The 56,673-nt window shown below is 71.7% G+C and carries 52 protein-coding genes, 2 pseudogenes and 1 riboswitch (1 of these 55 only partly in view); of the genes and pseudogenes, 37 read left to right on the forward strand and 17 right to left on the reverse strand.

All coding sequences use genetic code 11. The features are described from left to right. Positions 1-253 precede the first annotated feature (253 nt). Entirely contained in the window at positions 254-1,726 is a 1,473-nt protein-coding gene (locus ACWD4A_RS07090; RefSeq protein WP_451190415.1) for a purine-cytosine permease family protein, read from the reverse strand. A 221-nt stretch (positions 1,727-1,947) separates the two neighbouring features. Here ACWD4A_RS07090 and ftsY point away from each other — a divergent pair, with 221 nt between their 5' ends. Then, entirely contained in the window at positions 1,948-3,192 is a 1,245-nt protein-coding gene (gene ftsY, locus ACWD4A_RS07095; protein WP_451190417.1) for a signal recognition particle-docking protein FtsY, read from the forward strand. Positions 3,193-3,270: 78 nt separating this feature from the next. Here the strand turns inward: ftsY and ACWD4A_RS07100 are convergent, their stop codons facing one another. Beyond that, on the reverse strand, positions 3,271-3,942 hold the full coding sequence (locus tag ACWD4A_RS07100) for a bifunctional DNA primase/polymerase (protein WP_451190419.1): 672 nt from the start codon (positions 3,940-3,942) through the stop codon (positions 3,271-3,273). A 467-nt stretch (positions 3,943-4,409) separates the two neighbouring features. Between ACWD4A_RS07100 and nsdA the strand changes: the two genes are divergently transcribed. From nsdA to ffh, 5 genes are all read left to right on the forward strand, one after another. Next, positions 4,410-5,918 carry a transcriptional repressor NsdA gene (gene nsdA / locus ACWD4A_RS07105; protein WP_451190421.1) on the forward strand — a complete coding sequence of 503 codons (1,509 nt, stop codon included), beginning with the start codon at positions 4,410-4,412 and terminating at the stop codon, positions 5,916-5,918. A 307-nt stretch (positions 5,919-6,225) separates the two neighbouring features. After that, complete coding sequence (locus ACWD4A_RS07110) at positions 6,226-7,539, forward strand: ammonium transporter (RefSeq protein ID WP_451190423.1); 1,314 nt, start codon at positions 6,226-6,228, stop codon at positions 7,537-7,539. Beyond that, entirely contained in the window at positions 7,536-7,883 is a 348-nt protein-coding gene (locus ACWD4A_RS07115; protein ID WP_451190425.1) for a P-II family nitrogen regulator, read from the forward strand. The genes ACWD4A_RS07110 and ACWD4A_RS07115 overlap by 4 nt, the downstream gene beginning before the upstream one ends. 43 nt (positions 7,884-7,926) lie before the next feature. After that, complete coding sequence (locus ACWD4A_RS07120) at positions 7,927-10,344, forward strand: [protein-PII] uridylyltransferase (RefSeq protein WP_451190427.1); 2,418 nt, start codon at positions 7,927-7,929, stop codon at positions 10,342-10,344. A 145-nt stretch (positions 10,345-10,489) separates the two neighbouring features. Then, entirely contained in the window at positions 10,490-12,028 is a 1,539-nt protein-coding gene (gene ffh, locus ACWD4A_RS07125) for a signal recognition particle protein (protein ID WP_451190429.1), read from the forward strand. Positions 12,029-12,209: 181 nt separating this feature from the next. On the opposite strand, the gene ACWD4A_RS07130 is transcribed toward ffh, so the two are convergent. Then, on the reverse strand, positions 12,210-13,055 hold the full coding sequence (locus ACWD4A_RS07130; protein ID WP_451190431.1) for a class I SAM-dependent methyltransferase: 846 nt from the start codon (positions 13,053-13,055) through the stop codon (positions 12,210-12,212). Between the two features lie 285 nt (positions 13,056-13,340). Here ACWD4A_RS07130 and proS point away from each other — a divergent pair, with 285 nt between their 5' ends. From proS to ACWD4A_RS07220, 18 genes and pseudogenes are all read left to right on the forward strand, one after another. Beyond that, the gene (gene proS / locus ACWD4A_RS07135; protein ID WP_451190434.1) at positions 13,341-14,756 is read left to right on the forward strand and encodes a proline--tRNA ligase; all 1,416 of its coding nucleotides are present in this window, start codon (positions 13,341-13,343) and stop codon (positions 14,754-14,756) included. A 297-nt stretch (positions 14,757-15,053) separates the two neighbouring features. Further along, positions 15,054-15,644 (forward strand): hypothetical protein, encoded by a 591-nt coding sequence (locus ACWD4A_RS07140; protein ID WP_451190436.1) that lies wholly within the window; start codon positions 15,054-15,056, stop codon positions 15,642-15,644. A 155-nt stretch (positions 15,645-15,799) separates the two neighbouring features. Next, positions 15,800-16,240 carry a 30S ribosomal protein S16 gene (gene rpsP / locus ACWD4A_RS07145; RefSeq protein WP_451190438.1) on the forward strand — a complete coding sequence of 147 codons (441 nt, stop codon included), beginning with the start codon at positions 15,800-15,802 and terminating at the stop codon, positions 16,238-16,240. A 2-nt stretch (positions 16,241-16,242) separates the two neighbouring features. Beyond that, the gene (locus tag ACWD4A_RS07150; RefSeq protein ID WP_020868149.1) at positions 16,243-16,482 is read left to right on the forward strand and encodes an RNA-binding protein; all 240 of its coding nucleotides are present in this window, start codon (positions 16,243-16,245) and stop codon (positions 16,480-16,482) included. Positions 16,483-16,587: 105 nt separating this feature from the next. Continuing rightward, positions 16,588-17,220: a ribosome maturation factor RimM gene (rimM, locus tag ACWD4A_RS07155; RefSeq protein WP_451190440.1), complete on the forward strand. Its 633-nt coding sequence runs from the start codon at positions 16,588-16,590 to the stop codon at positions 17,218-17,220. After that, a complete protein-coding gene (trmD, locus tag ACWD4A_RS07160; RefSeq protein ID WP_451190442.1) occupies positions 17,220-18,047 on the forward strand; it encodes a tRNA (guanosine(37)-N1)-methyltransferase TrmD in 828 nt (275 codons plus the stop codon). The genes rimM and trmD overlap by 1 nt, the downstream gene beginning before the upstream one ends. A gap of 127 nt (positions 18,048-18,174) precedes the next feature. Then, entirely contained in the window at positions 18,175-18,525 is a 351-nt protein-coding gene (rplS, locus tag ACWD4A_RS07165) for a 50S ribosomal protein L19 (RefSeq protein WP_451190444.1), read from the forward strand. Positions 18,526-18,570: 45 nt separating this feature from the next. Further along, entirely contained in the window at positions 18,571-19,437 is an 867-nt protein-coding gene (lepB, locus tag ACWD4A_RS07170) for a signal peptidase I (protein WP_451190446.1), read from the forward strand. Continuing rightward, positions 19,430-20,497 (forward strand): annotated as a pseudogene (gene lepB, locus ACWD4A_RS07175) (signal peptidase I); the annotation flags it as partial. The gene lepB (ACWD4A_RS07170) and the pseudogene lepB (ACWD4A_RS07175), both read left to right, overlap by 8 nt. Continuing rightward, positions 20,412-21,419, forward strand: a complete 1,008-nt coding sequence (gene lepB / locus ACWD4A_RS07180; protein ID WP_451190644.1) for a signal peptidase I — start codon at positions 20,412-20,414, stop codon at positions 21,417-21,419. The pseudogene lepB (ACWD4A_RS07175) and the gene lepB (ACWD4A_RS07180), both read left to right, overlap by 86 nt. 83 nt (positions 21,420-21,502) lie before the next feature. Beyond that, a complete protein-coding gene (gene lepB, locus ACWD4A_RS07185) occupies positions 21,503-22,282 on the forward strand; it encodes a signal peptidase I (RefSeq protein WP_451190448.1) in 780 nt (259 codons plus the stop codon). Next, a complete protein-coding gene (locus ACWD4A_RS07190) occupies positions 22,272-22,820 on the forward strand; it encodes an NUDIX hydrolase (RefSeq protein ID WP_451190450.1) in 549 nt (182 codons plus the stop codon). Before lepB (ACWD4A_RS07185) ends, ACWD4A_RS07190 begins: the two co-directional genes overlap by 11 nt. 39 nt (positions 22,821-22,859) lie before the next feature. Further along, the gene (locus ACWD4A_RS07195) at positions 22,860-23,168 is read left to right on the forward strand and encodes a DUF2469 domain-containing protein (protein ID WP_009714730.1); all 309 of its coding nucleotides are present in this window, start codon (positions 22,860-22,862) and stop codon (positions 23,166-23,168) included. A gap of 82 nt (positions 23,169-23,250) precedes the next feature. After that, a complete protein-coding gene (locus ACWD4A_RS07200; protein ID WP_451190452.1) occupies positions 23,251-23,697 on the forward strand; it encodes a YraN family protein in 447 nt (148 codons plus the stop codon). Beyond that, on the forward strand, positions 23,697-25,319 hold the full coding sequence (locus ACWD4A_RS07205; protein ID WP_451190455.1) for a YifB family Mg chelatase-like AAA ATPase: 1,623 nt from the start codon (positions 23,697-23,699) through the stop codon (positions 25,317-25,319). Before ACWD4A_RS07200 ends, ACWD4A_RS07205 begins: the two co-directional genes overlap by 1 nt. Further along, the gene (dprA, locus tag ACWD4A_RS07210) at positions 25,316-26,620 is read left to right on the forward strand and encodes a DNA-processing protein DprA (protein ID WP_451190457.1); all 1,305 of its coding nucleotides are present in this window, start codon (positions 25,316-25,318) and stop codon (positions 26,618-26,620) included. Before ACWD4A_RS07205 ends, dprA begins: the two co-directional genes overlap by 4 nt. Before the next feature lie 240 nt (positions 26,621-26,860). Further along, complete coding sequence (gene whiG / locus ACWD4A_RS07215; RefSeq protein WP_451190459.1) at positions 26,861-27,697, forward strand: RNA polymerase sigma factor WhiG; 837 nt, start codon at positions 26,861-26,863, stop codon at positions 27,695-27,697. Positions 27,698-27,832: 135 nt separating this feature from the next. Further along, positions 27,833-28,390: a TetR/AcrR family transcriptional regulator gene (locus tag ACWD4A_RS07220; RefSeq protein WP_451190646.1), complete on the forward strand. Its 558-nt coding sequence runs from the start codon at positions 27,833-27,835 to the stop codon at positions 28,388-28,390. A 150-nt stretch (positions 28,391-28,540) separates the two neighbouring features. On the opposite strand, the pseudogene ACWD4A_RS07225 reads toward ACWD4A_RS07220, so the two are convergent. Then, positions 28,541-29,059, reverse strand: a pseudogene (locus tag ACWD4A_RS07225) (murein hydrolase activator EnvC family protein); the annotation flags it as partial. 315 nt (positions 29,060-29,374) lie between these two features. On the opposite strand from ACWD4A_RS07225, the gene rpsB reads away from it, so the two are divergent. The 9 genes from rpsB to ACWD4A_RS07270 all read left to right on the forward strand — a co-directional run bounded on the left by rpsB (position 29,375) and on the right by ACWD4A_RS07270 (position 39,192). Further along, entirely contained in the window at positions 29,375-30,229 is an 855-nt protein-coding gene (rpsB, locus tag ACWD4A_RS07230; protein WP_451190460.1) for a 30S ribosomal protein S2, read from the forward strand. A 96-nt stretch (positions 30,230-30,325) separates the two neighbouring features. Beyond that, positions 30,326-31,162: a translation elongation factor Ts gene (gene tsf / locus ACWD4A_RS07235; protein WP_451190461.1), complete on the forward strand. Its 837-nt coding sequence runs from the start codon at positions 30,326-30,328 to the stop codon at positions 31,160-31,162. A gap of 163 nt (positions 31,163-31,325) precedes the next feature. Further along, positions 31,326-32,105 carry a UMP kinase gene (gene pyrH, locus ACWD4A_RS07240; RefSeq protein WP_451190463.1) on the forward strand — a complete coding sequence of 260 codons (780 nt, stop codon included), beginning with the start codon at positions 31,326-31,328 and terminating at the stop codon, positions 32,103-32,105. Positions 32,106-32,274: 169 nt separating this feature from the next. Next, a complete protein-coding gene (gene frr, locus ACWD4A_RS07245) occupies positions 32,275-32,832 on the forward strand; it encodes a ribosome recycling factor (protein WP_116214130.1) in 558 nt (185 codons plus the stop codon). Then, complete coding sequence (locus ACWD4A_RS07250) at positions 32,832-33,956, forward strand: phosphatidate cytidylyltransferase (protein WP_451190467.1); 1,125 nt, start codon at positions 32,832-32,834, stop codon at positions 33,954-33,956. The genes frr and ACWD4A_RS07250 overlap by 1 nt, the downstream gene beginning before the upstream one ends. Before the next feature lie 165 nt (positions 33,957-34,121). Then, a complete protein-coding gene (gene rlmN / locus ACWD4A_RS07255) occupies positions 34,122-35,231 on the forward strand; it encodes a 23S rRNA (adenine(2503)-C(2))-methyltransferase RlmN (RefSeq protein WP_451190469.1) in 1,110 nt (369 codons plus the stop codon). Between the two features lie 47 nt (positions 35,232-35,278). Continuing rightward, positions 35,279-35,383: riboswitch (TPP riboswitch) on the forward strand. After that, entirely contained in the window at positions 35,378-36,463 is a 1,086-nt protein-coding gene (locus ACWD4A_RS07260; RefSeq protein ID WP_451190471.1) for a thiamine ABC transporter substrate-binding protein, read from the forward strand. Its footprint overlaps the riboswitch before it by 6 nt. 89 nt (positions 36,464-36,552) lie before the next feature. Continuing rightward, positions 36,553-38,166 (forward strand): ABC transporter permease, encoded by a 1,614-nt coding sequence (locus ACWD4A_RS07265; RefSeq protein ID WP_451190648.1) that lies wholly within the window; start codon positions 36,553-36,555, stop codon positions 38,164-38,166. Next, positions 38,167-39,192 carry an ABC transporter ATP-binding protein gene (locus ACWD4A_RS07270; RefSeq protein ID WP_451190472.1) on the forward strand — a complete coding sequence of 342 codons (1,026 nt, stop codon included), beginning with the start codon at positions 38,167-38,169 and terminating at the stop codon, positions 39,190-39,192. A gap of 64 nt (positions 39,193-39,256) precedes the next feature. On the opposite strand, the gene ACWD4A_RS07275 is transcribed toward ACWD4A_RS07270, so the two are convergent. The 5 genes from ACWD4A_RS07275 to ACWD4A_RS07295 form a co-directional block, all read right to left on the reverse strand. After that, positions 39,257-40,216 carry a hypothetical protein gene (locus ACWD4A_RS07275; RefSeq protein WP_451190475.1) on the reverse strand — a complete coding sequence of 320 codons (960 nt, stop codon included), beginning with the start codon at positions 40,214-40,216 and terminating at the stop codon, positions 39,257-39,259. A 132-nt stretch (positions 40,217-40,348) separates the two neighbouring features. Then, positions 40,349-41,578 (reverse strand): hypothetical protein, encoded by a 1,230-nt coding sequence (locus ACWD4A_RS07280; protein ID WP_451190476.1) that lies wholly within the window; start codon positions 41,576-41,578, stop codon positions 40,349-40,351. Beyond that, positions 41,560-42,297: an ABC transporter ATP-binding protein gene (locus ACWD4A_RS07285; protein WP_451190478.1), complete on the reverse strand. Its 738-nt coding sequence runs from the start codon at positions 42,295-42,297 to the stop codon at positions 41,560-41,562. Before ACWD4A_RS07285 ends, ACWD4A_RS07280 begins: the two co-directional genes overlap by 19 nt. A 333-nt stretch (positions 42,298-42,630) precedes the next feature. Further along, complete coding sequence (locus tag ACWD4A_RS07290) at positions 42,631-44,010, reverse strand: aspartate aminotransferase family protein (protein WP_451190480.1); 1,380 nt, start codon at positions 44,008-44,010, stop codon at positions 42,631-42,633. Then, complete coding sequence (locus ACWD4A_RS07295; RefSeq protein WP_451190482.1) at positions 43,995-44,483, reverse strand: Lrp/AsnC family transcriptional regulator; 489 nt, start codon at positions 44,481-44,483, stop codon at positions 43,995-43,997. The genes ACWD4A_RS07290 and ACWD4A_RS07295 overlap by 16 nt, the downstream gene beginning before the upstream one ends. A 184-nt stretch (positions 44,484-44,667) precedes the next feature. On the opposite strand from ACWD4A_RS07295, the gene ACWD4A_RS07300 reads away from it, so the two are divergent. Then, positions 44,668-46,119, forward strand: a complete 1,452-nt coding sequence (locus ACWD4A_RS07300) for a gamma-aminobutyraldehyde dehydrogenase (RefSeq protein ID WP_451190484.1) — start codon at positions 44,668-44,670, stop codon at positions 46,117-46,119. A gap of 478 nt (positions 46,120-46,597) precedes the next feature. Here ACWD4A_RS07300 and ACWD4A_RS07305 read toward each other — a convergent pair whose 3' ends face one another. Both ACWD4A_RS07305 and ACWD4A_RS07310 read right to left on the reverse strand, forming a co-directional pair. Then, a complete protein-coding gene (locus tag ACWD4A_RS07305; RefSeq protein WP_451190486.1) occupies positions 46,598-46,816 on the reverse strand; it encodes a DUF397 domain-containing protein in 219 nt (72 codons plus the stop codon). Then, positions 46,813-47,694, reverse strand: coding sequence for a helix-turn-helix domain-containing protein (locus ACWD4A_RS07310; protein WP_451190489.1), 882 nt, complete (start codon positions 47,692-47,694; stop codon positions 46,813-46,815). The genes ACWD4A_RS07305 and ACWD4A_RS07310 overlap by 4 nt, the downstream gene beginning before the upstream one ends. Before the next feature lie 373 nt (positions 47,695-48,067). Here ACWD4A_RS07310 and ACWD4A_RS07315 point away from each other — a divergent pair, with 373 nt between their 5' ends. Then, positions 48,068-48,196, forward strand: a complete 129-nt coding sequence (locus tag ACWD4A_RS07315; RefSeq protein WP_451190490.1) for a hypothetical protein — start codon at positions 48,068-48,070, stop codon at positions 48,194-48,196. 101 nt (positions 48,197-48,297) lie between these two features. Continuing rightward, positions 48,298-48,528, forward strand: a complete 231-nt coding sequence (locus ACWD4A_RS07320; protein WP_451190491.1) for a hypothetical protein — start codon at positions 48,298-48,300, stop codon at positions 48,526-48,528. A 127-nt stretch (positions 48,529-48,655) separates the two neighbouring features. Here the strand turns inward: ACWD4A_RS07320 and ACWD4A_RS07325 are convergent, their stop codons facing one another. Then, positions 48,656-49,090 (reverse strand): DUF3291 domain-containing protein, encoded by a 435-nt coding sequence (locus tag ACWD4A_RS07325; protein ID WP_451190493.1) that lies wholly within the window; start codon positions 49,088-49,090, stop codon positions 48,656-48,658. A 95-nt stretch (positions 49,091-49,185) separates the two neighbouring features. Here ACWD4A_RS07325 and ACWD4A_RS07330 point away from each other — a divergent pair, with 95 nt between their 5' ends. Then, positions 49,186-49,806, forward strand: coding sequence for a MerR family transcriptional regulator (locus ACWD4A_RS07330; protein ID WP_451190495.1), 621 nt, complete (start codon positions 49,186-49,188; stop codon positions 49,804-49,806). A gap of 203 nt (positions 49,807-50,009) precedes the next feature. On the opposite strand, the gene ACWD4A_RS07335 is transcribed toward ACWD4A_RS07330, so the two are convergent. The 5 genes from ACWD4A_RS07335 to ACWD4A_RS07355 all read right to left on the reverse strand — a co-directional run. Then, a complete protein-coding gene (locus tag ACWD4A_RS07335; RefSeq protein ID WP_451190497.1) occupies positions 50,010-51,749 on the reverse strand; it encodes an ATP-binding cassette domain-containing protein in 1,740 nt (579 codons plus the stop codon). Next, positions 51,733-53,445: an ABC transporter ATP-binding protein gene (locus ACWD4A_RS07340; protein WP_451190499.1), complete on the reverse strand. Its 1,713-nt coding sequence runs from the start codon at positions 53,443-53,445 to the stop codon at positions 51,733-51,735. Before ACWD4A_RS07340 ends, ACWD4A_RS07335 begins: the two co-directional genes overlap by 17 nt. Before the next feature lie 85 nt (positions 53,446-53,530). Further along, on the reverse strand, positions 53,531-53,662 hold the full coding sequence (locus ACWD4A_RS07345) for a SapB/AmfS family lanthipeptide (protein ID WP_451190501.1): 132 nt from the start codon (positions 53,660-53,662) through the stop codon (positions 53,531-53,533). 11 nt (positions 53,663-53,673) lie between these two features. Further along, entirely contained in the window at positions 53,674-56,397 is a 2,724-nt protein-coding gene (lanKC, locus tag ACWD4A_RS07350) for a class III lanthionine synthetase LanKC (protein WP_451190504.1), read from the reverse strand. Between the two features lie 130 nt (positions 56,398-56,527). Further along, a protein-coding gene (locus tag ACWD4A_RS07355; protein ID WP_451190506.1) for a LuxR C-terminal-related transcriptional regulator crosses the window boundary here: on the reverse strand, positions 56,528-56,673 show its 3' end. The gene runs 466 nt beyond the window's last position; only the last 146 of its 612 coding nucleotides appear in the window; the start codon falls outside the window, past its right edge; the stop codon is at positions 56,528-56,530.

Genomic DNA, 56,673 nt, shown 5'->3' on the forward strand with positions numbered 1-56,673 from the left:
ATCGCCGGACGGGCTGGATGTGTCGGCCGTAGTCCGTAACCTGCGGGCAATCCAGCCCGTCCGGCGATTGAGGACAGCGCGCGAAGCGTGCTTCGGGGTCTGGGGCGGAGCCCCAGTTCGGGAGGGGGCGGGGCCGGGGAACAGGCCCGACGCAGGGGCGCGAACGGCCCGTACGGGCATGAGGCACACGAAAACGTCCCCTCCCGCCGTGGACGGCGGAAGGGGACGTCGGGGTCGAGCCGAGCGCAAGCGACTACGCGGAGACCTTCTCGCGCTCACCCTCGCGAGCAACCGGCGCCTCCGGCGCCGCACCGGTCTCCTGAGGCGTCGGCAGCACCAGCATCATCAGCGCCGAGATGGCAATCGTGGCCGCCCAGCCCAGCCCGTACTCACCGATGAACGTGCCGGACAGCGGACCCGCGAACCAGTCGCACTTGGTGAAGCAGATGCCGCCGATCAGCGCGACCGCCCAGGCGGTCATCGCCTGCCAGCAGAAGCCGCCCACGTACCAGTAGCGGCTGGTGCGGCCGGTGTCCATCAGGGCGTCCGCGTCGTAGCGCACGGCACGGGACTTGCGGCGGGCCATGTCGACGGCGTAGACGCCGATCCAGGCGGAGAAGGAGACCGCGAGCAGGATCAGGAAGGTGATGAAGGAGCTCAGGAAGCTCTTCGCGACCAGCATCAGCAGCAGACCGCCGACCAGGGAGATCATGGCGTTGATGCTGACAGCCATCGCGCGCGGCAGCTTGACGCCCATCGTCTGGGCGGTGAAGCCGGCGGAGTACATCGACAGGCTGTTGATCAGCAGCATGCCCACGATCGCGGTGACCAGGTACGGCACGGCCAGCCAGGTCGGCAGGATGTCGCCGAGGAAGGAGACCGGGTCCGGCGCCTTGGCCAGGTCGGGGGTCGCGACGGCCATGACCGCGCCCATCAGCACCATCGGGACCATGACCAGACCGGCACCGGAGACCGTCGCGCCGACGATCTTCTTGCCGGACGCCTTGTGCGGCAGGTAGCGCGCGAAGTCGGGGCCGGTGGGCACCCAGCTGATGCCGCCGGCGGCGATCGTGCCGATGCCGGTGATCAGCATCGCGGTGGAGCCCGCGGGCTTGGAGAAGACCTCGCTCCAGTCCATGTGGACGATCAGGTAGCCGAGCACCAGCACGGAGAAGACGCCGAAGAGATACGTCGACCACTTGTTGCAGACGTTCAGCGCCTTGCGGCCCATGCCGCTCACCAGGAAGGTGCTGGCGACGAACACGAAGAGCGTGACGACGATCAGGAAGGTGTTGCTCTTGATGCCGAAGAGCAGGTCCAGGACGGTCAGTACGGCGTAGGCGCCGGTGACCGCGTTGATCGTCTCCCAGCCGAAGCGGGCGACCCAGAGGATCGCGCCCGGGAAGAGGTTGCCGCGGACGCCGAAGGTCGCGCGGGAGAGCATCGCGCCCGGGGCACCGCCCCACTTGCCGGAGACCGACAGCACGCCGACCATGCCGAACGACGCGAGCGCGGCGCACCCGGCGACGATCAGCACCTGCCAGAAGTTCAGCTGGTTGAAGACGACCAGGGCCGCGCCCATGGTGAGCAGCAGCACACTGATGTTGGCGGCGACCCAGGTGGGGAACAGCTCCCGGACGCGACCGTGCCGCTCGTTGTCCGGTACGGGCTCGATGCCGCGGGTTTCTATCGCGCCGTCGGACTCGGCGGGGACGACGTTGTCCATGTGGGGGGCTCCGTGCGGGTGAAGCGGGGCAAAAGCCACAGCAGAAGGGCCGGGGCAGAAAGAGACGCTGCGGACTCTACGCGCGTCACACAGCCGTACGCCATCGTACTTTGCTCCAACTTTGGCCAGATAGTGGCTTTGGTCCTCGTTACTTCGTACGAATCCACAGGTCATCGACGCGGCGGCGCGAAGGCGGTCGGGTGTCCGATACTGGGGACGTTATGGAAATCGTCATCCTTGCTGTAGTCATCGCTGTGGTCGCGCTCGGCGCGATCAGCGGGCTCGTGGTCAGCAGCCGTAAGAAGAAGCAGCTGCCCCCGGCCCCGCCGAGCAGCCCGTCCGTTACCGCGCCGCCCGCCGAGCCCCACGTAGGCGAGGAGGCGGAGAAGCCGCGTCCGGAGCCCCGCCGGACCGTCGAAGAAGTCGCCCTGCCCGCGACCGAGGCCCCCGTGGCCGAGGAGCCGGCGGCCGAGCCGGAGGCCCCCGCGGAGCCCGAGGCGCCCGCCGAGCCCGAGGTCGAGGTCCCGGAGCCCACCGCCGGGCGGCTCGTCCGGCTGCGCTCCCGGCTCTCCCGGTCGCAGAACTCCCTGGGCAAGGGCCTGCTGACCCTGCTCTCCCGTGAGCACCTCGACGAGGACACCTGGGAGGAGATCGAGGACACCCTGCTCACCGCCGACGTCGGCGTCGCGCCCACGCAGGAGCTCGTGGAGCGCCTCCGCGAGCGGGTGAAGGTGCTCGGCACCCGCACCCCCGACGAGCTGCGTGCCCTGCTCCGCGAGGAGCTGATCTCGCTCATCGGCGCCGACACCGACCGCGTCGTCCACACCGAGCCCGGTGTGGGGACGAACGGCGAGGAGAAGCCCGGCGTCGTGCTGGTCGTCGGCGTCAACGGCGTCGGCAAGACCACCACCACCGGCAAGCTCGCGCGCGTGCTCGTCGCGGACGGCAGGTCCGTGGTCCTGGGCGCGGCCGACACCTTCCGCGCCGCCGCCGCCGACCAGCTCCAGACCTGGGGCGAGCGCGTCGGCGCCCGCACCGTCCGCGGACCCGAGGGCGGCGACCCGGCGTCGGTCGCCTTCGACGCGGTCAAGGAGGGCATCGCCGAGAACGCGGACGTCGTCCTCATCGACACCGCCGGGCGGCTGCACACCAAGACCGGGCTCATGGACGAGCTCGGCAAGGTCAAGCGCGTCGTCGAGAAGCACGGCTCGGTCGACGAGGTGCTGCTCGTCCTGGACGCCACCACCGGGCAGAACGGCCTGGTGCAGGCGCGGGTGTTCGCCGAGGTCGTGGACATCACCGGCATCGTCCTCACCAAGCTGGACGGCACCGCCAAGGGCGGCATCGTCATCGCCGTTCAGCGCGAGCTGGGCGTCCCGGTGAAGCTGGTCGGCCTGGGCGAGGGCGCGGACGACCTCGCCCCGTTCGAACCCGGGGCATTCGTGGACGCCCTGATCGGCGACTGAGAATCCCCATGGAACGTGTCAGGGCCCCGCAGCCGGATCGGCTGCGGGGCCCTGACACATCTCGCGGTGGGGGAGAGATCAACGGCACAGCGGCGCGCGGTGGCACACATACGCCAGCGTGCCCAGCAGCAGCCGCGCCTGCGGCGGCCGGCCCGCCGTGTCCAGGGCCGGCGGCCGCAGCCAGCGCATCGGACCGAGGCCCGCGAAGTCGGAGGGCGGCGCGGTGATGTGGTCGCCCGGACCGAGGCAGCGCAGGTCGAGCCGGGCGTCGTCCCAGCCCATGCGGTAGAGGAGCTGCGGCAGTTCGGCGGCGGCGCCGGGCGCGACGAAGAAGAGGGCCCGCCCGTGCGGCGTGAGCGCCACCGGGCCGAGCGGCAGCCCCATCCGCTCCAGCCGGGCGAGCGCGTACCGCCCGGCCGTCTCCGCGACCTCCAGGACGTCGAACGAGCGGCCCACGGGCAGCAGCACGGCGGCACCCGGGACCTCGGCCCAGGCGGCCGCCGCCGCGTCCAGCGTGGCTCCCGCGGGGACGGGCGGCGCGAAGGAGAGCGGGTGGGCGCCGGGGGCCTGACAGCCGGCGAGGCCGCAGGAGCAGGCCACGCGCCCGCTGCGGGAGGCGCGGGCGCCCGGGACCACGTCCCACCCCCACAGACCGGTGTACTCCGCCACCGTCGTCACGGTCTCGGACGCGCGTCCGCGGCGCCGAGAGCCCGAGCGCAGGTCCCGGATGCCGCCGATTGTGAAGCCCATGCCCCCTCCAACGGGTCGTGCTCGCCGATGGTTACGACTCTGGTGACGACTCGGAGTGTCTCGGACACGGACGGTCGCCGAAGCCCTCCATGCGGCGGCGTGGCGGTGCGCGACCGGGAGCGCGTCTTCCGGTGCGCGCTGTGGCGCGCTTCGATCCACCCCGCCCCTGATCGGCATGTGTCAAGTCAATCGCGTAGAGGTGCGGTTGAGTTCATTCCTTGGGGTGGCGAATGGTGGCGTTTACTGGACTGCTCTCGCGTGACCGGTGATCGTAGGATTACTTTCGGTGCACGGACCTCGGAGATGCACCCGCCGGCAGGCAGATGCCGGAGGCATGGCCCGTTATCGCCGCCCGGCCGCGCCACCTGTTGGCCGGGGTGGAGCATCGTCGGACAGCGGCAGCCGCAACGGGCGGCGGCCCATTCGCGGTTCACGCACCGAGCAGGGTGCGGGATGGGGGCGTCCAGGTGGGCGGCAACGGCAGCGGTACCGAAGGTGCCGAGAAGGCTGAGCGGGCCGACCGGGCCGAGAAGCGCCCGAACGAGCAGCTGGGCTCCTGGTTCCTGCGCAGCGGCTGGTCCAAGGGCGAGCTGGCGCGGCAGGTCAACCGCAGGGCACGGCAGTTGGGTGCCCATCACATCAGTACGGACACCTCCCGGGTGCGCCGCTGGCTCGACGGCGAGCAGCCGCGCGAGCCCATTCCCAAGATCCTCTCCGAGCTGTTCTCGGAGCGGTTCGGCTGTGTCGTCGGCATCGAGGACATCGGCCTGCGGGCCGCGCACCAGTCGCCGTCCGTCTCCGGTGTCGATCTGCCCTGGGCGGGCCCGCAGACCGTCGAGTTGATCAGCGAGTTCTCGCGCAGCGACCTGATGCTGGCGCGGCGCGGGTTCCTCGGCGCCTCGCTCGCTCTCTCGGCGGGCCCGTCGCTGATCGAGCCGATGCAGCGCTGGCTGGCCCCCGGGCCCGCTGGCCGGGACACCTCCGTCACCGGTCAGGACCGCTCCCCGCGCGCGTCCAGGCTCTCCGGGCCCGAGCTCGACCTGCTGGAGTCCACGACCGTGATGTTCCGGCAGTGGGACGCCCAGTGCGGCGGCGGGCTCCGCCGCAAGGCCGTGGTCGGCCAGCTCCACGAGGTCACCGACCTGCTCCAGGAGCCCCAGCCGGAAGCCACCTCCAAGCGACTGTTCAAGGCCGCCGCCGAACTCGCCCAGCTGGCGGGCTGGATGAGCTACGACATCGGCCTGCACCCCACGGCGCAGAAGTACTTCGTCCTGGCCCTGCACGCCGCCAAGGAGGCGGGTGACCGGCCCCTCGGGTCGTACATCCTCTCCAGCATGGGCCGCCAGATGATCCACCTCGACCGGCCCGACGACGCCCTGGAGCTGGTCCACCTCGGGCAGTACGGCTCGCGGGAGTCGGCCACCCCCCGCACCCAGGCCATGCTGTACGCGGTGGAGGCCCGCGCCTATGCCAACATGGGCCAGCCCGCCAAGTGCAAGCGCGCCGTGAACATGGCGGAGGACTGCTTCGCCGACTGCGGTGCCGGTGACGACGACCCCGACTGGATCCGCTTCTTCTCCGAAGCCGAACTCAACGCGGAGAACGCCCACTCCTATCGCGACCTCGCCTATGTCGCCGGTCGCAGCCCCACCTACGCCTCGCTCGCCCGGCCCAAGATGGAGCGGGCGGTCGAGCTCTTCGAGCAGGACAACGACCACCACCGGTCGTATGCACTCAACCTGATCGGCATGGCCACCGTGCACCTGATGCAGCGCGAGCCCGAGCGGGCCACCGTCATGGCCGGCAAGGCGCTCAAGATCGCCAAACAGGTGCGCTCGGAGCGGGTCAACAACCGGCTGCGCAAGACCGTGGGCACCGCCGTCCGCGACTTCGGCCAGGTGCAGGAGGTCGTCGCGCTCACCGAGCAACTCGGCATCCACCTGCCGGAGTCGGCGGAAGCCGTGCAGGCGGTCTGACCCTCCGGCCCTCGACCCCGGCCGCGGCGGCCAACCCGTACAGCCCGACTCGGCTCCCCCACGCCAGGTCACACCGGGCGGTCGCCGCGGTCGGTCCGAGCAGCCCGGGGAGGGATTGCCGCAGAGTGACGGAATGTTGTCAGCCGTTTCCGGCGGTTCATCGGGGTGTAACACCTGCGACGCCATCGTCACCCCGGTGAAACAACCAGCCACACCGGCTGAAACCGCGCTGCGTCAACCTCATGGCGAAACCCGGCCCGCTGAGAACCCTCCCGTCCGGGCCGCCGCTTTCGAGGAGACGTCGATCGTGAATGGCGCAGATACCGCATTCGTATTGATCAGTGCCGCGCTCGTGATGCTGATGACACCGGGCCTGGCCTTCTTCTACGGCGGCATGGTGCGGGTCAAGAGCGCGCTCAACATGCTGATGATGTCGTTCATCTCGCTCGGCATCGTCACCGTGCTGTGGGTGCTCTACGGCTACTCGCTGGCCTTCGGCGACGACCTCGGCGCCGGACTGCTCGGCAATTTCGACCACATCGGCCTCAAGGGCATCAGCCCCGAGACCCTGACCGGCGGCAAGGAAGGCATCCCGGTCTTCGCCTTCGCCCTCTTCCAGCTGATGTTCGCCGTCATCACCCCCGCCCTGATGAGCGGCGCCCTCGCCGACCGGGTCAAGTTCAGCGCCTGGGCCCTGTTCATCACCCTCTGGGTGACGGTCGTCTACTTCCCCGTCGCCCACTGGGTCTGGCAGCCCGGGGGCTGGCTCTTCAAGCTCAAGGTGATCGACTTCGCGGGCGGCACCGCCGTCCACATCAACGCGGGCATCGGCGCGCTGGCCGCCGTCCTCGTCGTCGGCAAGCGCATCGGCTTCAAGAAGGACCCCATGCGCCCGCACAGCCTGCCGCTGGTGATGCTCGGCGCGGGGCTGCTGTGGTTCGGCTGGTTCGGCTTCAACGCGGGCTCGGCGCTCGCCGCCAACGGCACCGCGGCCAACATGGCCCTCAACACCCAGGTCGCCACCGGCGCCGCCATGATCGGCTGGCTCGCCTACGAGCGCATCCGGCACGGCGCGTTCACCACCCTCGGCGCCGCCTCCGGCGCCGTCGCCGGCCTCGTCGCGATCACCCCCTCCGGTGCCGCGGTCAACGCCTTCGGCGCGCTCCTCATCGGCGTCGTCGCGGGCGCCGTCTGCTCCTGGGCGGTCGCCCTCAAGTTCCGGCTCGGCTTCGACGACTCGCTCGACGTGGTCGGCGTCCACCTCGTCGGCGGCATCATCGGCACCCTGCTCGTCGGCCTCCTCGCCACCGACGGCATCGGCGGGCTGACCCAGCTCGGACGACAGGCCACCGGGGCGTTCGCCGTGCTGGCGTACTCCTTCACGGTCTCCTGGCTCCTCGCCAAGGCCGTCGACAAGACGATCGGCTTCCGCGCCTCCGAGGACGACGAACTCGGCGGCATCGACCAGGCGTTCCACGCCGAGACCGCGTACGACTTCAGCGCGGTCGGCGGCGTCTCCACGGCCACCCGGGCCGTGGCGCACACCCCGGACGCCGAGCACGCGGAATCCGGCAGGACGCCGGACACCGGCACGGCACAGCACAAGAAGGTGGACGCATGAAGCTCATCACCGCGGTCGTCAAACCCCATATGGTCGACGAGATCAAGACCGCGCTACGGACCTTCGGCGTCCGCGGCATGACCGTCAGCGAGGCCAACGGCTCCGGCCGCCAGCGGGGCCATACCGAGGTCTACCGCGGCGCCGAGTACACCGTCGACCTCGTCCCCAAGATCCGCATAGAGATCCTCACCGAGGACCATGACACCGACGACGTGGTCGACGTCATCGTCAAGGCCGCGCGCTCCGGGGACGCGGGCAAGATCGGCGACGGCAAGGTCTGGGTCGTCCCCGTCGAGGACGTCGTCCGCGTCCGGACCGGTGAACGTGGTCCGGACGCCCTCTGAGACCGGCCCCGCCCCGGGGCAAGCACCGCCGAGGAGCCCCGAGTTGACGGACACCGGCACCACGACGACCGGCCCGGAGCCCAGTGGCTACGCGGCGGCCCGGCTGCGCCTCCTGCGCCAGGGGGCGCCGTCCGGTCCGCCGCGTCGCGCCGCGCTCGCCCGGCTCACCGACCAGTGGCTCGGCTCCCTGCTGGGCGAGACGCACGGCGTGGCACTCGTGGCCGTCGGCGGCTACGGCCGCGGCGAGCTCTCACCGCGCAGCGATCTCGACGTCCTCCTGCTGCACGACGGTTCGGCGGACATGACGAAGATCGCCGCGGTCGCCGACCGTGTCTGGTACCCCGTCTGGGACATGGGCCTCGCGCTCGACCACTCCGTGCGCACCCCGGCGGAGGCGCGCCGCACCGCGGCCGCCGACCTCAAGGTCCACCTGGGCCTCCTCGACGCCCGCCACCTCGCGGGCGACCCCGCCCTCACCACCGTGCTGCGCGCGACCGCCTACGAGGACTGGCGCGCCCAGGCCCCGGCCCGGCTGCCGGAGCTGCGCGAGCTGGGCGAGGAACGGGCCAGGCGCCAGGGCGAGTTGCGCTTCCTCCTCGAACCCGACCTCAAGGAGGCGCGCGGCGGTCTCCGGGACGCCACCGCCCTGCGCGCCGTCGCCGCCTCCTGGCTCGCCGACGCGCCCCGCGAGGGCCTGGAGAGCGCCCGCGCCCTGCTCCTCGACACCCGTGACGCCCTGCACCTGGCCACCGGCCGGGCCACCGACCGGCTGGCCCTCCAGGAACAGGACCAGGTCGCCACCGCGGTCGGCCGCCCCGACGCCGACGCGCTGCTGCGCGAGGTGTACGAGGCCGCCCGCACCGTCTCCTACGCCGCCGACGTGACCTGGCGCGAGGTCGGCCGCGTGCTGCGCGCCCGCTCCGGACGGCCGCGGCTGCGCCGGATAATCGGCGGGTTCGGCGGCCGGGGAGGGTTCGTCGAACCGGAGCGGGTACCGCTGGCGGAAGGCGTCGTGGAGCAGGACGGCGAGGCGGTGCTCGCCCGCACCGCGCGGCCCGAGCACGACCCCGTCCTGCCGCTGCGCGCCGCGGCCGCCGCGGCGCGGGCCGGGCTGCCCCTGTCGCCGCACGCCGTACGGCGGCTGGCCGCCGCCGCGGGCCCGCTGCCGGTGCCCTGGCCGGACGAGGCGCGCGAAGCGCTGGTCACCCTGCTCGGCGCGGGCGCGCCCACCGTCGAGGTCTGGGAGGCACTGGAAGCGGAAGGGATCGTTTCGCGGCTGTTGCCCGAGTGGGAGCACGTGCGCTGCCGCCCGCAGCGCAACCCTGTGCACCGCTGGACCGTCGACCGCCACCTGATCGAGACGGCCGTGCAGGCCTCCGCGCTCGCGCGGGACGTCGGCCGCCCCGACCTGCTCCTCGTCGCCGCCCTGCTGCACGACATCGGCAAGGGCCGTCCCGGCGACCACTCCGCGGTGGGGGAGGCCCTCGCCCGGGACGTCGCCGCCCGGCTCGGCTTCGGCCCGGCCGACGTCGGGACGCTCGCCGTGCTCGTGCGCCACCACCTGCTGCTCGTCGAGACCGCCACCCGGCGCGACCTCGGCGACCCGGCGACCGTCCGCACGGTCACGGAGGCGGTCGCGCGTACGGACACCCTGGAACTGCTGCACGCGCTCACCGAGGCGGACGCGCGCGCCACGGGCCCGGCGGCCTGGAGCGCCTGGCGCGCGTCACTGGTGGCCGATCTGGTCCGCCGCGCCGCCGCCGCGCTCGCGGGCGGCGGCACGACGGACCGCGCGGAACCGGAGCCGCTCGACGCGGAGCACGAGCGGCTCGTGGCGGAGGCGCTGCGCACCGGGGGGCCGGTGCCGGTACTCCACCTGCGGCCGGAGGGCGACGAGTCCGGGCACGCGACGGCGGCGGTCGGTGCCGAACTCGCCATCGCCGTCCCCGACCAGCCCGGGGTGCTGCCCGCCACCGCGGGTGTCCTCGCCCTGCACCGGATGACCGTCCGCGCCGCGGACCTGCGGACGGTCGACGGCGCGCTGCTGCTGCGCTGGCGGGTGGCCGCGGAGTTCGGCTCCCTGCCGGATGCCGCACGGCTGCGGAACGACCTGGCGCGGGCCTTGGAGGGTTCCCTGGACCTGGCCGGTCGGCTGGCGGAGCGGGAGGCCGCGTACACCCGGCGCCGCCGGGGCGCGCACGCCCCGGCGCGCGTCACCGTGGCGGAGGCGGGCTCGCGGGGCGCGACCGTCCTGGAGGTGCGCGCCCAGGACGTCCCCGGCCTGCTGCACCGCATCGGCCGGGCGCTGGAGGCCGCGGGGGTATGGGTACGGAGCGCGCACGTGAGCACGTTGGGGGCGAACGTGGTGGACGCGTTCTATGTGACGGGAGCGGAAGGGGTGCCGCTGTCGGAGAAGGAAGCGGCGGCCGTGGCGAAGGGGGTGGAAGAGGCGCTGAGGTGACGGGGCCACCGAAGCCCCCCTTAGCGCCCCCTGCCCGGACCCCTCTTATCCGGCTTATCCGGCAGGCGAGGTCGCCCAGTGGACAGGGCCGGATACCCTGGAGGGCGACTGTTCCCGCCCCCGACTCCGAGGACCTACGAGCGCCGTGTTCGATACCCTCTCCGATCGCCTCTCAGCGACTTTCAAGAACCTCCGCGGCAAGGGGAGGCTCTCCGAGGCGGACATCGACGCCACCGCCCGTGAGATCCGTATCGCCCTGCTCGAGGCGGACGTGGCGCTGCCGGTCGTCCGGGCCTTCATCAAGCAGGTCAAGGAGCGGGCCGGCGGCGAAGAGGTCTCCCGGGCCCTCAACCCCGCCCAGCAGATCATCAAGATCGTCAACGACGAGCTCGTCGGCATCCTCGGTGGTGAGACCCGCCGCCTCCGGTTCGCGAAGACCGGCCCGACGGTCATCATGCTCGCCGGTCTCCAGGGTGCGGGTAAGACCACGCTCGCCGGAAAGCTCGGTCTGTGGCTCAAGAGCCAGGGGCACTCCCCGCTGCTCGTCGCCTGTGACCTCCAGCGCCCCAACGCCGTCAACCAGCTGAGCGTCGTCGCCGAGCGCGCGGGCGTCGCCGTCTACGCGCCGGAGCCGGGCAACGGTGTCGGCGACCCGGTCCAGGTCGCCAAGGACTCGATCGAGTTCGCGAAGTCCAAGGTCCACGACATCGTGATCGTGGACACCGCCGGCCGCCTCGGCATCGACGCCGAGCTGATGCAGCAGGCCGCCGACATCCGCGACGCGGTGCAGCCCGACGAGGTGCTGTTCGTCGTCGACGCCATGATCGGTCAGGACGCGGTCAACACGGCCGAGGCGTTCCGCGACGGCGTCGGCTTCGACGGCGTGGTGCTTTCCAAGCTCGACGGTGACGCCCGCGGTGGTGCCGCCCTGTCGGTCGCGCATGTGACCGGCAAGCAGATCATGTTCGCCTCCAACGGCGAGAAGCTCGACGACTTCGACGCGTTCCACCCGGACCGCATGGCGTCCCGCATCCTCGACATGGGCGACATGCTCACCCTGATCGAGAAGGCCGAGCAGACCTTCAGCCAGGACGAGGCCGAGAAGATGGCGGCCAAGCTGGCGAAGGGGCCGAAGGAGTTCACGCTCGACGACTTCCTGTCCCAGATGGAACAGGTCAGGAAGATGGGCAGCATCAGCAAGCTGCTCGGCATGCTCCCCGGCATGGGTCAGATCAAGGACCAGATCAACAACCTCGACGAGCGCGATGTCGACCGCACGGCCGCGATCATCAAGTCGATGACCCCGGCGGAGCGCCAGGACCCGACGATCATCAACGGCTCGCGCCGGGCCCGCATCGCCAAGGGTTCGGGCGTGGACGTCAGCGCGGTCAAGAACTTGGTCGAGCGCTTCTTCGAGGCCCGCAAGATGATGTCCCGCATGGCACAGGGCGGCGGCATGCCGGGTATGCCCGGGATGCCGGGCATGGGGGGCGGCGCGGCCCGCAAGAAGAAGCAGGTCAAGCAGGGCAAGGGCAAGCGGCAGAGCGGCAACCCCATGAAGCGCAAGGCGGAGGAGCAGGCCGCGGCCGAGCGCCGCGAGCAGGCGGCGCTGGGCCTCCCGGCCGCGCCCCCCGCGGCCGAGAAGTTCGAACTCCCGGATGAGTTCAAGAAGTTCATGGGCTGAGGCGTCCTCAAGCCGGACGGGCTGATCCGCGGGTTACAGTTCGCGAAATTCAGCCCGTCCTGGGGGCACCTCCCAGCGGTAGCTGGGGGAGATTGAGGACGCGGCCGCAGGCCGCTCTCGCCGCAGGCGAAAACGGCGGGACAGCCGAAACAGGGCGGTCCGGACAGAGGGCACCCGACGGCTACACCCGGGCTATGAGGTACCGGAAGACATTCGGCATCCACACCGTCCCGTCCCGCCGCAGATAAGGATGGAGCGCCTCGGCCAGCTCCTTCGTCACCTGCTCCTCGTCCGTCGCCGCGACCGCCGCGTCGAACGCGCCGGTCGACAGCATCCCCCGCAGCGCGCTGCCCATGTCCGCGTAGCCGTACGGGCAGGCCACCCGGCCCGAGCCGTCCGGCCGCAGTCCGGCGCCGCGGGCGAGGTCCTCCAGGTCGTCGCGGCCGCTGGGGCGCCAGCGGGAGGGCGCGCACATGGGATCCGCGAGCCGGGCCGCGACTCGAAGCGCCCCCGACGCGGCGCAGCGCTCCTGCGGGCCCCAGCCGGCCAGCACGACGGGCGCCCCGTACTCGGCGCAGTCGGCCGCCCGGGAGAGCGCGCCCGTCAGGTGGTGGGCGCCGCCGCCCGCCGAGTACAGCGAGTACAGCGGGTCGAAGGCCGTGACGAGGTTGAACGCCGGGCCGCCGGGTTCGGTGACGGACTCGGGGCCGCCGTGCCCCAGGCGCGTGCGGCGGCCGGTGGCGGGCCGGTCGCCCTCGGGCAGCAGACGTTCGCGGGCCAGCTCCAGCCGTCGGCCGTCGGAGTCGACGCCGCACACCCAGGCCCCGCGGGCGGACGCCATCAGCAGGGCCAGCCCGGAGCCGCAACCCAGGCTGAGCAGCCGGGTGTCGGGGCCGACCTCCAGCCGTTGGTACACCGCTTCGTAGAGCGGCACCAGCATCCGTTCCTGGATCTCCGCCCAGTCGCGGGCCCGGGAGCCGGGCGACACAGCGGACGGCCGGTGCCGCCGCACGAGCGTTGGTGTCATCGAAAGCGCCCCAATCCGCCGAGAGACGTGTGCGTGCCCGAACCGGCCCCCCGATGTGCTGCTGTGCGCGCTGCTGTGAAGCACCCCCGTATGCCAGAGAACTCCGCTTCCGTCCCCGAGTCCAGGGGGCGGCGCGTGAACGTTCCCCGTCCGCCCACGATGGCATGTGCCGGGCGCTCTCGCACGGGCGGGCGGCCGCCGGAAGGGAGCCGGACAAGGAGGGGGAGGGGAGGGTGCGAGGAGGGGATTCACGCTCTGGTGGATCCGCCCCGTACCATTCGCACCATGGCAAAGGCTCCCATTCTCACTCCCCAGGCGGAAGACTTCCCGCGCTGGTACCAGGACTTGATCAACAAGGCCGAGCTGGCCGACAACGGCCCGGTGCGCGGCACCATGGTCATCCGCCCGTACGGGTATGGGCTCTGGGAGCGCATGCAGCAGGAGATGGACGCGCGCATCAAGGACGCGGGCGCCTCCAACGCGTACTTCCCGCTCTTCATCCCGCAGTCGTACCTGACGCGGGAGGCGGAGCACGTCGAGGGCTTCGCGCCCGAGCTCGCGGTCGTCACGCACGGCGGCGGCAAGGAGCTCGAGGAGCCGGTCGTCGTCCGGCCCACCTCCGAGACGATCATCAACGAGTACTTCTCCAAGTGGGTCCAGAGCTACCGCGACCTGCCCCTGCTGATCAACCAGTGGGCGAACGTGGTCCGTTGGGAGATGCGCCCGCGCGTCTTCCTGCGCACGAGCGAGTTCCTCTGGCAGGAGGGCCACACCGCCCACGCCACGTACGAGGACGCCCGCGACTACGCGGCCCGCATCCACCGCGACGTCTACTACGACTTCATGGTCAACGTGCTCGGCATCGACGTCGTGCTCGGCCGCAAGACGCCCAAGGAGCGCTTCGCGGGTGCCATCAACACCCTCACGCTCGAGGGCATGATGCGCGACGGCAAGGCCCTGCAGCTGGGCACCAGCCACGAGCTCGGGCAGAACTTCGCGAAGGCGTTCAACACCTCCTACCTGTCCAAGGACGGGCAGCAGGAGATGGTCTGGCAGACCTCCTGGGGCGTCTCGACCCGCATGGTCGGCGGTCTGATCATGTCGCACGGCGACGACAGCGGCCTCCGGGTGCCGCCGCGCCTCGCCTCCGTCCAGGCCGTCGTCCTGGCGATCAAGGGCGACGACGCGGTGATCGCCAAGGTCCGTGAGATCGGCGACCAGCTGAAGGCCGCCGGTATCCGGGTGCAGGTCGACGACCGTACCGACACCCCCTTCGGCCGCCGTGCCGTGGACTGGGAGCTCAAGGGCGTTCCGGTGCGGATCGAGGTCGGCCCGCGCGACCTGGAGAACGGCACCGCGATGCTGGCCCGCCGGATCCCCGGCGGCAAGGCTCCGGTCCGCCTCGACGAGCTGGTCGCGCTGCTGCCGAAGGTCCTGGAGGAGGACCAGGAGCTGCTGCTGACCCAGTCCCGCGAGCGCCGCGAGTCCCTGACGTCCGACGTGGCGACCATCGGCGAGGCCGCCGAGGCCGCCATCGCCGGCGGCTGGGCGCGGATCCCGTGGGCGGACCTCGGCCCCGAGGGCGAGGCCAAGCTCGCCGAGCAGGCCGTGACCGTACGGTGCCTGGTCGCCGAGGACGGTTCGGTGCCGGACGCGGATGACACTCCGGGCGCGCTCGCGATCGTGGCCCGCGCGTACTGATGACGCCATGGCGCGCGCCCGCAGCAGGTGCGCGCCTCCGCAGGCGCCCGTGGCGGTCGATGTCCGACCGCCACGGGCGCCTGTCGGCGTTCTGGGGTGCGCGGGGGCGCACGCCCCCCGATGCGCGCTTACTCGCGAGTCAGTACGTCCCATGTTGCGAACGGGTGCGCGGGTTCTCCACAGATCTGCGCACCCGCCCTCGTCGGGACGCATGAGCGTGAAACTGACTGGTACGTGCAAATTATTTGGGATGGCCCGGTATCGGAACACCGGGCCGCGCTTGCTCGTTGTCACGACGTGAGCACGACACCACCTGTTCTCGCCGCAGAGCTGGCGCAGGCGTGGGCCGATATTCAGCGGTACCACCCCGAGCTGCCGGATCTAGCCGCGCCCGAATCGTTGATCGGGGAATCGTCGTCCGCCTGCGGCGCCGAGCTCTCCTTCGAACGGCTGCTGCACGAGGCAGTGCACGGCATCGCGGCCGCCCGCGGTGTCCGTGACACGTCACGTGCGGGCCGCTACCACAATCGCCGGTTCCTGGCGATCGCCGAGGAGCTGGGTCTCGACCACGGTGACGAGCCGCATCCCAGCAGCGGCTTCTCCTTGGTCGTGCTCAACCCGGAGGCGCGCAAGCGCTACCGCCCCACCATCGACAGACTCCAGCGCGCGCTGAAGGCGCACACGGTCGCCACCACCGCCGACACCTCGCGGACCTTCCGGGGTCCCGCGGCGCGGCACGGCTCGTCCGGCGGCGGGGTGCGCGTCAAGGCCGTGTGTGATTGCGGGCGCAATGTCCGTGTCGTCCCTTCTGTGCTTGCGCAGGCGCCGATCATGTGCGGCGGATGCGGTCAGCCCTTCCGCATCCCCGAGCCGGTACCGGTCGGCTGACCTGGAGGGGTGTGGCACAATGGGACGCTGTACTCGACAGTCGAACAGGACCCCTCTCTCCTCCGGCTGACGCGTCCATCGGGCACCCGAGTACCGCAACCCCACGTGGCATCCCGTTGTGCCCAACCACGTCAAGACCAGGAGACACCACTCCAGTGGCAGTCAAGATCAAGCTGAAGCGTCTGGGCAAGATCCGTTCGCCTCACTACCGCATCGTCATCGCCGACTCCCGTACCCGCCGTGACGGCCGGGCCATCGAGGAGATCGGTCTGTACCACCCGGTGCAGAACCCCTCGCGCATCGAGGTCGACTCCGAGCGTGTCCAGTACTGGCTGGGTGTCGGCGCGCAGCCGACCGAGCCCGTGATGGCCATCCTCAAGGTCACCGGTGACTGGCAGAAGTTCAAGGGCCTGCCGGCCCCTGCGCCGATGCTCCTCCCCGCGACCAAGGAGGACAAGCGTCGCGCGTTCGACGAGTTCACCAAGGGCCTCGAGGCCGGCGCCGCGAAGGGTGAGGCCATCACCCCGAAGGCCAAGAAGTCGGAGAAGAAGGACGAGGCCGCCGCGGCCGAGTCCGCTGAGTCGACCGAGGCCTGAGGATGCTCGAGGAGGCCCTTGAGCACCTCGTGAAGGGCATCGTCGACAACCCCGACGAGGTGCAGGTCGCGTCGCGCAACCTGCGGCGCGGGCGAGTGCTGGAGGTCCGGGTCCACCCCGATGACCTCGGCAAGGTGATCGGCCGCAACGGCCGCACCGCTCGCGCACTGCGCACCGTCGTGGGCGCCATCGGCGGCCGTGGTATCCGCGTCGACCTCGTCGACGTGGATCAGGTCCGCTGAGAAGCGATTGAGCACCGGCACGGGCCGGGAGGGGCTTAGTGCCCTTCCCGGCCCTTGTCGCGTTCGGCTCGTCGCGTTCGTACGGAGAAGCAGAGAAGGAACCGCATGCAGCTGGTAGTCGGCAGGATCGGCCGCGCCCATGGGATCAAGGGTGAGGTCACCGTTGAGGTGCGCACGGACGACCCGGAGCTCCGGCTCGGGCCCGGCGCCGTGCTGGCCACGGACCCCGCCGGAGCGGGCCCGCTGACCATCGAGAGCGGGCGGGTGCACAGCGGCCGGCTGCTGCTGCGCTTCGCCGGTGTCAAGGACCGTACGGGCGCCGAGGCACTCCGCAACATCCTCCTGATCGCCGAGGTGGACCCCGAGGAGACCCCCGAGGACCCCGAGGAGTTCTACGACCACCAGCTGATGGACCTCGACGTCGTCACCGCCGACGGCACCGAGATCGGCCGGATCACGGAGATCGCACACCTCCCGGCGCAGGACCTGTTCATCGTGGAGCGGCCCGACGGCGGCGAGGTGATGATCCCCTTCGTCTCCGAGATCGTGATCGAGATCGACCTGGACGCGCAGCGCGCGGTCGTCGACCCGCCGCGCGGCCTGATCGACACCGACGAGGCGGAGGTCGCGAGCACCCGCGATGCCGAAGCCGACACCGAGGCCGAGGGCGCCGAGGGCCAGGACGCCGACGCGAAGGACGCCGACCCGAAGGACGGCGACGCGAAGGGCGGCGTGTGATGCGGCTCGACGTCGTCACGATCTTCCCCGAGTACCTGGCGCCGCTGGACGTCTCGCTCGTCGGCAAGGCCCGTGCGCGCGGCCTGCTGGATGTGCGCATCCACGACCTGCGCGACTGGGCGCACGACAAGCACAACACCGTCGACGACACCCCGTACGGCGGTGGTCCCGGCATGGTGATGAAGCCCGATCCCTGGGGCGAGGCGCTCGACTCGATCATCGAGTCCGGGGAGCAGGCGCCCGACGGCGGGCAGCGGCCGACGCTGATCGTCCCCACTCCCAGCGGCAAGCCCTTCACCCAGCAGCTCGCCGTGGAGCTCTCCGAGAAGCCGTGGCTGGTCTTCACCCCGGCCCGTTACGAGGGCATCGACCGGCGCGTCATCGAGGAGTACGGCGACCGGCTCGACGTGCGTGAGGTCTCCATCGGGGACTATGTGCTCGCCGGCGGCGAGGCGCCCGTCCTCGTGATGGTCGAGGCCGTCGCCCGGCTGCTCCCGGGCGTGCTGGGCAACGCCGAGTCGCACCGTGACGACTCCTTCGCCCCCGGCGCCATGGCCGACCTCCTCGAGGGCCCCGTCTACACCAAGCCCCCGGAGTGGCGCGGCCGCGGCATCCCCGAGGTGCTGCTGAGCGGCCACCACGGCAAGATCGCCCGCTGGCGCCGCGACGAGGCGTTCCGGCGCACGGTCGCCAACCGGCCCGATCTGATCGAGCGCACCGACCCGGCGGCCTTCGACAAGAAGGACCGCGAGATGCTCTCGATCCTGGGCTGGGGGCCGGGGCCCGACGGCCGATTTGGGCGAGTGGCCCCGGACGTGGAAGAATAAGCCGTTGCCTTGCGCCCGGCGCGCGCCCCTGCCACAGGGGGAAAGACGCCGCCCGGCACATGCACCACCCCCAGCATCATTTCGATTCCGCTGATGACCTGTGGCATCGGCGAGGAAGCAGACCAACATGGCCTCCCTGCTCGACAACGTCAACGCCGCGTCCCTGCGCACCGACCTGCCGGCCTTCCGTCCCGGTGACACCGTGAACGTCCACGTTCGCGTCATCGAGGGCAACCGCTCCCGCATCCAGCAGTTCAAGGGTGTCGTCATCCGCCGCCAGGGCGCGGGCGTCAGCGAGACCTTCACGGTCCGCAAGGTCTCCTTCTCGGTCGGCGTCGAGCGCACCTTCCCGGTGCACAGCCCGATCTTCGAGAAGGTCGAGCTCGTGACCCGCGGTGACGTGCGTCGCGCCAAGCTGTACTACCTCCGTGAGCTGCGCGGCAAGGCCGCGAAGATCAAGGAGAAGCGCGACAACTGAGCTTCCGTCCGGAGTCCGCGCCTGGCCGGATAGGCTTTCGGCTCGATGGACACCGACGAACAGCTTTCGGAGCGCGACCGCTCTCCAGAACCCGCAGAGGGGGAGGAGCAGGGGTCGCGCTCCTCGCGTTTTCCCGGGAAGTCGCGCTCGGAGGGGACGGCTCCGGAAGGGCCGGGCACGTCCGAGGGCCGCGGTCGGCCGGCCAGGGCCCGGGACTGGCTCAAGGGCGGCGGTCCCCTGCGCAAGGCCGGGCTGCTGCTCGCCGTGTGCATGGTCTTTCTGCTGCTGCTCAGCAGCTATGTCGTCCAGCCTTTCCTGATCCCCAGCGGCTCGATGGAGAACACGCTCCGGATCGGCGACCGGGTGCTGGTCAACAAGCTCGCGTACGCCTTCGGTGACGAGCCCCGCCGCGGCGACGTGGTGGTCTTCGACGGCAGGGGTTCGTTCGTCCAGGACGCTCCCTCGGAGAACGTGATCACCGCCCTGATCCGCAAGGGGGCGTCGTCCGTCGGCCTGATGAGCCCGGCGCGGACCGACTACATCAAGCGGGTCGTGGGTATCGGCGGTGACCGGGTCACCTGCTGTGACGCCCGCGGGTGGCTCGCGGTCAACGGTCAACCGATCGACGAGCCGTACCTCTATCCGGGTGATGCGCCCTCCCGAGTGCCCTTCGACATCGTGGTGCCGGAGGGGAAGCTGTGGGTGATGGGCGACCACCGCGGCGATTCCCGCGACTCACGCGACCACCTGGGGGAGCCGGGCGGCGGTACGGTCCCGGTGGACCGGGTCGTCGGGCGCGCCGACTGGATCGGCTGGCCCTCCGGCCGGATCGGTTCGCTGGAGCGGCCGGACGCCTTCGCGCGCGTACCGGAGCCGGGAGCGGCGGGACGGCCCGGGAGGCCGCATGGGTAACCGGGGCCGTACGCACCGGGCGCGGGCGCACGCGGCGGACGGGGCCGACGCGGGAGACACGCCGGCCGGTGAGCGGGCGCGCCCGGGGGGACGCGCCGCGCGGCGGAAGGCGGCGCGGCGGGTCAAGCGGCGGCGCCGCAGGTCCGCGGTCAAGGAGGTGCCGATCCTCATAGCGGTGGCGCTGCTGATCGCGCTGGTGCTGAAGACGTTCCTGGTGCAGGCGTTTGTGATCCCCTCCGGTTCGATGGAGCAGACGATCCGGATCGGTGACCGGGTGCTGGTGGACAAGCTGACGCCCTGGTTCGGTGCCGAGCCGGGCCGTGGCGACGTGGTGGTCTTCAAGGACCCCGGGGGATGGCTTCCGCCCGAGGAGGCCAAGGCCGGGGAGGACGCGGTCGGCATCAAGCAGGGGAAGCAGTTCCTGACCTTCATCGGTCTTCTTCCGTCCGCGAACGAACAGGATCTGATCAAGCGGGTGATCGGTGTCGGGGGCGACACGGTCAAATGCTGCGACAAGGACGGCAAAATCACAGTCAACGGGACACCGCTCGACGAGCCCTACGTCCACCCGGGCAACCGGCCGTCGGAGCGCGAGTTCACGGTGCGCGTGCCGCACGGGCGGATCTTCGTCATGGGCGATCACCGCTCGAATTCGGCTGATTCGCGCTACCACTTGGAGGAGCCGGGGCAGGGCACCGTGCCCGAGAGCCTGGTGGTCGGCCGTGCCGTCGTCATCGCCTGGCCCTTCGGCCACTGGCGGGGACTGTCCGAACCGGACGCCTTCGCATCGGTCGGGGACGCGCCGCGTACGGGGACGCGGGCGGGCGTTTCGCCGAATAGTGTGTCCCTCATGGATCAGGACGGATTGATCCGGCTCCCGACCCCTGCGGAACTCCCGCTCGTTATGGGAGTGGTGGGCCTGCGTCGTATGTACGACAGGCGGCAGAGCGGAGAGAGGAGCGGATGTGGGGGACTTGGCGGTCGGCGCGCGTTCCGGTCACGGAGAGCCCGAGAAACGACCCGGGGGTACCGAGGAGTCGCCCCGGGGCACTGCGCCGGAGGAAGCCGCCTCGTCCCAGGCGGCCCGGTCGGCCCAGGCATCCAGAGACACGACGGACGGGCCGGCGGATGCGGAGAACGACGGCGTGACGCCCGGTGACGGTGCCGGGGAGCCGGGCGGGAAGCAGCCGAAGAAGCAACGATCCTTCTGGAAAGAGCTGCCGATCCTCGTCGGCATCGCCCTGGTGCTCGCGCTGATCATCAAGACCTTCCTCGTCCAGGCCTTCTCGATCCCCTCCGACTCGATGCAGAACACCCTCCAGCGGGGCGACCGGGTGCTGGTGGACAAGCTGACGCCGTGGTTCGGTGCCAAGCCCGAGCGCGGTGAGGTCGTGGTCTTCCACGACCCGGGCAAGGGCGACCAGAGCTGGCTCGGCCCCGACACCCAGCAGCAGAACTCCGGGCCCTTCGGCCGGGGCGTGCAGAAGGTCCTGAGCTTCGTCGGCCTGATGCCCTCGGCCGAGGAGAAGGACCTCATCAAGCGGGTCATCGCCGTCGGCGGCGACACCGTGGAGTGCCAGGGCCAGGGCAGCCCGGTGAAGGTCAACGGCAAGGCCCTCGACGAGAAGTCGTACATCTTCCAGGGCAATTCCCCGTGCGACGACAGGCCCTTCGGGCCGATCAAGATCCCCAAGGATCACATCTGGGTGATGGGCGACCACCGCCAGGACTCCCTGGACTCCCGCTACCACCCGGATCTCTACAACGGCACGGTGCCCACCGAGGACGTCGTCGGCCGCGCCTTCAGCGTCGCCTGGCCGATCAACCGCTGGTCCTTCCTCCCGGTGCCGGGCACCTTCGACCAGCCCGGCCTGAACGCCGCCGCCGCGGCGACGCCCCCGGCCCTGGGCCTCGCGGGCGCGGTGCCGCTGGTGCTGTGGCGCCGGCGCCGGATCGCCAGGAAGACCGTGACGAAGGGCTGACTGACCTCCGTACCGCCCGGTAAGGTGCGATCCCATGCCCGACGAGGGCGTGGGATCGGATCTTTACGGGGGCGGGAGCCGGTATGAGCGGAGCGGGACGCGACGACGGCCACGGCCGCGCGGGCAGGATACTGTCCGGGCTGGCCGTGGCCGTCGGCTGTGTGCTCTTCCTCGGGGGATTCGTCTGGGGCGCCCTGCTGTACCAGCCCTACACGGTCCCCACCGACTCCATGGAGCCCACCGTCGCCCGCGGCGACCGGGTGCTCGCCCAGCGCATCGACGGCGACGAGGTGCGGCGCGGGGACGTCGTGGTCTTCAAGGACAAGGCATGGGGCGACGTGCCCATGCTCAAGCGCGTGGTGGGCGTCGGCGGCGACAGGATCGAGTGCTGCGACCGGTCCGGCCGGATGTCGGTCGACGGCAGGCCGCTCGACGAGCCGTACACCGCCGCGAACGGCTACACCTCGCTGACCGGCTTCTCGACCACCGTGCCCGACGGGCAGCTCTTCCTCATCGGCGACCACCGCGCCACCTCGATCGACTCCCGCTCGCACTTGTCCGACGCGACGCACGGCGCGGTGCCCAGGGCCGCGGTCAGGGGCCGCGTCGACGCCATCGCCTGGCCGACGGGCAACTGGGGGATGATGGACAGACCCGGAACGTTCGCCGCGCTGCCGGGCGGCACCTCGCACCCCGGCCCGCTGCCCCTGGTGCTGGCCTCGGTGATCACCGGGGCGGTGCTCATCCTGGGCGGAGCGGCGTACGGGCCGCTGGCGCGCCGCGTCGCACCGCGGAACGGGGCCGGGCGGAACGGCGGAGGCCGGCCGGGCGGCGGGAAAGGGGTGACGGCGGGTGTCGGCTGAGGGACCGCGCACCGGTGGCACAGGGCCCGCGCCCGAGGACGGGACACCGCCCGGCACGGGGTCGCGCAGGGCCTCGCGGGTCGTCCTGCTCGACGGACGCGACCGGGTCCTGCTCCTGCACGGCTTCGAACCCGACGACCCCGCCACGACCTGGTGGTTCACCCCGGGTGGCGGGCTGGAGGGCGAGGAGAGCTGGGAACAAGCGGCGCGCCGCGAGCTGGCGGAGGAGACCGGCATCACGGACGTCGAGCTGGGCCCGGTGCTCTGGCGCCGGAACTGCTCCTTCCCCTTCGACGGGCGCCGCTGGGACCAGGACGAGTGCTACTACCTGGCCCGCACCCGGCAGCCCGCGGTGTGGACCGGGGGCGAGACGGATCTGGAGCGGCGCAGCGTCACGGGGCTGCGCTGGTGGACCTGCGGGGAACTCCTCGCGACCCGTGAGACGGTGTATCCGACCAGGCTCGCCGAGCTGCTGCGTACGCTGCTCGACGAGGGACCCCCGAGTACGCCGGTACGCCTGGAGACGGAGCGGGCCTGACGCACAATGGGGGGACGCACGGCTGAAGGGGAACATGCCATGAGCGCCGAGGACCTCGAGAAGTACGAGACCGAGATGGAGCTGAAGCTCTACCGGGAGTACCGCGATGTCGTCGGTCTGTTCAAATACGTGATCGAGACCGAGCGGCGCTTCTACCTCACGAACGACTACGAGATGCAGGTGCACTCCGTACAGGGCGAGGTCTTCTTCGAGGTCTCGATGGCCGACGCCTGGGTGTGGGACATGTACCGGCCCGCTCGCTTCGTCAAACAGGTGCGGGTGCTCACCTTCAAGGACGTGAACATCGAGGAGCTCAACAAGAGCGACCTCGACCTCCCGGGTGGCTGAGTTGTCCACAACCGGCGGGTTATCCACCAAGATCCAATAGTGCGGCGCGGCCGCGGCACAGTCGGTGCCGGAGGTGGTGTCCATGTGTGGATCAGAGGTGGCAGAGGCGGCGGAGGGCCCTGACGGCTCCGGCGGTTCCGACGGTTCCGGTGAGGGGTCCGGTGAGGGGTCCGCGCGCCGGGCGCTCGGGCGCTACGGCGAGGATCTGGCGGTGCGCCGGCTCACGGTGGCCGGGATGCGGATCCTGGACCGCAACTGGCGCTGCCGGTACGGCGAGATCGACATCGTCGCGGCGGAGGGCGACGCCCTGGTCGTCTGCGAGGTGAAGACCCGGCGCGCGGGGGTGTACGAGCACCCGATGGCTGCGGTCCGGGCCGGGAAGGCCGGCCGTCTGCGCCTGCTCGCCGAGCGATGGCTGGAGCGGCACGGCCGAGGGTCGCCGCCGGGCGGCGTGCGGATCGATCTCGTGGGGGTGGTCGTCCCCGACCGGGGAGCGCCTTCCGTCGAGCACGCCAGGGGGGTGGCGTGATGGGGTTCGCCCGTACGTGCTCGGTGGCCCTGGTCGGGGTCGAGGGCGTGGTCGTCGAGGTCCAGGCCGGTCTGGAGCCGGGCATCGCCGCCTTCACCCTGGTCGGGCTGCCCGACAAGAGCCTGGCGGAGAGCCGCGACAGGGTGCGCGCGGCGGTGGTCAATTCCGGCGCCGACTGGCCGCAGAAGAAGCTCACCGTGGGGCTCAGTCCGGCGTCGATCCCCAAGGCGGGCAGCGGCTTCGACCTCGCGGTGGCCTGCGCGGTCCTGGGTGCCGCCGAGCTGATCGACCCCCGGGAGATCGCCGACCTGGTGATGATCGGCGAGTTGGGCCTCGACGGCGGGGTGCGCCCGGTCCGCGGCGTACTGCCCGCGGTGCTGGCCGCCGCCGACGCGGGCTACCGCCAGGTCGTCGTCGCGGAGCAGACGGCGGCGGAGGCGTCACTGGTGCCGGACGTGTCGGTCCTCGGGGTCCGCAGCCTGCGCCAGCTGATCGCGGTGCTGACGGACGCGCCGGTCCCGGAGGAGGAGCCGCCCCAGGAGGGACGGCCCGACCCGATGCTGGCGGGGCTGTCGCTCGCGGGGACGGGGATCGGCGCGGGAGTGCTCTGCGGGGTCGGCGGCGGGTTCCACGTCCCCGACATGGCGGAGGTCGCCGGTCAGCACATGGCCCGCAAGGCCCTGGAGATCGCGGCCGCCGGAGGGCACCACCTGTATCTCAAGGGGCCGCCGGGAGCGGGCAAGACGATGCTCGCGGAGCGGCTGCCCGGACTGTTGCCGCCACTCACGCCCCAGGAGGCCCTGGAGGTCACCGCGGTGCACTCGGTCGCGGGTGTCCTGCCACCCGGCAAGCCGCTGGTGGACGCCCCGCCCTACTGCGCTCCCCACCACTCGGCGACCATGGCGTCCCTGGTCGGCGGCGGCAGCGGGCTGCCGAGACCCGGCGCGGTGTCATTGGCCCATGGAGGAGTTCTCTTCATGGACGAGGCGCCCGAGTTCAGCGGCCGGGCGCTCGACGCCCTGCGGCAGCCCCTGGAGTCGGGACACGTCGTGGTGGCCCGCTCCGCGGGGATGATGCGGATGCCCGCACGATTTCTGCTCTTGCTCGCCGCGAACCCCTGCCCCTGCGGTCGGCACGCGCAGCTGGGGGAGGGGTGCGACTGCTCACCGACCGCGATCCGCCGCTATCAGGCCAGGCTCTCGGGGCCCTTGCTGGACCGGGTCGACCTGCGGGTCAAGGTGGAGGCGGTGACCCGGGCCGAACTCACCGGCCGGGATGGCCCGGCGGAGAGCACCGCGCAGGTCGCCGCGAGGGTGCGGGAGGCCCGGGAGCGGGCCGCCGCCCGCTACGAGGCCGTCCCGTGGAGCACCAACGGCGAGGTGCCGGGCCATGAACTGCGCACCCGCTGGCACCCCTTGCCGGGAGCGCTGCGGGAAGCCGAGCACGACATGGAATGCGGACTGCTGACGGCCCGTGGGCTCGACCGTGTCCTCCGCGTCGCCTGGACCGTCGCCGACCTCGCCGGACACGACCGGCCGGGCGCCGATGACATGGCACAGGCGCTGTATCTGCGCACCGGCGTCATCCGGAGCATTCCGGTCGAGGCGGTGGCCGGGCGATGAGCGGTCGTCCACGGGCGGAGCACGGGAGCGGCTCCGGACGCCGTGAGGGACGGCCGGAGACGCGGGACGGGCCCCGCCGTGGTGGCCGGTTCGAGGACCATGACCCGGGGCCGTCGGAGGACGGCGTCCCCACCGCCGGGGAGCGGCTCGCGAGAGTGGCACTGACGCGGCTGACCGAGCCGGGCGACGAGCGGGTGGGGCGGTGGCTCCGGGAGCTCGGCGCCGAGGCGCTGGTGCGCGGGCTGACCGGAGCCGGGCCGCCGCCCACGGGCGCGGGCAAGGAACGGCTCGCGGGCTGCCGCGCACGGGCCGCGGCGCTCGACCCCCGCCGCGACCTCGACAGGGTCACCGGCATGGGCGGCCGCTTCCTCTGCCCCGGTGACCGGGAGTGGCCCGGACAATTGGACGACCTCGGCGACGCCTGCCCGATCGGCCTCTGGGTGCGCGGCGACGCGAACCTCCGGCTGTGGGCCCTGCGATCCGTCGCCGTCGTCGGTGCCAGGGCCTGCACCGACTACGGCTCGTATGTGTCGGCCACCCTCGGCGCCGGACTCGCGGAGCTCGGCTGGACGGTGACCTCCGGGGCGGCCTACGGCGTGGACGGCGCGGCTCATCGGGGAGCGCTCACCGCGGGCGGGGCGACCATGGCCGTACTGGCCTGCGGGGTGGACGTGCCCTACCCGCGCGGGCACACCGAGTTGATCGACAAGATCGTGGAACAGGGCCTTGTACTGGCCGAGTTGCCGCCCGGCGGCCACCCGACGCGCAGCCGCTTCGTCCTGCGCAACCGCGTCATCGCGGCCCTGACACGCGGCACGGTGGTCGTCGAGGCCGAGTACCGCAGTGGATCGCTGGTCACGGCACGGCGCGCCCGGGAGCTGGGTCGGTACACGATGGGCATCCCCGGGCCGGTGACCTCCGGGCTCTCGGCGGGCGTTCACGAACTCCTGCGCGAGGGTGCCTGCCTGGTGACCGACGCCGCCGAGATCGCCGAGCTGGTCGGCGACATCGGCGAGCTCGCCCCCGAGCGGCGCGGGCCGCTCGTGGCCCGGGATCTGCTCGCTCCCGCGCTGGCCGCGGTGCTCGAAGCGGTGCCCGGAGGCCCCGGCGGCGATCGCGATCTGATCGCCCGCAACGCCTGCCGGGACAAGGGCCGGACGCTCCGCGCGCTCCATGAGCTCCAGGCCCTCGGCTTCGTCGAACGCTGCGGTGATCAATGGAAGTTGGCCGACCGGACGTCAACATCCGGCACCGGCAAGCCCCCCGGACGGCGCCGGTCCGTGCGGCGAGGCGGTTCTTGACCTGGGGCGATCGGGTGAAAGGGTTAAGGGGGTGACCGCGGGAGCCGATACGGCGAACCCTCCGCGGCCGTCGGGCATTCGACGGCCGCCGACCGGGGGCGCGGCCAGTGGAACGTATCTGCATATCTACCGAAGGAGACTTCCTCGCGCACCGCAGCGCGTCAGTCACGCTACGCTCACGGGAATCCAGCCATTCGTACCACTCCATTCACGTCACAGCAGAACGGCTCAAGACGACGAATGCCCCAGCACACCTCCGGGTCCGATCGCGCGGCGGCACCGCCGGCAGCGCGCGGGCCCGCGCGCCCTCCCGCGCCCTCGACGCTCGATGAGCTGTGGCGGTCGTACAAGACCTCGGGCGACGAGCGGTTGCGGGAGCAATTGATCCTCCACTACTCGCCACTGGTGAAATATGTGGCGGGGCGGGTCAGCGTCGGTCTGCCGCCCAACGTCGAGCAGGCCGACTTCGTCTCCTCCGGGATCTTCGGACTCATCGACGCCATCGAGAAGTTCGACCCCGCGCGCGAGATCAAGTTCGAGACCTATGCCATCACTCGCATCCGGGGAGCCATGATCGACGAGCTGCGGGCCCTCGACTGGATCCCGCGCTCGGTCCGTCAGAAGGCGCGCGCCGTCGAGCGCGCGTACGCCACCCTGGAGGCCGCGCTGCGCCGTACGCCCTCGGAGGCCGAGGTGGCGGCGGAGATGGGCATCGCGGTCGAGGAACTGCACAGCGTCTTCAGCCAGTTGTCGCTGGCCAACGTCGTGGCCCTGGAAGACCTCCTGCACGTCGGCGCCGAGGGCGGTGAGCGGCTGAGCCTCATGGACACCCTGGAGGACACCGCCGCCGACGACCCGGTCGAGGTGGCGGAGGACCGCGAGCTGCGCCGCCTGCTCGCCCGAGCCATCAACACCCTTCCCGAGCGGGAGAAGACGGTGGTCACCCTCTACTACTACGAGGGCCTCACCCTCGCCGAGATCGGCCATGTGCTCGGCGTCACGGAGAGCAGGGTCAGCCAGATCCACACGAAGTCGGTCCTCCAGCTGAGGGCGAAGCTCGCGGACATAGGACGCTGACCGGCCCGTCCGGTCCCCGGAGAGCCACCGCCCCCGGCGCCGCCCCGGCCCGTACCGGGGAAACGTGCCGTCGGCGTCGTCCCGTCCGGCGGACATCCGTAAAGTGGAGGCGTGCCCAGGATTCGAGCGGCCTCAGTGGCCGAGCACCGGACAATGCAGCGCGACGCCCTGCTGGACGCCGCCCGCTCCCTGCTGTCCGAGGGCGGTACGGAGGCGTTGACCTTCCCCGCGCTGGCCGAGCGCACCGGACTCGCGCGCTCCTCGGTGTACGAGTACTTCCGCTCCAGGGCGGCGGTGGTCGAGGAGCTGTGCGCCGTCGACTTCCCCGTCTGGGCCGCCGAGGTCGAGGCCGCCATGCAGCGCGCCGGGACGCCGGAGGCGAAGATCGAGGCGTATGTGCGGCAGCAACTGGCGCTGGTCGGCGACCGCCGCCACCGTGCCGTGGTCGCGATCTCCGCCGGTGAGCTCGACCCGGGTGCCCGCGAGAAGATCCGCGCCGCGCACGGCGGGCTGGTGGCCATGGTGGTCGAGGCTCTCGACGCCCTCGGACACGACCAGCCCCGCCTCGCCGCGATGCTCCTGCAGGGAGTGGTGGACGCGGCGGTCCGCCGCATCGAGCTCGGCGCCGCCGAGGAACCGCACAGCATCACCGAGGCCGCCGTCTCCATGGCCCTGCGCGGCGTCCGCGGCTGACACCCCCGGGCCCGGCGGCCCGAGCGGGCCGGTGAGCGGCAGCAGCCGGGAGGGCGGCCGGCGCAGCATCCACGCCGGCAGCAGCGAGAGCGGATCGAGATAGGTGTCCCCGCGCAGCAGGCCCCAGTGCAGACAGCCCCCGGGACAGTGGAACGGGCCCGGCTCCAGGCTGCCCACCGGCTGCCCCGCGGTCACCTGGTCGCCCTCGCGCACGATCGCCCGCACCGGCTCATAGGTGATCCGCAGCGGTGGGTCACCCGTCCCCGCCAGGGCGACGGCCACCACACCCCGGCCCGCGACCGTGCCCGCGAAGGACACCGTGCCGGGCGCCGCGGCCCGCACCGGCGCCCCCGCGCGGGCGTCGAGATCCACCCCGCGGTGGCCCGTCGCCCAGCGCACCGGCGGCGGATCCCACGCCCGTACGACCAGGGGACGGCCTCCGCGTGGGCCCGCGACCGGCCAGGCCCGGTCGCCGCTCGCCCCGCCCATGCTCGGAGGGCCCGTCGCCACGGCCAGGGCGGTGGGGCGCACGGACCCCGGAACACCCGTGGCGCACACGACAAGAGCGGTCACGGTCAGTAGCATGCCGAGGGCTGCCGCGCTCGCGCGGAGGGAGCGCCGCGCGAGGCGCCCCGTGAACGTTCGCGTGCCGGACGTGAAAGATCGCATGACCGAACCGTGGCCCACCTCGCCGAATCGTGGGGATCTTGGCCAGGATCTGTGGACTACTCGCGGGTTGTGGACAGCGCCGTCACCCGGTCCTTCCACGGTCCCGTACACTTCTCATGGCGATCCGGGTCACCGGATCGACTTCGCACGCCCCGCTACCGGCGCGTCAGTCCCTTTCGGGCAGCCCGGTGGCCGTGTCTCTCGGTCCGCGGAACGGTTCCTCGCAAGGGGCAGCCTCCACGGCGGGCACGTCGGGGCGTCAGGAGCGGCGGCCGCCCGGCCGCCGTGGAACCGAGTATTTCAAGGAGCGCGGCCATGGCCGTCGTCACGATGCGGGAGCTGCTGGAGAGCGGCGTCCACTTCGGTCACCAGACCCGTCGTTGGAACCCGAAGATGAAGCGTTTCATCTTCACGGAGCGCAACGGCATCTACATCATCGACCTGCTCCAGTCGCTGTCGTACATCGACCGCGCCTACGAGTTCGTCAAGGAGACCGTCGCGCACGGCGGCTCCATCATGTTCGTCGGTACGAAGAAGCAGGCCCAGGAGGCCATCGCCGAGCAGGCGACCCGCGTCGGCATGCCGTACGTCAACCAGCGCTGGCTGGGCGGCATGCTCACCAACTTCTCGACCGTCTACAAGCGCCTGCAGCGCCTGAAGGAGCTCGAGCTCATCGACTTCGAGGATGTGGCCGCCTCCGGCCTCACCAAGAAGGAGCTGCTCGTCCTCTCCCGCGAGAAGGCCAAGCTGGAGAAGACCCTCGGCGGTATCCGCGAGATGCAGAAGGTGCCCAGCGCCGTCTGGATCGTGGACACCAAGAAGGAGCACATCGCCGTCGGTGAGGCGCGCAAGCTGCGCATCCCGGTCGTCGCGATCCTCGACACCAACTGCGACCCCGACGAGGTCGACTACAAGATCCCGGGCAACGACGACGCGATCCGCTCCGTCACCCTGCTCACCCGCGTGATCGCCGACGCCGTCGCCGAGGGCCTCATCGCCCGCTCCGGTGTCGCCACCGGTGACGCGAAGGCCGACAAGGCCGCCGGCGAGCCCCTCGCCGAGTGGGAGCGCGACCTCCTCGAGGGCGAGAAGAAGGCCGACGAGGCTCCGGCCGCTGAGGCTCCGGCCGCCGAGGCCGAGAAGCCGGCCGCGGACGCCGAGCAGGCCTGACAACTCAGTCGCGGTAGATGACGGCGGGGGACGGCGCTATCGGCGCCGCCCCCGTCGTTCACCCGTAGTCACAACGACTTCCGAGAGAGATTCACCATGGCGAACTTCACCGCCGCTGACGTCAAGAAGCTCCGCGAGCTCACCGGCGCCGGCATGATGGACTGCAAGAAGGCGCTGGACGAGGCTGCCGGCGACCTGGACAAGGCCGTCGAGATCGTGCGCGTCAAGGGCCTGAAGGGCGTGGCCAAGCGCGAGAGCCGCACCACCTCCAACGGTGCCGTCGTCTCCGTCATCGCCGATGACAACACCTCCGGTGTGATCGTCGAGCTGAAGTGCGAGACGGACTTCGTCGCCAAGGGCGAGAAGTTCATCGCCGTCGCCGAGGCCCTGGCCGCTCACGTCGCCAAGACCGCCCCGGCCGACCTCGACGCCCTGATGGCGTCCGAGATCGAGGCCGGCAAGACCGTCCAGGCGTTCGTGGACGAGGCCAACGCCACCCTGGGCGAGAAGATCGTCGTCGACCGCTTCGCGCAGTTCGCCGACGGCTACGTCTCCGCGTACATGCACCGCACCGCCGCGGACCTGCCCCCGCAGGTCGGCGTGCTGGTCGAGCTGGACAAGGAGAACGCCGAGGTCGCCAAGGACATCGCGCAGCACATCGCCGCGTTCGCGCCGAAGTTCCTCTCCCGTGAGGACATCCCGGCCGACGTCCTGGACAACGAGCGTCGCGTCGCCGAGGCCACCGCCCGCGAGGAGGGCAAGCCCGAGGCCGCCCTGCCGAAGATCATCGAGGGCCGTGTCACGGGCTTCGTCAAGGAGAACTCCGTTCTCGAGCAGGCGTTTGCCAAGGACAACAAGAAGACCGTCCAGAAGATTCTGGACGAGGCCGGTGTCACGCTGAAGCGCTTCGCGCGCATCCGCGTCGGCGTCTGAGCCGTCAGCAGGGCAGCGATTGACCTGCGACCCGCTAGGGTCGTACGCAGCCGACCCTTCACCGGTCGGCCGCTGATGTGACGAGGAGGCCATTGCCGTACAGGGATCTGATAAAGACCCATCCGGCAGTGGCCTTCTTCGTATGTGCACGAGGAGATCTCCAATGAATCAGGGTGCGGACGCCAGGCAGGCCGCCGACGACAAGAGCGCTGACCACGGCAAACGCCGCCGGTTTATGCTGAAACTGTCCGGCGAGGCATTCGCCGGCGGCGGGGGCCTCGGTGTCGACCCCGATGTCGTGCACGCCATCGCCCGTGAGATCGCGGCCGTCGTACGCGACGGCTACGAGATCGCCGTCGTGATCGGCGGCGGCAACTTCTTCCGCGGCGCCGAGCTGCAGCAGCGCGGCATGGACCGCGCCCGCTCGGACTACATGGGCATGCTCGGTACGGTGATGAACTCTCTCGCCCTCCAGGACTTCCTGGTCAAGGAAGGCGTCGAGACGCGGGTGCAGACCGGCATCACCATGGGCCAGGTCGCCGAGCCGTTCATCCCGTTGCGCGCGGTGCGCCACCTGGAGAAGGGCCGCGTCGTCATCTTCGGCGCCGGCATGGGCATGCCTTACTTCTCCACCGACACCACCGCCGCCCAGCGCGCCCTGGAGATCCACGCCGAGGCGATCCTGATGGGCAAGAACGGTGTCGACGGGGTCTACGACTCCGACCCGAAGAAGAACCCCGACGCCGTGAAGTTCGACGCCCTCGAGTACGGCGAGGTGCTCTCCCGCGGCCTCAAGGTCGCCGACGCCACCGCCATCTCCCTGTGCATGGACAACAAGGTGCCGATCCTGGTCTTCGAGCTGCTCACCGAAGGCAACATCGCCCGTGCGGTCAAGGGTGAGAAGATCGGCACGCTGGTGAGCGACCAGAGCACTCGGGCCTGACGGCCCGGAAAACGCCGCCCTGGGCAAGCACGCCGTACAGGGACGGCAACACCGTGCCGTGGGAAGACCTCGGCACGGGGATGGACAACTGCCTGCCGGTCGGACACCGTGCAGGAGAAGACGCGCGCAGGGGCGAGGCTCTGCTTACTGATAACACCAGGAGCAAGTGGTGATCGAAGAGATCCTCCTCGAGGCCGAGGAGAAGATGGAGAAGGCCGTTGTGGTCGCCAAGGAGGACTTCGCGGCGATCCGCACCGGGCGTGCGCACCCCGCGATGTTCAACAAGATCGTGGCGGACTACTACGGTGCGCTGACGCCGATCAACCAGCTGGCGTCCTTCTCGGTGCCGGAGCCGCGCATGGCCGTGGTGACGCCCTTCGACAAGAGCGCACTGCGCAACATCGAGCAGGCGATCCGCGACTCCGACCTCGGGGTCAACCCGAGCAACGACGGCAACATCATCCGGGTGACCTTCCCCGAGCTCACCGAGGAGCGCCGCCGCGATTACATCAAGGTGGCCCGCACCAAGGGCGAGGACGCGAAGATCTCGATCCGCGCCATCCGCCGCAAGGCCAAGGACGCTCTCGACAAGCTCGTCAAGGACAAGGAGTCCGGCGAGGACGAGGTGCGCCGCGCGGAGAAGGAGCTCGACGACACCACCGCGAAGTACGTCGCGCAGGTGGACGAGCTGCTCAAGCACAAGGAAGCCGAGCTCCTCGAGGTCTGATGAACGAGACATCCTGGGGGGCCCCGTCGAGCGCCGGGTACTGGGGGGCCGCCGACCGGGGACCCTCCCCCTCGCTCGGAGGGGACGTGCGCCCGGGTTCGGCGGGTCCTGTGCATGAGGCGGGCGCCGCGGCGCAGACTCGCCCCATGCCCACCGTGCCCTCCTCATCAGGCGGAGACCAGGACGACCGTGACCAGGGGGCCGCTCACCTGCGCGGCCCCCTGTTCCGCGATGAACAGGAGCCCGACATCCGGCCCCAGGAGTCTGCCCCGGAGCCTGTATCCCCCCAGGCACCCAAGGCCGGCAGGAAGAGCGCCGGCCGCGACCTCCGGGCCGCGATAGGGGTGGGCCTCGGCCTGGGCGCGGTCATTCTCGCCTCCCTGTTCATCTACAAGCCCGTCTTCCTCGGCGTGATCGTCGTGGCCGTCGTCGTCGGGCTGTGGGAGCTGACCTCCCGCCTCTCCGAGCGGAAGGCCGTCAAGGCCCCCTTGGTGCCGCTCGCGCTCGGCGGCGCCGCGATGGTCATCGCGGGCTACGCGAGCGGCGCCGAGGGCGCCTGGGTGGCGATGGCCTTCACCGCGCTCGCCGTGCTCGTGTGGCGGATGACGGAGCCGCCGGACGACTACCTCAAGGACGTCACGGCGGGCATCTTCGCCGCGTTCTACGTGCCGTTCCTGGCGACCTTCGTGGCCCTGATGCTGGCCGCGGGCGACGGCGCGTGGCGGGTGCTCACCTTCCTGATCCTCACGGTCGTGAGCGACACCGGCGCGTACGCGGTGGGCTGGAAGTTCGGCAAGCGCAAGCTGGCGCCGCGCATCAGCCCCGGCAAGACGCGCGAGGGGCTGCTCGGGGCCGTGCTGTTCGCCATGGTGGCGGGCGCGCTGTGCATGCAGTTCATGATCGACGGCGGTCGGTGGTGGCAGGGTCTGCTGCTGGGGCTCGCCGTCGCGGCCAGCGCCACGCTGGGCGATCTGGGCGAGTCCATGATCAAGCGCGACCTCGGCATCAAGGACATGGGCGCGCTGCTGCCCGGCCACGGCGGGATCATGGACCGGCTGGACTCGCTGCTGCCGACCGCACCGGTGGTGTGGCTGCTGATGGTGGTCTTCGTCGGCTCGTCCTGAACCGGGCCAGGTACCCTGGAAGGGCTCGTCGCTGTGCGGCGGGCCCTTTTCCGGCCCCGTGCCTGCGGGGGTCCCCCTGTGAGATCTCCGGGTTCCGGCATCGTCCTGCCGCTGGCTCCGCGATTGCGGAGGTCATCCGCCGTCGTCAACGAGGAGTCCCTGCTCATGGCCCCCGCGCCCGGAGAACTGACGTTCGTAGCCCCCCGCGGGGCCAAGCTGCCCCCGCGGCATCTCGCCGACCTCTCGCCCGCCGAGCGCCGCGAGGCCGTGGCGGCGATCGGTGAGAAGCCGTTCCGCGCCAAGCAGCTGTCGCAGCACTACTTCGCCCGGTACACGCACGATCCCGCGGCGTGGACCGACATCCCCGCCGCCGCCCGCGAGAAGCTCGCGGCCGAGCTGCTGCCGGAGCTGATGAGCGTCGTCCGGCACATCTCGTGCGACGACGACACCACCCGCAAGACCCTGTGGCGCCTGCACGACGGCAAGCTCGTCGAGTCCGTCCTGATGCGCTACCCCGACCGGGTCACCATGTGCATCAGTTCGCAGGCGGGCTGCGGCATGAACTGCCCGTTCTGCGCCACCGGCCAGGCCGGGCTGGACCGCAACCTGTCCACCGCGGAGATCGTGCACCAGATCGTGGACGGCATGCGCGCGCTGCGCGACGGCGAGGTGCCCGGCGGGCCCGCGCGCCTGTCCAACATCGTCTTCATGGGCATGGGCGAGCCGCTCGCGAACTACAAGCGCGTCGTGGGTGCCATCCGCCGCCTGACCGACCCCGAGCCGGACGGCCTCGGGCTCTCCCAGCGCGGCATCACCGTCTCCACGGTCGGCCTGGTCCCGGCGATGCACCGCTTCGCCGACGAGGGCTTCAAGTGTCGTCTCGCGGTCTCGCTGCACGCGCCCGACGACGAGCTGCGCGACACCCTGGTGCCGGTCAACACCCGCTGGAAGGTCCGCGAGGTCCTCGACGCCGCCTGGGAGTACGCGGAGAAGTCCGGCCGCCGCATCTCCATCGAGTACGCCCTGATCCGCGACATCAACGACCAGGCGTGGCGCGGTGACCTGCTCGGCCGCCTCCTCAAGGGCAAGCGCGTGCACGTCAACCTCATCCCGCTCAACCCCACCCCGGGCTCGAAGTGGACGGCCTCCCGCCCCGAGGACGAGCGGGCGTTCGTCGAGGCCATCGCCTCGCACGGCGTGCCCGTGACCGTCCGCGACACCCGTGGTCAGGAGATCGACGGGGCCTGCGGTCAGCTGGCGGCCACCGAGCGCTGAGCGCGGCCCGCCCGGGGTGCACTGATACGGTGCATTCGCACAAATGAACAATCCGACAGGGGAGCGCGGAAGCGCTGAGAGTGCGGCACGGGCCGCAGACCCTCGGACCTGATCCGGGTCATACCGGCGTAGGGAGTCAGCACATCATGAACACCAACCTCCGGCGTGCCCTGGGCGCGGCCGCGGCCGTCGCGCTCGGGCTGCCCGCGCTCGCCGCCTGCGGCTCGGACGGCTCGGACAAGGCCGACGGCGGCAAGACCGTCACCCTGGTCTCGCACGACTCGTTCCAGGTCTCGGACAGCGTGCTCAAGGAGTTCGAGCAGCAGAGCGGCTACACCGTCAAGGTGCTCAAGAGCGGTGACGCCGGGGCCGCCGTCAACCAGGCGATCCTCTCCGCGAAGCACCCGCAGGGCGATGTCTTCTTCGGCGTCGACAACACCCTCCTGTCGCGCGCGCTCGACAAGAACCTCTTCACCCCGTACGAGGCCAAGGGCCTGGACAGGGTCCCCAAGGAGCTCCAGACCGACGCCGGCCGGCACCGGGTCACCCCGATCGACACCGGCGACATCTGCGTCAACTACGACCGCGCGTACTTCGCCGACCACAAGCTGGCCCCGCCGCAGTCCTTCGACGACCTGGTCAAGCCGGAGTACAAGAACCTCCTCGTCACCGAGAACTCCGCCACGTCGTCGCCCGGCCTCGCCTTCCAGCTCGGCACGGTCGCCAAGTACGGCGACGACGGCTGGCAGGACTACTGGAAGAAGCTGAAGGCCAACGGCGTCGAGGTGGTCGACGGCTGGGAGCAGGCCTACAACCAGCGCTTCTCCGGCTCCGCCGCGGGCAGGAAGGCCAAGAGCGACAAGCCGCTGGTCGTCTCCTACGCCTCCAGCCCGCCCGCCGAGGTCCTGGACGTGAAGCCGCAGCCGAAGGAGGGCCCGACCGGCGTCGCGACCGGCACCTGCTTCCGGCAGATCGAATTCGCCGGGCTGCTCTCCGGCGCGAAGAACACCGAGGGCGGCAAGGCCCTGATCGACTTCCTGCTGAGCAAGAAGTTCCAGGAGGACATGCCGCTGAGCATGTTCGTCAAGCCCGCCGCCCGGGACGCCGCGCTGCCCGAGGTGTTCACCAAGTACGGCGCGAAGGTCGACGCCCCCGAGGTGCTCGCCCCCGAGAAGATCGCCAAGAACCGCGAGCAGTGGGTCAAGGAATGGTCCTCGATCGTCCTGAAGTAGACGCCGCCGACAATCCCTCCAGGGGCTCTCTGCGGCCCTCCCGGCGGTCCCGGGAGGGATTCCGGCGAACGGCGGTGCGGCTCGGCCTGATGGCCGTGCCGCTCGCCTTCTTCGGCGTCTTCTTCGCCTACCCCGTCGCCGCCATCGTGTCCCGGGGACTCAAGGACGGCGGGCGGTGGCAGTTCGGCCGGATCGGCGAGGTCCTCACCGACCCCGCGATCGGCCACGTCCTGTGGTTCACCACCTGGCAGGCACTCGCCTCCACGGCGCTCACCCTCGCCCTCGCGCTCCCCGGCGCGTACGTCTTCGCGCGCTTCGACTTCCCCGGCAAGCAACTGCTGCGGGCCGTGGTCACCGTCCCCTTCGTGCTGCCCACCGTCGTCGTCGGGTCGGCCTTCCTCGCCCTGCTGGGCCGCGGCGGGCTGCTGGACGAGCTGTGGGGCGTACGCCTGGACACCACTGTGTGGGCGATCCTCCTCGCCCACGTCTTCTTCAACTACGCCGTGGTCGTACGGACCGTGGGCGGCCTCTGGGCGCAGCTCGACCCGAGGCAGGAGGAGGCGGCGCGGGTACTGGGCGCCGGCCGCTTCGCCGCGTGGCGGCGGGTGACCCTGCCCGCCCTGGCGCCCGCCGTCGCCGCCGCGGCGCTCATGGTCTTCCTGTTCACCTTCACCTCGTTCGGCGTCGTCCAGATCCTGGGCGGCCCCCGCTACTCCACCCTCGAAGTGGAGATCTACCAGCAGACCGCGCAGCTGCTGGACCTGCCGACCGCGGCCGTGCTCACCCTGGTGCAGTTCGTGGCGGTGGCCGTGCTGCTCGTGGTGCACGGCCGGACCGTACGGCGCAGGGAGACCGCCCTGAAGCTGGTCGACCCCGCGCGGACCGCCCGCCGTCCGCGCGGTGCGGCCCAGTGGACGCTGCTCGGCTCCGTGCTCGCCGTCATCGCGCTGCTGGTCCTGGTGCCGCTCGTCGTCCTCACCCTGCGCTCCTTCGACGGCCCCGACGGCTACGGCCTGACCTTCTACCGGGCCCTCGCCTCCGCGGGCGACAACGGCGGCACGTTCGTCGTCGCCCCGCTGGAGGCCATCGGGAACTCCCTGGCGTACGCGCTGGCCGCCACCGGCATCGCGGTGGTCGTGGGCGGTCTGGCGGCCGCGGCGCTCACCCGGCGTGCGGGCAGGCTGGTACGGGGTTTCGACGCGCTGCTGATGCTGCCGCTCGGCACCTCCGCGGTGACCGTCGGCTTCGGTTTCCTGATCACCCTGGACGAGCCGCCGCTCGACCTGCGCACGTCATGGATCCTGGTGCCGCTCGCGCAGGCACTGGTGGGTGTGCCGTTCGTCGTCCGGACGATGCTGCCCGTGCTGCGCGCGGTGGACGCCCGGCTGCGCGAGGCGGCGGCGGTGCTGGGCGCCTCGCCCCTGCGGGCCTGGCGCGAGGTGGACCTGCCGCTGGTGGGGCGGGCCCTGGCGGTCGCCGCGGGCTTCGCGTTCGCCGTGTCGCTGGGCGAGTTCGGGGCGACCGTCTTCATCGCCCGGCCCGACAGCCCGACGCTGCCCGTGGCGGTGGCCAGGCTGCTCGGCAGGCCCGGGGAGCTCAACTACGGGCAGGCGATGGCCCTCAGCACGATCCTGATGCTGGTGTGCGCGGTCGCGCTGCTGGTTCTGGAGCGCGTCCGCACCGACCGTTCGGGAGAGTTCTAGATGTCCCTGCTGCGACTGGACGGCGTGACCGTGCGCTTCGGCGAGCGCGCGGTGCTGGACTCGGTGGACCTGGAGGTCGCCGAGCACGAGACGGTGTGCGTACTGGGCCCGAGCGGCAGCGGCAAGTCCACGCTGCTGCGGGTGGTCGCCGGTCTGCAGCGGGCGGACGCCGGGCGGGTGTTCCTGTCCGGGAACGACCAGGAGGGCGTGCCCACGCACCGGCGCGAGGTGGGCCTGATGTTCCAGGACCACCAGCTCTTCCCGCAGCGGGACGTGGGCGGCAACGTCGCCTTCGGGCTGCGCATGCGCGGGACGGGCCGCACCGAGGCGGAGCGGCGGGTGGACGAACTGCTCGACATGGTGGGGCTCCCGGGCGCCCGGCGGCGATCCGTCGCGGCATTGTCGGGCGGTGAGCAGCAGCGCGTCGCGCTCGCCCGCGCCCTCGCGCCGCGGCCGCGGCTGCTGATGCTCGACGAGCCGCTGGGCCAGCTCGACAGGGGGCTGCGGGAGCGGCTCGTCGTCGAACTGCGCGAGCTTTTCGGACGGCTGGGCACCACGGTGCTGGCCGTCACCCACGACCAGGGCGAGGCGTTCGCGCTCGCCGACCGGGTGGTGGTCATGCGGGACGGCCGGATCGCTCAGGCCGGGACGCCCCTGGAGGTCTGGCAGCGGCCCGCGTCCGAGTTCGTGGCCCGTTTCCTCGGCTTCGACAACGTCGTCGGGGCGACCGTGTCCGGGGAACGCGCGGACACGGTGTGGGGCAAGGTGCCGGTGGCTGCCGGGACGCCCCAGGGGGAGTGCCGGCTGCTCGTACGGCCCGCGGGCGTACGGCTGGTGCCTTCGGCGGAAGGGCTGCCCTGCGAGGTGACCGGTCGCACGTTCCGGGGAGACCACGTGGCCGTGCTGCTGCGGCCTTCGGACGGGCCGGAGCTGGAGGCGTCCTGCGAGCTGCGCTCCGCGCCGGACGTGGGCGACCGGGTCGGCGTCGTGTTCGACGCGGGCGACGTGGTGGTGCTGGCGGGCTGAAGTGCCCCGGGCGGGCCGGATTTTCCGGCCCGCCCGATGTTTGGGGAGCGAAGTCCCGCAGAGGTCAGCCGACCGTTGTCGACTGCGGTTCCTTCTCCGGGGATTCCGGCGACTCCGGCGACTCCGGCGATTCCGACGACGGTGTCGCCGCGTGGGCGTCCGGTTCGCCGAACCAGGCGACCGCCACCGCGCCCGCCACGGCCAGCAGGAAGCCCAGCACCGCCACCCAGGCGAAGCCGGGACGGGAGTTGTCGCCGAGCAGCAGGACGCCGATGATGCCCGGCAGCACGGTCTCGCCGACGACCAGGGCCGCGGTGGCACCGTTGACCGAGCCGATCTGCAGGGCGACCGTGTGCAGGTACATGCCGACGGCACCCGATATGAGGATGGCGTAGAGCGCCGGGTCGGCGATCAGGGTGGGCAGGTCGAACGGGTCGATGCCGTCCAGGATGCGTACACCCACGCCGATCGCGCCGAAGCCGAGACCGGACAGCAGACCGGCCAGGATCGCGGCCCGCGAGCCCAGCAGGCGGACCGCCACCGTGCCGCCGCCCATCAGCACGACGGAGATGATCAGCAGCCACCAGTGCGTGGACCGGGCGGCGTCACCGCCGCCCTCGTGCCCCGCGGCGGTCGCCAGCAGCACGAGCGCGGAGCAGACGACACCGATGGACGCCCACTCCGGCTTGGTCAGCCGGATGCCCAGGAGCCTGATGCTCAGCACGGCCGTGACGACGAGGTTGGCGCTGATGACCGTCTGGGAGAGGAACAGCGGCAGCATCCGGGCGGCCAGCGCGCCCAGCCCGAAGCCGATGAAGTCCAGGACCGTGCCGACCATGAACTCCCAGGTCACGGCGGCCTTCGCGGTGGAGGCGAGGCTCGGGCCGCCATGCTGGGTGGTGCCCGTGGAGGACGCCTTCGCGGCCTCCTGGCGGGCCGATTTGCGCGATCCCACCGCTTGCAGGACCGAGCCTGTTCCGTAGCAGGCCGAGGCCGCGACAGCCGTCACTAGGCCGATGATCACCAAAAGCTCCGTTCGCCTGATAAACCGTCGTGCTCCTGAGGCAGACGTGCTTTTCGGCGCGGAAGTTGCTTTGGGTCAAGAAAAGGTCAAGGACGATTCGGTCACCTGGTCATGCCGGTCACCTCATGCCGGTCACCTGGTCATGGGCAGCGCGGCCAGCTCGGCGATGGCCCATGTCAGCGGGGTCAGCACGGCCAGCAGCACACAGATGCGCAGCACGGCCGCCCCGCGCAGCATGGAGACGGGCAGCCCGAGGCGCTGGAGCGCCGCCGTGGTGCCCGTGCGGTTCTGCCGGCTGTCCAGGGCCGCGGTGATGGCCGTGGCGGTGACACAGGCCATCACGAGGGCCGCGCCGAGCCCGGTGAGCGGGCCGAAGGGGCGGGGCCCCGACCCCTCCCAGGCCGCGCCGTAGAGCTCCGCGGCCGCGAGGGCGCCCGAGGCGACCGCGCACAGCACCCCGAGCGGCCGGCCGATCCGGGTGGCGGCGTCCTGCAGTATCCGTCCGGCCAGCAGCCGCACCGCGCCGGGCCGTCCGGCCGACAGCAGCACCCCGCACCAGTGGGTCAGGCCGGGGCCCGCGAGGACGAGCCCGAGGGACGCGAGCAGCCACCCGCCGATGACACCGGGGGAGGCGCCGTCGGACCGGCCCGGCAGCGACAGCAGGGTGTCCGGGTCGGGGGCCGGGCCGCGGCCCACGTACGCCTCCATGGCCAGCCCCACCGAGATGATGGCGATGCCCCATGGCAGCCCGGCATAGGCGGGCTTGGGGGAGGGCGGTACGACGGGCGGCGGCACGGCCGCTTCCTCCTCCGCGGCCTCCGGCTCGGCGGGCTGTGCGGGACGCGCGCCCTCCCGGCCCGGCCGCAGCGCGATCGCGCACGTGCCCGACGCGAGGGCGGGCAGCAGGCCCAGGAGCGTCAGCGTCGCGCCCCACGGCAGGTGCTGCCGCCCGTCCAGCAGCCGTTCCGCGGAACCGCTCAGCGGGGTGCCGCCGAGGTCGCCCCGGAGCTCCAGGTACACCAGGAGGGCGACGCCGCTGCCCAGCGTGCACGAGATGGCCGTCGACGCGGCCGCGAGAAGCGAGAGACGGGCCGGCCCGAGCCCCGCGGCGTCCAGGCCCGCGCGCGGGCGGGTGGACGGGTCCGTACGGGCCACGGCGAGGGCGAACTGCACGACGGCGGCCAGCGGCACGGCGCACCACACCAGCCGGACGATCGATTCCCCGGTCGCCTTCGGATGCGCCACCGCGTACCCGAGCGTGCACAGCAGCAGGAAGCCGACGCCCGCGGCGGCGGCCGCGACCAGCAGTCTCCGTAGCAGGACGAGCGGGTGCGCGCCGCGCGCTAGGCGGAGACTGAGCACGCCGCCCTGCCCTCTCCGCCCGGAGCTTCGGGCGACGGGATCCCGCTGGCCCGGCGGCCGTCGGCCAGGGTGACCGTACGGTCGGCCAGCGTGGCGATCTCGTCGTCCAGAGTGGCGATGACGACCGTGATCTGGTGCGAGCGCGCCGCCGTGGTCAGGGTGCGCAGCACCTGTGCCCGGTCGGCGTTGTGCAGGGGGGCGGTCGGTTCGTCCGCGAAGATGACCGTCGGCTCGGTGGCCAGCGCCCGTGCGATGGCGATCCGCTGACGCTGCGCCATGAGCATGGCGCCCGGCCGTTTGCGGGCGCAGTCGCCGACGTCGAGACGTTCGAGCCACTCGCCCGCGGTCCGCTTGGCGGCCCGGTGCCCGGCGCCGCGCAGCAGCAGCGGCAGGGCGGCGTTCTCCCAGCCGGTCAGCTCGGGGACGAGATGGGGCTCGCTGTCGATCCAGCCGAAGCGCTCCCGGCGCAGCCGCTCGCGCGCGGGGCGCGAAAGGGTGTGCACAGGCGCGCTGTTGAACCACACCTCTCCGGGAGTGGGCACGAGCTGCCCCGACAGGCATTTCAGGAGTGTGCTCTTGCCGGAACCGCGTGTCCCGGTGACGGCGAGGATCTCGCCCTCGCGCACACCGATGGAGACTCCGGCGAGCGCGGGCGAACCGCTGTATGCGTAATGCAGGCCACGTGCCCAGAGCACGTCGTTGTCCGGCGGGGCCACCATGTCGAGCACCTCGGGTCGCTGAAGGGTTCGTTCCCCTGTCCGGGTGAACGAACCGGAGGCCATTGGGTCACTGGCACCGTACGGAACCGGGATCCTAGCCCTCGCCCAGGCTCGGCGCTGGAGTGCCTCACTTTCCTCCGGTCGGCCTCATCATCGGCGGTCGCTCATGCGTCGGAGCGCATACGCGCGGGACCTGCGAGCGGATGTGCGGCGGGCGCGCGATCGCCCGCCGGAAACGACGAAGGCCGTGGCCCGCGCGCGCTGCGATGGGGGGTCGCGCGGGGCCACGGCGGGAGGGACGGGCCGGTTGGAGGGCGGCCCGTCCGGGGCCGGTCAGATCTTGGTCCAGGCCTCCGTGAGGACGCCGCGGACGATCTGCTCGATCTCGTCGAACGTGGACTGGTCGGAGATCAGCGGCGGCGAGAGCTGGATGACCGGGTCGCCGCGGTCGTCGGCCCGGCAGTACAGGCCGTTCTCGAACAGCTTCTTCGAGACGAAGCCGTAGAGCAGCCGCTCGCACTCCTCGGCGGTGAAGGACTCCTTGGTGGCCTTGTCCTTCACGAGCTCGATGCCGTAGAAGAAGCCGTTGCCGCGGACGTCGCCGACGATCGGCAGGTCGTGGAGCTTGGAAAGGGTGGCGTGGAACGCCGACTCGTTGTCCAGCACGTGCTGGTTGAGGCCCTCGCGCTCGAAGATGTCGAGGTTGGCCAGGGCGACGGCGGCGGAGACCGGGTGGCCGCCGAAGGTGTAGCCGTGCAGGAAGGTCGCGCTGCCCTTGAAGAAGGGCTCGGCGATCCGGTCGGAGATGACGGCGGCGCCGATCGGGGAGTAGCCCGACGTCATGCCCTTGGCGCAGGTGATGATGTCCGGGACGTAGTCGAACTTGTCGCAGGCGAACATCGTGCCCAGGCGGCCGAAGGCGCAGATGACCTCGTCCGAGACCAGCAGCACGTCGTACTTGTCGCAGATCTCGCGGACCCGCTGGAAGTAGCCGGGCGGCGGCGGGAAGCAGCCGCCCGCGTTCTGCACGGGCTCCAGGAAGACGGCCGCGACGGTGTCCGGGCCCTCGAAGAGGATCTGCTGCTCGATCTGGTCGGCGGCCCAGCGGCCGAACGCCTCGGGGTCGTCACCGTGCACGGGGGCGCGGTAGATGTTGGTGTTGGGCACCTTGAACGCGCCCGGGACGAGCGGCTCGAACGGCGCCTTGAGGGCGGGCAGTCCGGTGATGGCCAGGGCGCCCTGGGGGGTGCCGTGGTAGGCGACGGCCCGCGATATGACCTTGAACTTGGTGGGGTTGCCGGTGAGCTTGTGGTACTGCTTCGCGAGCTTCCACGCGGTCTCGACGGCCTCGCCGCCGCCGGTGGTGAAGAAGACCTTGTTGAGATCGCCGGGAGCGTAGTGGGCCAGCCGCTCCGCCAGTTCGATCGCCTTGGGGTGGGCGTAGCTCCACACCGGGAAGAAGGCGAGTTCCTGCGCCTGCTTGTGGGCGGCCTCGGCGAGCTCGGCGCGGCCGTGCCCGGCCTGGACCACGAACAGCCCGGCGAGACCGTCGAGGTAGCGCTTGCCCTTGTCGTCGTAGATGTAGGTGCCCTCGCCGCGCACGATGGTGGGCACGGGGGCGTTCTCGTACGAGGCCATGCGGGTGAAGTGCATCCACAGGTGGTCGTACGCCGTCTGGGAGAGGTCCTTGCTCACGGCTATCGGGTTCCCCATGTGTAGGTCTGCTTGCGGAGCTTGAGGTAGACGAAGCTCTCGGTGGAACGCACTCCGGGGAGGGTCCGGACGCGCTTGTTGATCACTTCGAGGAGGTGGTCGTCGTCCTCGCAGACGATCTCGATCAGGAGGTCGAAGGAGCCCGCGGTCATCACCACGTACTCCACCTCGTCCATCGCGGTCAGGGCATCGGCCACGGGGTCGAGGTCGCCCTCGACGTTGATGCCGACCATCGCCTGTCGCCGGAATCCCACGGTGAGCGGGTCGGTGACGGCGACGATCTGCATCACGCCCTGGTCGAGCAGCTTCTGCACGCGCTGCCGGACGGCCGCCTCGGACAGCCCGACGGCCTTGCCGATCGCCGCGTACGGACGACGCCCGTCCTCCTGGAGCTGTTCGATGATCGCCAGGGAGACGGCGTCGATCGGGGGCGTGCCCTGCACGCTCTTCGGGTCTGCGCTACGAGTGGCCACGGGGACCACTGTGCATGGGACTCGTCTGTGTGGCAAGCCTTGAGCGATGAAATTCGTTGCGAATGGACCTTGGAGTCACTGATTCCGTTGTTTCTGGGTGGTAGGTATGTCGAAAGCGTCGACTTCCTGACTAGGCTGGTGTCTCACCCGTCGGACAGCTGAACAGACAGAAGGGGTGGCGCACGTGACCACCGAGCTGCGTCGTCTTCGCAACTACATCGCCGGAGAATTCCGGGACGCCGCCGACGGGAGGACCACCGAGGTGGTCGACCCCGTCACCGGCGAGGCGTACGCCACCGCCGCCCTGTCCGGTCCCGCGGACGTCGACGCCGCCATGGCCGCGGCGGAGGCGGCCTTCCCGGCCTGGCGCGACCTGGTGCCCGGCGAGCGCCAGAAGGTCCTGCTGAAGATCGCCGACGCCTTCGAGGCGCGGGCGGAGGAACTGATCGCCGCCGAGTCCGAGAACACCGGCAAGCCGCTCGCGCTCACCCGCAGCGAAGAGATCCCGCCGATGGTGGACCAGATCCGCTTCTTCGCCGGTGCCGCCCGGATGCTGGAGGGCCGTTCCGCCGGTGAGTACATGGAGGGGATGACCTCCATCATCCGCCGGGAGCCGATCGGTGTCTGCGCGCAGGTCGCGCCGTGGAACTACCCGATGATGATGGCGACATGGAAGTTCGCCCCGGCGCTCGCGGCGGGCAACACGGTCGTCCTCAAGCCCTCCGACACCACGCCCGCCTCCACGCTGCTCATGGCGGAGATCATCGGCGGGGTGCTGGAGGAACTGGGGCACCCCAAGGGCGTCTTCAACGTGATCTGCGGCGATCGCGAGACCGGCCGCCTCATGGTCGAGCACCCGGTGCCCGCCATGGCCTCGATCACCGGGTCCGTACGGGCCGGGATGCAGGTGGCGGCGTCCGCCGCCAAGGACGTCAAGCGCGTCCACCTGGAGCTCGGCGGCAAGGCGCCCGTCGTCGTCTTCGAGGACGCGGACATCGCCAAGGCCGTCGAGGACATCGCGGTCGCGGGCTACTTCAACGCGGGCCAGGACTGTACGGCCGCGACCCGCGTCCTGGTGCACGAGTCCGTCCACGACGAGTTCGTGTCCGCGCTCGCCAAGGCAGCCGCCGAGACGAAGACGGGCCGGCCGGACGACGAGGACGTGCTGTACGGGCCGCTCAACAACGCCAACCAGCTCGCGCAGGTGTCCGGCTTCATCGAGCGGCTGCCCGCACACGCCAAGGTGGAGGCCGGTGGCCACCGGGTCGGCGAGCAGGGCTACTTCTTCGCGCCGACCGTCGTCTCCGGGCTCAAGCAGGACGACGAGATCATCCAGCACGAGGTCTTCGGCCCCGTCATCACCGTCCAGTCCTTCACGGACGAGGACCAGGCCGTCGCCTACGCCAACGGCGTCGAGTACGCGCTGGCCTCGTCGGTGTGGACCAAGGACCACGCGCGGGCCATGCGGATGTCCAAGAAGCTGGACTTCGGCTGTGTCTGGATCAACACCCACATCCCGCTGGTCGCCGAGATGCCGCACGGCGGCTTCAAGCAGTCCGGCTACGGCAAGGACCTCTCCGCGTACGGCTTCGAGGACTACACGCGCATCAAGCACGTGATGACCTCGCTCGGCTGAGCGGATCGCGCCGACGGCCGCGGCCCCCCCCGGCAGCCGGGGGGGCCCCGCCCGGTTGCAACGCCCGCCCCGGGGCCCGGGCGGGCGGCCGGCGCCGCCCCCCCCCCCCGTCCTCCCGCCTCGCGGGCCCCGCGGCGCGCCCCCCCCCCCCCCGACTCAAGGAGTCGGCGGGGGATCAGCCCGGGAGCGGGCCGCCGACGGTGTTCGGGGCCGGGGCCTCGGCGCCCGCCGGGATGGCCGGCGTTTCCACGGGCTTGCCGTGGTCCGCGAGATCCATCGTGGCCGAGGCTTTGCCCGCCGCCCCCATAGCGAGCTCGAAACGGGTGCGGGCGACGCGGCCTGGGCCACCGCCCCGTGGCCGCTCGGAGCCCCGGACGCGGGCGCCTCCGCCCCCTTCCCCCCTGGGGAATCATGGTGAGGGTGCCTCCCTGAAGTGTTCGGGGAGGCCCCTCGGTCAGATCATTGCTCAGATCGAGAACTACAAAGTCCCGTTGACTATTCCTGAGCGGAAGGCGGCCCATTCGTCCGCGGTGTAGCGCAGGTCGGGGCGGTCGGGGTTCTTCGAGTCGCGGACGGCCATGCCGCCGCCGGGGAGACCTGTGATCTCGACGCAGTGGTCATTGGTGTTGCTGGCGGGCGACTTGCGCCAGCTTGCGCCGGTGAGGTCTATGGCGTAGAGGTCTTCTTTACGGTTCACAGGTAGTCCTTTTCCAGGGTGGTCTTGATGAGTTCCCGGGAGTCCTCCACGGGAAGTGCAGTGGCGACGGACCGCTCGAATGCGCCCTCGAAGATCGCCACATCCTGGGTGCCTTCCACGAAGTAGCCGCCCATCAAGTTCTCTGTGAGGACGACGGTCGGCCACGGGGCGGGGAAGCGGATGACTTCGAAGATGCCCATCGTTCCAGGGTTCGGGGGAACATGCATCGGCATGACCTGGATGGTGACGTTCGAGAGGTCGCTCATGTCCAGCAGGTGCCGAAGCTGCTCGCGCATCACGAGTGGGTTGCCGACGAACCGTTGATACAGAACGGATTCGTGGATGACTGCCCAGAATGTCAGAGGTGGTCGCCCACCGGTCCGGCTCGTCGTCAGGACCGATTGGCGGGCTTTACGGATCTCGACGAGGGCGTTTACCTGTTCCTGGTCACGCCAGAATGAACCCGCGCCAATGAGCTGCCGGGCGTACGCCCCGGTCTGCAGGAGCCCGGGGACGACTGTCGGGGTGCACAGGCGAATGGACTCTGCGTCGGACTCCTGCGAGAGGTAGTCCTTGTAACCCTCGGTGGCGACATCGCCGTACGTCGCCCACCAGCCCTTCTTGCCCGCGTCTCTCGCCAGCCCCTCGATCGCGGTGAGGACGTCCGGCGCGTCGACACCATAGACGCCGAGCAGCAGGGACGCCTCGGCCGGGCGGATGTGGGCCTTGGCGTTCTCGATTCTCGAGACCTTGCTGTTGTCCCACTGCATGGCGGTCGCTGCCTGGTCGATGCTCATGCCGGCTTCGCGTCGGTAACGCCGGAGGGCCTCACCGAGGCGGCGCCTGCGGAGCGTGGGGACCAGCTGCACTGTCGGCATTCTCCTGTTTCACCTTTCGTTAGGCCGCTGGGGCCATACGGGTGTGCGTGCCCAGCTGTGAGGTGATCGATGGGTCAATAGGGCGCAGAAGGCGGGCGGTTGAGGTATCGGCGCTGCCGCTACGGGTGCAGTGTTCCGCGAGTCGGGTATGCAAGTCGATAGAACGCATGTTTTTTCTTTGGGAGTTGAGCTTCCAATATTGCGACTGCCATGTCCGGGCGGGCATCCTGCATGAGTCGAGGTGAGGCGCTTCACGCAAGCGCCAGCCCGGCCATTCATGCGCGGCACCCCGCCGCACCCACCCGCACCCGCTCGTACGGAGCTGCCCCATGCCCTTTTTCCCGGCACCGCAGTAGCCCCCCTGCCGCACCTGATGCGCCGCCCGACACTTCAGCAGCGGCTCAAGTCCCAGCACCCGCTCATCGAAGAACCGCCGGAGGCTCGCACCGAAGGAGACGGCGACGCCACCCCGGCCGACACCGACACCGAGGCCGCGCCGTGAGGGGGTTCATCCGGCTGGCCCGCCGTCTACTGCGTCCGGCGCGCCGCGATGTGGTCACCGTCCCCGTGAGCGGGGAGAGGGCCCAGGGAGAGGGCGACCCCATGCCCGAACCCCCGCCTTTCCACGGCCTGGTGGAAGCGCCGCCCGTTCCCCATACCGGCGGCCCGCCCTCCTGGCCGACCCGGGAGGAGTGCGGCCTCTGCTCCCGGTACCAGGCCACCGTCGAGCAGGCCGAAGCACTCGGGTACCCCGCCCACGCCGCCTCGTACCGCACGGCGTGGGACCGGCACTGCGTGGAGATCTCCCACAAGGAGATGGCCGTACGGCCCTGACGTGCGCGTCTGTGTCCCGCGGCCGCACCGTGCGGCGGCCTGGAGCTCGGCGGACAGCGTCATCAGCGCTGCCGCGTTTCCGGCCGGGTGCTGCGAGAGGGGTCTGCCCCCTCCGGGGGCATGGGTGTCAGCCCTGGGGGCCCGGCGGATGGGTGCGCTCGGTCTCGTCCGCCGCGCGCTTGTCGTCGAGGCGGCGTCCGGCTTCGTCCCAGGTGATGGGGAGGCTCTCGGCGGGGACCTCCCAGAATTCGAAGGTCGACGTCCGCATGCTGGGCCGCAGGTCGGTCATGATGCCGCGGTGCGGTTCGGCGCGGGCGTAGGCGTAGAGCGCGTCACGGCTCTCCCATGCGGAAAGGGTGTAGAAGGTCCGCTTCAACGGCTGGGCGATGAGCGAGGCGCCCAGCGCCCCCGGCGCGGACTTCACCTGCTTCCAGGCACTGAGGGACTTCAGGAAGAAGCGCGGGACATCGCGCATGGACCGCACCTCGAAGCGGGAGGCCATGACGTACGCCTGCGTGTGCGGGGCGGCCGGGTTCGGGGTCACCCAGGGGAGTGTCGGCATTGCGCTGCTCCAGCCCAATAGAGAGATAGTGGAGAGTTCCACTATCCATAGTAGGGTGTGGAGCTGTACGGCAGCCAGTCGAGAGGCGGAAAATCGTGCGAATCTCCGAGCTCAGCCGCAGGAGCGGGGTACCGATCGCGACGATCAAGTACTACCTGCGCGAGGGCCTGCTGCCTCAGGGGCATGCCACGGCGGCCAATCAGGCCGACTACAGCGAGCAGCACCTGCGGCGCCTTCGTCTGGTCCGCGCCCTGGTGGGCGTGCGCGGCCTCTCCGTGAGCGCCGCGAAGGAGGTCCTCGACAGAGCCTCTGAGCACGCCTCGGACATGCATCAGATGCTCGGCCTGGTCCTGGGCGCCTGGCCGGTCGGCAAAGCCGACGCCGAGCCGGTCCGGGAAGCGGTCGCCGAAGTGGACGAACTGCTGGAGACCGCCGGCTGGAAGGTCACCGAGGACGCTCCGGCCAAGCAGGCCATCGCCGAAAGCCTGGTGACCCTGCGCTCCCTGGGGATGGACATCGACTGGCACACCCTGCTCCCCTATGCGGAACTGGCCCGGCGTACCGCCGTGGTGGACCTCGACCAGCTGCAGGACGCGGACGACCCGCTCGAACGGGCCGAGCGCGCCCTGCTGCTGACCGTACTGCTGGAGCCTGTACTCCTGGCGCTGCGACGGCTCGCACAGGAAGACGAGTCGGCCCGGCGCCATGGCGTCTGACCGGACCCGGCCACCCGGAGGCCACCCAGAGGCTGGCCGGGGCGTCCAACGGTGCGTCCGGCAGGACGGCTTGTGCGGAGCCTTCGCCGACCGACGTCCGGCCCGCGAGGACGTAGCCGCCGCTTTCGGCGACCTGGAGCACATCCGCCGGAGGCGGGCCACGGAATTTCGGGCCGGACAACCGGGCCGGGCCCGCCCCGCGGCTACGGCACCTCGGCCCCGTTCCTGGGTGCCCCCACCAGATCCCGGTACAGCGCGCACCCCGCCAGCAACTCCCCATGCGTGCCCAGGACGGCCCGTGGGCCGTCCATGACCAGGACGCGGTCGGCGCGGCGGGCCGAGGACATGCGGTGGGCTATGACGATCAGCGTGCCGCCCGGCCGGTCCGCGAAGGCGCGCTCCACGTGGGCCTCCGCGTCCGCGTCGAGGTGGCAGGTCGCCTCGTCGAGGAGCGCGATGGGGGCGGGGGACAGGTAGGCGCGGGCGAGAGCGATGCGCTGGCGTTCGCCCGCGGAGAGTTCCGCCGGGGTGACGGGGGTGGTGAACCCGCCCAGGCGGGCGACGAGTTCGCCCATGCCGAGGGCCTCGGCGGCGGCGTGCAGTTCCTTCTCGGGGACGCCGTCCGGGCGGAGGTAGGACAGATTGTCGGCGAGGGTCCCGGAGAAGACGTACGCCTCCTGCGGTATCAGTACGCGCTCCCCGCTCAGCCGCACCTCGCCGCCCGTCGGTTTCAGCAGCCCCGCCATGAGGCCCGTCAGGGTCGACTTCCCCACGCCGCTCGGCCCGACGACGGCGAGCCGGCCGCCGGTGGGCACCACGAGGTCGAGGCGGCGGACGACGGGGTCGGCGTGGTCGCCGTAGGCGAAGGAGACGCCGCGGAGTTCGACGGCGGCGGGCGGCAGCGGCCGTGCGGGAAGGACGGGCCGCCGTGGCGCGGCGCCGGTGTCGTCGGTGAGGCGGCGTATCACCACGGCCAGCCGCGAACCGCTCGCGCCGAGGCCGTGGACGAGGTCCTGGAGGGCGGGCAGCAGCGACTGGGTGAGGTACGCGAGGGCGCCGACGAGGGCGCCGGGCGTGACGGAGCGGTCCAGCAGCCACGGCGTCGCGGCCAGCAGCAGGACGACCGGGAGGCGGCCCGCGACGGCCAGGGCGACGACGCGGAGCACGGACCAGCGGGCCAGGGCGCGCGAGGCGCGCAGCTCCGCGTCGACGAGGGCCCCCGTCCCGCGGCGGACGGACGGCTCCGCGCCGCTCGCCGTGATGTCCCGCAGCCCGTGGGCCACTTCGTCCAGCGACCGGGCGATGGCCTCGTCGGCGGCGAGGAACGCCTCCTGGCGGCGGGCGAGCGGCCGCAGCGTCGCCAGGAACAGGAGCAGGCCGAGGACGAGGGGCGGCAGCACGACCACGAGCAGGACGGGCGCCAGCAGGAGCAGGCCCGCCAGCGCCCCGGCCGCCGTGAAGACGAAGGACCGCGAGACCATCACCAGCCCGGCGAACGTGTCGCGGGCGATCTCCACTTGGTGCGTCAGCCGGGACACGGCCGCGCCGTCCGCGTCCCGCAGGGCCCGCGCGACGACGCGGCGGACGAGCCGGTCGCGCAGCGGCTCGACGAGGGCGGCCACGCCGCGGTACGTGCGCCCGGTGCCGTACGCGCCGACGACGACGGCCAGGGCGGCGAGGGCGAGCCAGCCCAGGCCGGTGCCGGGGCGGTCCGCGAGGAACCCCGCGTCCAGGGCCCTGGCCAGGGCGTATCCGGTGGCGAAGGTGTGCGCGGCCTCGACGGCCGACCACGCGGCGAGCCGGAGGAGCGCCGGGCGGTGCCCCGCCAGGAACCGCAGCCCCCGCCGGGGCAGGGAGGCGCGGGCCGTGTCCGGGCGACGGGCCGGCGGCCGTCGCGCCGCCGGGCGGCGGCCGCGCTTCCGGTGGTCATTCCGCCGTGTCACCGAACACCGCCCGGTAGTCCGCGTATTGCCACAGCTCCTCGTGGGTGCCCGTCGCCCGGACGCGGCCCGCGTCCAGCCAGGCGACCCGGTCGGCGCGGGCCGCCGTCGACGCGCGGTGCGCGACGACGACCCGGGTGCCCGCCGTGACATCACGCGCGAGGGCCGCCGCGACCTCGTGCTCCGTGACCGTGTCGAGGCTGGACATCGCGTCGTCGAGGATCAGGACGCGCGGCGCGTGGGCGAACGCGCGGGCCAGGCCCAGGCGTTGGGCCTCGCCGCCGGAGAGGGGCGCCTCGGCGCACGGGGTGGCGTAGCCGCGCGGGAGCTTCCGTATGAAGCCGTCCGCGCGTGCGGCGCGGGCCGCGGCCGCCACCGCCCCGCGCCCCGGGTCGAACGCGCCGAAGGCCACCGTGCCGCCGATCGTGCCGCCCAGCAGCGCGGGCCGCGCGAAGGCGTAGCCGATCGAGCGGCGCAGCTCGTCGCGGCCGAACGCGGGCAGGGGGACGCCGTCGAGCGCGACCGTGCCCGAGTCCGGGTCGGCCAGCCGCCCGGCCAGTGCGGCCAGCACGGACTTGCCCGTGCCCGAGCGGCCCACGACGGCCAGCGACGTACCGCCCGGCACGACCAGGTCCAGGTCGCGCAGGACCTGCCGCCCGCCGCGCACCGCGCCGACCCCGCGCAGCTCCAAGGTGCCGTCGCCGGCCCGCCGTCGGCCGCCGTCGGGCCCGTACCGCAAGGGGGGCGCGGAGAGGACGTCGGCCAGGCGCCCGGCGGCGGCGCGGGCGCGGACGGCGGCGTTGAGGTGGCCGACGAGCATGCCGACGCCGGTGGCGAGCACGGCGTAGCGCGAGGCGGCCAGCAGGTCGCCGACGCTCAACAGGCCCTGGGACAGGCGCAGTCCGGCGACGGCGAGGATCGCGATCTGCAGGAGCGGGACGACGGTGACGGCCTGGGCCGCGGCGCGGCCCTGCACCCGCCACATGCGGTGCCCCTGGTGGGAGAGGTCGGGGAGCGGTTCCAGGATGCGCCGCTGTTCGCGGTCGGCGGTCCCGGCGGCGGCGATCGTACGGGCTCCGCCCACGGCCTCGACGAGCCGCCCGGCGATGTCGCCCTGGAGTCGCTGGTACCGCGCGACGCAGTCGGAGGAGGCGCGGGCGAGGGACCGCAGCAACAGGGCCAGCAGGGGCGCCCCCACGAGGAACACGACGGCCAGCCAGGGATCGATCAGCCCGAGGGCGACGACGGCGCCGAGCGGGCCCACGAGCGCAGCGGCCGTGGCGGCGAGGGTGCCGGGGGCGGTGCCCGCGTCGGCGGCGTTGCCGACGAGGCGGGTGACGAGGTCGCCGGGCGGAACGCGCGTGGTGAGGTCCGGACCGGCGGCGAGGACGTGGCGCAGCAGACGGTGCCGGAGCCGGGCGGTGGCGCGGGCGGCCGTGGTGCCGGAGAGCAGGCCGTCGAGGGCGCTCAGGGCGGCGGGCGCGCAGAGCAGGGCGGCACTCAGCAGCACCCAGCGGGTGGCTTCGCCGCCCCGGCGGGCGAGGAGGAGGTCCAGAGTGTGGCCGAGGGCGGCGGGCAGGGCGAGGGCCGCGGCGGTGGAGGCGAGCGTGATGAGGGCGAGGGCGAGGACGCGGGCCGCGCTGTGGCGCACGGTGTCGAACAGCACGTGGTACGCGGGCCGTTGGACGCTTTCCTTCATCGCTCACCGCCTTCGCAGGGCGCCCTGGGCGCCCCCTCCCCGGAAGGGAAGGGCCGCCCAGGGCCCGGTCAGATCCCGCAGGACGTCACAGACAGAGCAGCACGCTCGCGGCGCTGATGCAGGACAGCAGACTCACCGTGCTCAGCCCGCCTCCATCGCCGTCACCGCCGCCGTGCATCTCTTCGGATTCCATGTTCTGCAGGTCGAGAAGTGCCATGGTCGTTCCTTTCATGGGGACAGGTGGTGTTGCCACGGCTCCACAACGGCATGGAGCCGGCTCTTGGGCGCCCCGAGGGGCGGGAGGAACGGCAACTGGGCCGGGCGGTCCGGGCGGTCGCCGAGGGCCGCCGCCAGGGCGAGCAGGCAGCCCGCCGTTCCGGTGGCGAGGTCCATGGACAGGCGCATCATCTGGCTGCCGGGGAAGGCGAGTTCGCCCTCATAGGCCATGGCGTACCAGGACAGGCCCCGCACCTGCTCGGCCAGGTGCTCCGGGGTGGCGCCGGGTGTGGTGGTGCGGCTGAGGTGCAGGATCATGCCGGCGCGCCCCTGGAACAGGCCGGGCTGGGCGTAGAACCGGGACCGCGCCGCCGTCAAGATGCCCTCGCGGGCCGCGGCGAGCGCGGGGTCGGGGTCGGCGCTCAGGGCGAGGTAGTCGTCCAGGACCATGCCGATGCCCACGCTGCCGTCGCCGAGATACGGCATGGTCCGCCAGCCCTCGTCGACTTCGAGGGTGCCGTTGCCCCGCCGGACGCAGCGGTCGAGGTCGGCCCGCAGGGCCGCCCCGGCGAGTTCGAGCAGCGCGGGCGCGCCCGTCCGCTCGTACAGCCGCAGGAAGAGCAGGGCCTGACCGGCGGTGCCGCGCGTCAGACCGGCGCGGCGGCGGGCCGACGGGGGCGCGGGCTCGGTGGTCAGCCGGTCGGCGAGGAGCTGGGCGGCCTCCACCGCCCGCTCGTGGAGCCGCCGTTCGCCCGTGGTCCCGGCGAGGTGGTCGAGGGCGAGGCCGACCCCGGCCAGGCCGCTCTTCAGGTCGGAGGTGAGCCGCTGCCAGTTCTCGCCCAGCACGGTGTCGGCCAGGTCGAGCGCCCGCTCGGTGTGCCCGAGGCGGTCCAGGACGAGGGCGACCCCGGCGGTGCCGTCGTACAGCCCGAGCGGGGTGCCCTGCGGCAGGGGATCGGTGTGGTCGAGCAGCCACCGCTCGCCCGTCCCGTAGCGCTCCACGCCCGCCTCGGCGAAGGCGTGCAGCACCCCGGCGGCGCCGTGCGCGAGCCCGAGGCCGCCGCCGTCCGTGAACTGGGCGACGTCGCCGGGGAACAGCCGGTCGTCGCGGTCCGGCGTGGCGGAGGCGAGGATCGCCCGGACCATCGAGTCCCTGCTGCGCGGCCAGTCGTACGGCTCGGGGAGCGCGGGCCCGGCGGCCGCCCGGCCGGGGCGGGGGGCCATGTCCGCGTGCCGCTCCGGGACCGCGGGCGCGTCGGACCCGGCGGCCGGGCTTGCCGGGGTGATGTCGTGTGCGATGTCGCGTGCGATGTCGCGGGTGATCTCCGTGACCGCCTCGGCCAGGAACTCCGCCGGCACGGGGAACTGCTCCGCTATCACCTCCGCCAGGTGCGCGGCCTTCCCGCGGTCGATCACGAACAGCATCGTGACCGGCAGGAACAGCGCGAGCCGCAGGCACGCCAGCGCGTACCGGTCCACGTCGACGCCCCTGCGGTCCGGTGGCGCGAAGAAGCCGGGGTGGGCGACGACCTGCCTGCCGCGGTCGGCGGCGGGCGCGGCGGCCTCGAAGTCGATGAGGGCGACGGACCGCTCGTCCGGCCCGACCATGATGTTGAACATGTGCAGGTCGTTGAAGACCATGCCCCTGGCGTGCACGGCGGCGACGGCCTCCTCGACCGCGCGGTGGACGCGCAGCGCCCAGGCCGTGTAGTCGGCGACGGCGGCCGGGTCGGGTGCGGAGGCGAGCAGCGGGTGGCGTTCGCCGAAGAAGGAGTTGAGGGGGCGGCCCTCGATGAAGTCCATGACCAGGAAGGCGTGGCCGCCGAGGACGAACCAGTCGCGCACCTCGGGGGCGATGCCGAGGCCGGACAGCCGCTCCAGGGCGTTCTTCTCGCGCTCCAGACGGGCGACCGCGTCGGCCCCGTCGGAGGCGAGCCCGGCGTGCGGGCGGCCCTCCTTGAGGACGACCTTGCTGCCGTCGCGGGTGTCGGTCGCGACATAGACACCGCCGCCGTTGGAGAAGTGCAGGGCCTTCTCGATGCGGTACGGCAGTTCGCCGACGGTCGTCGCGTTGCGCGCGGCGAGGTGGGGTTCGAGGAAGGCGGGGAGCGTCACCCACGCGGGCACCTGGAAGGCGGGCGTCCGCGGGTCGGGCACCAGCTTCCCCTCGCCGTCCTCGACGGCGGGGACCAGCGTGCCGCGGTCGTCGACGCAGTACCGCTTGGCGAACGCGCCGTAGCGCACGTACAGCGGGCCCTCGTGCCAGCGCAGGTCGGTGAGGACGTACGGGCCGGGGCGGCCGCCGACGAGATCGTGCAACTCCGTGAGCGTGCACCGGAGTTGCTCCTCGTCCGCCGGATAGACCGTGATGAACTTCCCGCTGTGGTCGCGGCCCGCGTACTTGGTGTTGCGCAGGTGCAGCAGGTGCGGCCCCGGCACGAACTTGAACGGGATGCCCCGGGCGACGCAGTAGTCCCAGACGTCGGCCGCGGTCTTGTCCGCCGTGTCGGCCGTCGCGGACACATGGATCTTCCAGCCCTGGAGCGGCTGCGGACCCCCCTCGGGCGGCAGGAGGTGCAGCCAGTCACCGCTGCGCGTGGTGCCCCAGCCCGCCGGGACGGGGCGCCGCGCGGTCTCGAACAGCCCGCCCGACCCGGCCCCGGCGGTGGACAGGCGGTCCGGGGTCTCGTAGAAGTGCCTGTCCGCCAGGCAGTAGACCTCGTACCGCTTGTCCATCGGTTCCCCCCTCGGCTGTGCGCTGCGTCGAGATTTTCACGGCGCGGGGGGCCGAACCAGTCACAGCTGTCATGAAGAGAGGGTGCGGAACGCATGAGTAACCGGCTGACGTTGACGGTACGTCAGTTCGTCAGACCCACCCCGCCACCCGGGAGATGCGGATCGCGTCCACCCGGTTTCTCGCCCCCGTCTTCCGCGTGATAGCCGCCATGTAGTTGCGGACCGTGCCGTTCGACAGGTGGAGGCTGAGGGCGATCTCGCCGATGGAGGCGCCTT

The sequence above is a fragment of the Streptomyces sp. NPDC002537 genome (assembly GCF_053594975.1).

Excerpts from the sequence above, each read along its gene's own strand:
- ACWD4A_RS07090 (WP_451190415.1), bottom strand. The coding sequence starts at position 1,726 with ATGGACAACGTCGTCCCCGCCGAGTCCGACGGCGCGATAGAAACCCGC.
- ftsY (WP_451190417.1), top strand. The coding sequence starts at position 1,948 with ATGGAAATCGTCATCCTTGCTGTAGTCATCGCTGTGGTCGCGCTCGGC.
- ACWD4A_RS07100 (WP_451190419.1), bottom strand. The coding sequence starts at position 3,942 with ATGGGCTTCACAATCGGCGGCATCCGGGACCTGCGCTCGGGCTCTCGG.
- ACWD4A_RS07115 (WP_451190425.1), top strand. The coding sequence starts at position 7,536 with ATGAAGCTCATCACCGCGGTCGTCAAACCCCATATGGTCGACGAGATC.
- ACWD4A_RS07130 (WP_451190431.1), bottom strand. The coding sequence starts at position 13,055 with ATGACACCAACGCTCGTGCGGCGGCACCGGCCGTCCGCTGTGTCGCCC.
- proS (WP_451190434.1), top strand. The coding sequence starts at position 13,341 with ATGGCAAAGGCTCCCATTCTCACTCCCCAGGCGGAAGACTTCCCGCGC.
- ACWD4A_RS07150 (WP_020868149.1), top strand. The coding sequence starts at position 16,243 with ATGCTCGAGGAGGCCCTTGAGCACCTCGTGAAGGGCATCGTCGACAAC.
- rimM (WP_451190440.1), top strand. The coding sequence starts at position 16,588 with ATGCAGCTGGTAGTCGGCAGGATCGGCCGCGCCCATGGGATCAAGGGT.
- trmD (WP_451190442.1), top strand. The coding sequence starts at position 17,220 with ATGCGGCTCGACGTCGTCACGATCTTCCCCGAGTACCTGGCGCCGCTG.
- rplS (WP_451190444.1), top strand. The coding sequence starts at position 18,175 with ATGGCCTCCCTGCTCGACAACGTCAACGCCGCGTCCCTGCGCACCGAC.
- lepB (WP_451190446.1), top strand. The coding sequence starts at position 18,571 with ATGGACACCGACGAACAGCTTTCGGAGCGCGACCGCTCTCCAGAACCC.
- lepB (WP_451190448.1), top strand. The coding sequence starts at position 21,503 with ATGAGCGGAGCGGGACGCGACGACGGCCACGGCCGCGCGGGCAGGATA.
- ACWD4A_RS07195 (WP_009714730.1), top strand. The coding sequence starts at position 22,860 with ATGAGCGCCGAGGACCTCGAGAAGTACGAGACCGAGATGGAGCTGAAG.
- ACWD4A_RS07200 (WP_451190452.1), top strand. The coding sequence starts at position 23,251 with ATGTGTGGATCAGAGGTGGCAGAGGCGGCGGAGGGCCCTGACGGCTCC.
- ACWD4A_RS07205 (WP_451190455.1), top strand. The coding sequence starts at position 23,697 with ATGGGGTTCGCCCGTACGTGCTCGGTGGCCCTGGTCGGGGTCGAGGGC.
- dprA (WP_451190457.1), top strand. The coding sequence starts at position 25,316 with ATGAGCGGTCGTCCACGGGCGGAGCACGGGAGCGGCTCCGGACGCCGT.
- whiG (WP_451190459.1), top strand. The coding sequence starts at position 26,861 with ATGCCCCAGCACACCTCCGGGTCCGATCGCGCGGCGGCACCGCCGGCA.
- rpsB (WP_451190460.1), top strand. The coding sequence starts at position 29,375 with ATGGCCGTCGTCACGATGCGGGAGCTGCTGGAGAGCGGCGTCCACTTC.
- tsf (WP_451190461.1), top strand. The coding sequence starts at position 30,326 with ATGGCGAACTTCACCGCCGCTGACGTCAAGAAGCTCCGCGAGCTCACC.
- pyrH (WP_451190463.1), top strand. The coding sequence starts at position 31,326 with ATGAATCAGGGTGCGGACGCCAGGCAGGCCGCCGACGACAAGAGCGCT.
- ACWD4A_RS07250 (WP_451190467.1), top strand. The coding sequence starts at position 32,832 with ATGAACGAGACATCCTGGGGGGCCCCGTCGAGCGCCGGGTACTGGGGG.
- rlmN (WP_451190469.1), top strand. The coding sequence starts at position 34,122 with ATGGCCCCCGCGCCCGGAGAACTGACGTTCGTAGCCCCCCGCGGGGCC.
- ACWD4A_RS07260 (WP_451190471.1), top strand. The coding sequence starts at position 35,378 with ATGAACACCAACCTCCGGCGTGCCCTGGGCGCGGCCGCGGCCGTCGCG.
- ACWD4A_RS07265 (WP_451190648.1), top strand. The coding sequence starts at position 36,553 with ATGGCCGTGCCGCTCGCCTTCTTCGGCGTCTTCTTCGCCTACCCCGTC.
- ACWD4A_RS07270 (WP_451190472.1), top strand. The coding sequence starts at position 38,167 with ATGTCCCTGCTGCGACTGGACGGCGTGACCGTGCGCTTCGGCGAGCGC.
- ACWD4A_RS07285 (WP_451190478.1), bottom strand. The coding sequence starts at position 42,297 with ATGGTGGCCCCGCCGGACAACGACGTGCTCTGGGCACGTGGCCTGCAT.
- ACWD4A_RS07290 (WP_451190480.1), bottom strand. The coding sequence starts at position 44,010 with ATGGGGAACCCGATAGCCGTGAGCAAGGACCTCTCCCAGACGGCGTAC.
- ACWD4A_RS07310 (WP_451190489.1), bottom strand. The coding sequence starts at position 47,694 with ATGCCGACAGTGCAGCTGGTCCCCACGCTCCGCAGGCGCCGCCTCGGT.
- ACWD4A_RS07315 (WP_451190490.1), top strand. The coding sequence starts at position 48,068 with ATGCGCCGCCCGACACTTCAGCAGCGGCTCAAGTCCCAGCACCCGCTC.
- ACWD4A_RS07320 (WP_451190491.1), top strand. The coding sequence starts at position 48,298 with ATGCCCGAACCCCCGCCTTTCCACGGCCTGGTGGAAGCGCCGCCCGTT.
- ACWD4A_RS07325 (WP_451190493.1), bottom strand. The coding sequence starts at position 49,090 with ATGCCGACACTCCCCTGGGTGACCCCGAACCCGGCCGCCCCGCACACG.
- ACWD4A_RS07340 (WP_451190499.1), bottom strand. The coding sequence starts at position 53,445 with ATGAAGGAAAGCGTCCAACGGCCCGCGTACCACGTGCTGTTCGACACC.
- ACWD4A_RS07345 (WP_451190501.1), bottom strand. The coding sequence starts at position 53,662 with ATGGCACTTCTCGACCTGCAGAACATGGAATCCGAAGAGATGCACGGC.
- lanKC (WP_451190504.1), bottom strand. The coding sequence starts at position 56,397 with ATGGACAAGCGGTACGAGGTCTACTGCCTGGCGGACAGGCACTTCTAC.